General features: G+C 71.6%; 49 protein-coding genes (2 of these 49 cut by a window edge). 18 read left to right on the top strand and 31 right to left on the bottom strand.

Annotated elements, in window-relative coordinates; translation table 11 throughout:
* Window positions 1-714, top strand: partial view of a class I adenylate-forming enzyme family protein gene (locus ACZ69Q_RS28045; protein WP_471046763.1) — the 3' end only. 795 nt of this gene lie to the left of the window's left edge; the window shows 714 of its 1509 coding nt (coding positions 796-1509); the start codon falls outside the window, past its left edge; the stop codon is at window positions 712-714.
* 2 nt (window positions 715-716) lie between these two features.
* Here the strand turns inward: ACZ69Q_RS28045 and ACZ69Q_RS28040 are convergent, their stop codons facing one another.
* Both ACZ69Q_RS28040 and ACZ69Q_RS28035 read right to left on the bottom strand, forming a co-directional pair.
* Window positions 717-1229 carry an EF-hand domain-containing protein gene (locus tag ACZ69Q_RS28040; RefSeq protein WP_471046762.1) on the bottom strand — a complete coding sequence of 171 codons (513 nt, stop codon included), beginning with the start codon at window positions 1227-1229 and terminating at the stop codon, window positions 717-719.
* A gap of 160 nt (window positions 1230-1389) precedes the next feature.
* Window positions 1390-1770: an STAS domain-containing protein gene (locus ACZ69Q_RS28035; RefSeq protein ID WP_471046942.1), complete on the bottom strand. Its 381-nt coding sequence runs from the start codon at window positions 1768-1770 to the stop codon at window positions 1390-1392.
* 355 nt (window positions 1771-2125) lie between these two features.
* Here ACZ69Q_RS28035 and ACZ69Q_RS28030 point away from each other — a divergent pair, with 355 nt between their 5' ends.
* Both ACZ69Q_RS28030 and ACZ69Q_RS28025 read left to right on the top strand, forming a co-directional pair.
* Window positions 2126-2710, top strand: coding sequence for a sigma-70 family RNA polymerase sigma factor (locus ACZ69Q_RS28030; protein WP_471046760.1), 585 nt, complete (start codon window positions 2126-2128; stop codon window positions 2708-2710).
* 134 nt (window positions 2711-2844) lie between these two features.
* The gene (locus tag ACZ69Q_RS28025; RefSeq protein ID WP_471046940.1) at window positions 2845-4104 is read left to right on the top strand and encodes a zf-HC2 domain-containing protein; all 1260 of its coding nucleotides are present in this window, start codon (window positions 2845-2847) and stop codon (window positions 4102-4104) included.
* A 166-nt stretch (window positions 4105-4270) separates the two neighbouring features.
* On the opposite strand, the gene purU is transcribed toward ACZ69Q_RS28025, so the two are convergent.
* Window positions 4271-5152 (bottom strand): formyltetrahydrofolate deformylase, encoded by an 882-nt coding sequence (purU, locus tag ACZ69Q_RS28020; protein WP_471046758.1) that lies wholly within the window; start codon window positions 5150-5152, stop codon window positions 4271-4273.
* Between the two features lie 82 nt (window positions 5153-5234).
* On the bottom strand, window positions 5235-5735 hold the full coding sequence (locus ACZ69Q_RS28015) for an SCO4402 family protein (RefSeq protein ID WP_471046756.1): 501 nt from the start codon (window positions 5733-5735) through the stop codon (window positions 5235-5237).
* A 117-nt stretch (window positions 5736-5852) separates the two neighbouring features.
* Here ACZ69Q_RS28015 and ACZ69Q_RS28010 point away from each other — a divergent pair, with 117 nt between their 5' ends.
* Entirely contained in the window at window positions 5853-7160 is a 1308-nt protein-coding gene (locus ACZ69Q_RS28010) for an ABC transporter substrate-binding protein (RefSeq protein WP_471046754.1), read from the top strand.
* Window positions 7161-7181: 21 nt separating this feature from the next.
* On the opposite strand, the gene ACZ69Q_RS28005 is transcribed toward ACZ69Q_RS28010, so the two are convergent.
* A complete protein-coding gene (locus ACZ69Q_RS28005) occupies window positions 7182-9104 on the bottom strand; it encodes a hypothetical protein (protein WP_471046752.1) in 1923 nt (640 codons plus the stop codon).
* A 200-nt stretch (window positions 9105-9304) separates the two neighbouring features.
* On the bottom strand, window positions 9305-10690 hold the full coding sequence (locus tag ACZ69Q_RS28000; RefSeq protein WP_471046751.1) for a transcriptional regulator: 1386 nt from the start codon (window positions 10688-10690) through the stop codon (window positions 9305-9307).
* A 317-nt stretch (window positions 10691-11007) separates the two neighbouring features.
* On the opposite strand from ACZ69Q_RS28000, the gene ACZ69Q_RS27995 reads away from it, so the two are divergent.
* The 3 genes from ACZ69Q_RS27995 (at window position 11008) to ACZ69Q_RS27985 (ending at window position 14125) form a co-directional block, all read left to right on the top strand.
* Window positions 11008-11670, top strand: a complete 663-nt coding sequence (locus tag ACZ69Q_RS27995) for a bifunctional DNA primase/polymerase (protein WP_471046749.1) — start codon at window positions 11008-11010, stop codon at window positions 11668-11670.
* 92 nt (window positions 11671-11762) lie between these two features.
* Window positions 11763-12536, top strand: coding sequence for an ABC transporter ATP-binding protein (locus ACZ69Q_RS27990; protein WP_471046747.1), 774 nt, complete (start codon window positions 11763-11765; stop codon window positions 12534-12536).
* On the top strand, window positions 12533-14125 hold the full coding sequence (locus ACZ69Q_RS27985; protein WP_471046746.1) for a transporter: 1593 nt from the start codon (window positions 12533-12535) through the stop codon (window positions 14123-14125). The genes ACZ69Q_RS27990 and ACZ69Q_RS27985 overlap by 4 nt, the downstream gene beginning before the upstream one ends.
* Before the next feature lie 139 nt (window positions 14126-14264).
* On the opposite strand, the gene ACZ69Q_RS27980 is transcribed toward ACZ69Q_RS27985, so the two are convergent.
* Together ACZ69Q_RS27980 and ACZ69Q_RS27975 are read right to left on the bottom strand one after the other, a co-directional pair.
* Window positions 14265-15134 carry an alpha/beta fold hydrolase gene (locus ACZ69Q_RS27980; protein WP_471046745.1) on the bottom strand — a complete coding sequence of 290 codons (870 nt, stop codon included), beginning with the start codon at window positions 15132-15134 and terminating at the stop codon, window positions 14265-14267.
* Window positions 15135-15823: 689 nt separating this feature from the next.
* Window positions 15824-16516, bottom strand: coding sequence for a metal-dependent transcriptional regulator (locus ACZ69Q_RS27975; RefSeq protein WP_004000347.1), 693 nt, complete (start codon window positions 16514-16516; stop codon window positions 15824-15826).
* A gap of 329 nt (window positions 16517-16845) precedes the next feature.
* Here ACZ69Q_RS27975 and ACZ69Q_RS27970 point away from each other — a divergent pair, with 329 nt between their 5' ends.
* Window positions 16846-17601: an SIS domain-containing protein gene (locus ACZ69Q_RS27970; protein ID WP_471046744.1), complete on the top strand. Its 756-nt coding sequence runs from the start codon at window positions 16846-16848 to the stop codon at window positions 17599-17601.
* Between the two features lie 31 nt (window positions 17602-17632).
* Here ACZ69Q_RS27970 and ACZ69Q_RS27965 read toward each other — a convergent pair whose 3' ends face one another.
* The 3 genes from ACZ69Q_RS27965 to ACZ69Q_RS27955 all read right to left on the bottom strand — a co-directional run bounded on the left by ACZ69Q_RS27965 (window position 17633) and on the right by ACZ69Q_RS27955 (window position 20054).
* A complete protein-coding gene (locus tag ACZ69Q_RS27965) occupies window positions 17633-19075 on the bottom strand; it encodes a PAS domain-containing protein (protein ID WP_471046742.1) in 1443 nt (480 codons plus the stop codon).
* Between the two features lie 135 nt (window positions 19076-19210).
* Window positions 19211-19651, bottom strand: coding sequence for a GNAT family N-acetyltransferase (locus tag ACZ69Q_RS27960; RefSeq protein ID WP_471046741.1), 441 nt, complete (start codon window positions 19649-19651; stop codon window positions 19211-19213).
* Window positions 19644-20054, bottom strand: a complete 411-nt coding sequence (locus ACZ69Q_RS27955) for a RidA family protein (RefSeq protein ID WP_471046739.1) — start codon at window positions 20052-20054, stop codon at window positions 19644-19646. Before ACZ69Q_RS27955 ends, ACZ69Q_RS27960 begins: the two co-directional genes overlap by 8 nt.
* A gap of 72 nt (window positions 20055-20126) precedes the next feature.
* Here ACZ69Q_RS27955 and ACZ69Q_RS27950 point away from each other — a divergent pair, with 72 nt between their 5' ends.
* Window positions 20127-21041 carry a LysR family transcriptional regulator gene (locus ACZ69Q_RS27950; protein WP_471046737.1) on the top strand — a complete coding sequence of 305 codons (915 nt, stop codon included), beginning with the start codon at window positions 20127-20129 and terminating at the stop codon, window positions 21039-21041.
* A 275-nt stretch (window positions 21042-21316) separates the two neighbouring features.
* Here ACZ69Q_RS27950 and pdxH read toward each other — a convergent pair whose 3' ends face one another.
* On the bottom strand, window positions 21317-22006 hold the full coding sequence (gene pdxH / locus ACZ69Q_RS27945; protein ID WP_471046735.1) for a pyridoxamine 5'-phosphate oxidase: 690 nt from the start codon (window positions 22004-22006) through the stop codon (window positions 21317-21319).
* Between the two features lie 322 nt (window positions 22007-22328).
* On the opposite strand from pdxH, the gene ACZ69Q_RS27940 reads away from it, so the two are divergent.
* Window positions 22329-23429, top strand: coding sequence for a citrate synthase 2 (locus ACZ69Q_RS27940; RefSeq protein ID WP_471046733.1), 1101 nt, complete (start codon window positions 22329-22331; stop codon window positions 23427-23429).
* A gap of 288 nt (window positions 23430-23717) precedes the next feature.
* Window positions 23718-25259, top strand: coding sequence for a serine/threonine-protein kinase (locus tag ACZ69Q_RS27935; protein ID WP_471046732.1), 1542 nt, complete (start codon window positions 23718-23720; stop codon window positions 25257-25259).
* 126 nt (window positions 25260-25385) lie between these two features.
* Here ACZ69Q_RS27935 and ACZ69Q_RS27930 read toward each other — a convergent pair whose 3' ends face one another.
* The 8 genes from ACZ69Q_RS27930 to ACZ69Q_RS27895 all read right to left on the bottom strand — a co-directional run bounded on the left by ACZ69Q_RS27930 (window position 25386) and on the right by ACZ69Q_RS27895 (window position 35489).
* Entirely contained in the window at window positions 25386-26009 is a 624-nt protein-coding gene (locus tag ACZ69Q_RS27930) for a TetR/AcrR family transcriptional regulator (protein ID WP_471046730.1), read from the bottom strand.
* Window positions 25997-26731, bottom strand: a complete 735-nt coding sequence (locus ACZ69Q_RS27925) for an enoyl-CoA hydratase family protein (protein WP_471046728.1) — start codon at window positions 26729-26731, stop codon at window positions 25997-25999. The genes ACZ69Q_RS27930 and ACZ69Q_RS27925 overlap by 13 nt, the downstream gene beginning before the upstream one ends.
* Window positions 26728-28305 (bottom strand): 4-coumarate--CoA ligase family protein, encoded by a 1578-nt coding sequence (locus ACZ69Q_RS27920; protein ID WP_471046727.1) that lies wholly within the window; start codon window positions 28303-28305, stop codon window positions 26728-26730. The genes ACZ69Q_RS27925 and ACZ69Q_RS27920 overlap by 4 nt, the downstream gene beginning before the upstream one ends.
* A gap of 37 nt (window positions 28306-28342) precedes the next feature.
* On the bottom strand, window positions 28343-29479 hold the full coding sequence (locus tag ACZ69Q_RS27915) for an acyl-CoA dehydrogenase family protein (protein ID WP_471046726.1): 1137 nt from the start codon (window positions 29477-29479) through the stop codon (window positions 28343-28345).
* A 68-nt stretch (window positions 29480-29547) separates the two neighbouring features.
* Window positions 29548-31392, bottom strand: coding sequence for an acetyl/propionyl/methylcrotonyl-CoA carboxylase subunit alpha (locus ACZ69Q_RS27910; RefSeq protein ID WP_471046725.1), 1845 nt, complete (start codon window positions 31390-31392; stop codon window positions 29548-29550).
* Window positions 31393-31402: 10 nt separating this feature from the next.
* Window positions 31403-33001, bottom strand: coding sequence for an acyl-CoA carboxylase subunit beta (locus ACZ69Q_RS27905; protein WP_471046724.1), 1599 nt, complete (start codon window positions 32999-33001; stop codon window positions 31403-31405).
* The gene (locus ACZ69Q_RS27900) at window positions 32998-34698 is read right to left on the bottom strand and encodes an acyclic terpene utilization AtuA family protein (RefSeq protein ID WP_471046722.1); all 1701 of its coding nucleotides are present in this window, start codon (window positions 34696-34698) and stop codon (window positions 32998-33000) included. Before ACZ69Q_RS27900 ends, ACZ69Q_RS27905 begins: the two co-directional genes overlap by 4 nt.
* The gene (locus ACZ69Q_RS27895) at window positions 34695-35489 is read right to left on the bottom strand and encodes a TIGR03084 family metal-binding protein (RefSeq protein ID WP_471046721.1); all 795 of its coding nucleotides are present in this window, start codon (window positions 35487-35489) and stop codon (window positions 34695-34697) included. The genes ACZ69Q_RS27900 and ACZ69Q_RS27895 overlap by 4 nt, the downstream gene beginning before the upstream one ends.
* A 298-nt stretch (window positions 35490-35787) precedes the next feature.
* On the opposite strand from ACZ69Q_RS27895, the gene ACZ69Q_RS27890 reads away from it, so the two are divergent.
* Window positions 35788-36756 carry a hypothetical protein gene (locus ACZ69Q_RS27890; protein ID WP_471046720.1) on the top strand — a complete coding sequence of 323 codons (969 nt, stop codon included), beginning with the start codon at window positions 35788-35790 and terminating at the stop codon, window positions 36754-36756.
* 168 nt (window positions 36757-36924) lie between these two features.
* Here ACZ69Q_RS27890 and ACZ69Q_RS27885 read toward each other — a convergent pair whose 3' ends face one another.
* The 3 genes from ACZ69Q_RS27885 to ACZ69Q_RS27875 form a co-directional block, all read right to left on the bottom strand.
* Window positions 36925-37920, bottom strand: a complete 996-nt coding sequence (locus tag ACZ69Q_RS27885; RefSeq protein WP_471046718.1) for an EamA family transporter — start codon at window positions 37918-37920, stop codon at window positions 36925-36927.
* A 165-nt stretch (window positions 37921-38085) separates the two neighbouring features.
* On the bottom strand, window positions 38086-39210 hold the full coding sequence (locus ACZ69Q_RS27880; RefSeq protein WP_471046716.1) for a lipid II:glycine glycyltransferase FemX: 1125 nt from the start codon (window positions 39208-39210) through the stop codon (window positions 38086-38088).
* Window positions 39211-39621: 411 nt separating this feature from the next.
* The gene (locus ACZ69Q_RS27875) at window positions 39622-42492 is read right to left on the bottom strand and encodes an FAD-binding and (Fe-S)-binding domain-containing protein (protein WP_471046714.1); all 2871 of its coding nucleotides are present in this window, start codon (window positions 42490-42492) and stop codon (window positions 39622-39624) included.
* Window positions 42493-42654: 162 nt separating this feature from the next.
* On the opposite strand from ACZ69Q_RS27875, the gene serC reads away from it, so the two are divergent.
* The gene (serC, locus tag ACZ69Q_RS27870) at window positions 42655-43773 is read left to right on the top strand and encodes a phosphoserine transaminase (RefSeq protein WP_471046712.1); all 1119 of its coding nucleotides are present in this window, start codon (window positions 42655-42657) and stop codon (window positions 43771-43773) included.
* Between the two features lie 104 nt (window positions 43774-43877).
* Here serC and ACZ69Q_RS27865 read toward each other — a convergent pair whose 3' ends face one another.
* The 3 genes from ACZ69Q_RS27865 to ACZ69Q_RS27855 form a co-directional block, all read right to left on the bottom strand.
* Complete coding sequence (locus ACZ69Q_RS27865) at window positions 43878-45389, bottom strand: cellulase family glycosylhydrolase (protein WP_471046710.1); 1512 nt, start codon at window positions 45387-45389, stop codon at window positions 43878-43880.
* A 126-nt stretch (window positions 45390-45515) separates the two neighbouring features.
* Entirely contained in the window at window positions 45516-46337 is an 822-nt protein-coding gene (locus ACZ69Q_RS27860; RefSeq protein WP_471046708.1) for an ABC transporter permease, read from the bottom strand.
* Complete coding sequence (locus ACZ69Q_RS27855) at window positions 46334-47380, bottom strand: ATP-binding cassette domain-containing protein (protein ID WP_471046706.1); 1047 nt, start codon at window positions 47378-47380, stop codon at window positions 46334-46336. Before ACZ69Q_RS27855 ends, ACZ69Q_RS27860 begins: the two co-directional genes overlap by 4 nt.
* An 87-nt stretch (window positions 47381-47467) precedes the next feature.
* Between ACZ69Q_RS27855 and ACZ69Q_RS27850 the strand changes: the two genes are divergently transcribed.
* Complete coding sequence (locus tag ACZ69Q_RS27850) at window positions 47468-48247, top strand: TetR/AcrR family transcriptional regulator (protein ID WP_471046704.1); 780 nt, start codon at window positions 47468-47470, stop codon at window positions 48245-48247.
* Window positions 48248-48277: 30 nt separating this feature from the next.
* Here ACZ69Q_RS27850 and ACZ69Q_RS27845 read toward each other — a convergent pair whose 3' ends face one another.
* Both ACZ69Q_RS27845 and ACZ69Q_RS27840 read right to left on the bottom strand, forming a co-directional pair.
* Entirely contained in the window at window positions 48278-48820 is a 543-nt protein-coding gene (locus ACZ69Q_RS27845) for a hypothetical protein (protein ID WP_471046703.1), read from the bottom strand.
* A 115-nt stretch (window positions 48821-48935) separates the two neighbouring features.
* Window positions 48936-49907, bottom strand: a complete 972-nt coding sequence (locus ACZ69Q_RS27840; RefSeq protein WP_471046701.1) for a WD40 repeat domain-containing protein — start codon at window positions 49905-49907, stop codon at window positions 48936-48938.
* Window positions 49908-50006: 99 nt separating this feature from the next.
* On the opposite strand from ACZ69Q_RS27840, the gene ACZ69Q_RS27835 reads away from it, so the two are divergent.
* Both ACZ69Q_RS27835 and ACZ69Q_RS27830 read left to right on the top strand, forming a co-directional pair.
* Window positions 50007-50693, top strand: a complete 687-nt coding sequence (locus ACZ69Q_RS27835) for an SGNH/GDSL hydrolase family protein (protein WP_471046699.1) — start codon at window positions 50007-50009, stop codon at window positions 50691-50693.
* Between the two features lie 108 nt (window positions 50694-50801).
* Window positions 50802-51395, top strand: coding sequence for a Uma2 family endonuclease (locus ACZ69Q_RS27830; RefSeq protein ID WP_471046697.1), 594 nt, complete (start codon window positions 50802-50804; stop codon window positions 51393-51395).
* 7 nt (window positions 51396-51402) lie between these two features.
* Here the strand turns inward: ACZ69Q_RS27830 and ACZ69Q_RS27825 are convergent, their stop codons facing one another.
* The gene (locus ACZ69Q_RS27825; protein WP_471046696.1) at window positions 51403-53010 is read right to left on the bottom strand and encodes an amidase; all 1608 of its coding nucleotides are present in this window, start codon (window positions 53008-53010) and stop codon (window positions 51403-51405) included.
* 163 nt (window positions 53011-53173) lie between these two features.
* On the opposite strand from ACZ69Q_RS27825, the gene ACZ69Q_RS27820 reads away from it, so the two are divergent.
* Window positions 53174-54169, top strand: a complete 996-nt coding sequence (locus tag ACZ69Q_RS27820; protein WP_471046695.1) for an aldo/keto reductase — start codon at window positions 53174-53176, stop codon at window positions 54167-54169.
* Between the two features lie 131 nt (window positions 54170-54300).
* Here the strand turns inward: ACZ69Q_RS27820 and thpR are convergent, their stop codons facing one another.
* Complete coding sequence (gene thpR, locus ACZ69Q_RS27815) at window positions 54301-54873, bottom strand: RNA 2',3'-cyclic phosphodiesterase (protein ID WP_471046693.1); 573 nt, start codon at window positions 54871-54873, stop codon at window positions 54301-54303.
* Window positions 54874-54898: 25 nt separating this feature from the next.
* Here thpR and ACZ69Q_RS27810 point away from each other — a divergent pair, with 25 nt between their 5' ends.
* On the top strand, window positions 54899-55417 hold the full coding sequence (locus ACZ69Q_RS27810; RefSeq protein ID WP_471046691.1) for a GNAT family N-acetyltransferase: 519 nt from the start codon (window positions 54899-54901) through the stop codon (window positions 55415-55417).
* A gap of 60 nt (window positions 55418-55477) precedes the next feature.
* Here the strand turns inward: ACZ69Q_RS27810 and ACZ69Q_RS27805 are convergent, their stop codons facing one another.
* Window positions 55478-56550 carry the 3' portion of an MFS transporter gene (locus ACZ69Q_RS27805; RefSeq protein ID WP_471046689.1) on the bottom strand. The gene runs 199 nt beyond the window's last position, so the window shows 1073 of its 1272 coding nt (coding positions 200-1272); its start codon lies beyond the right edge, outside the window; the stop codon is at window positions 55478-55480.

The following is a 56550-nucleotide window of genomic DNA, read 5'->3' as shown; positions in this document are numbered from 1 at the left end:
CGCAGGCAGCCCGACGGCGCGAAGGCCGTCCCCTCGCTGCGGCTGCTGGCGGGCGGCGGGGCTCCGAAGCCGCCGGAGGTCTATCACGCCGTGGTCCGCGAGATGGGCGTGCAGTTGACGCACGGGTACGGCATGACCGAGGTGCCGATGATCACGATGGGGGCGCCGGACGACACGGCGGAGAACCTGGCGACGACGGAGGGGCGGCCGCCGCGGGGCATGGAGATTCGCATCGTGGACGGGGAGGTGCGGCTGCGCGGGGAGGCGGTGTGCCAGGGGTATCTGGATCCGGCGCAGACGGCGGCGGCCTTCGACGAGGACGGTTTTCTGCGCACGGGTGACCTCGGCCACCTGACCGGCAGCGGGCATCTGGTGCTGACGGGCCGCCTGAAGGACGTGATCATCCGCAAGGGCGAGAACATCTCGGCGAAGGAGATCGAGGATCTGCTGCACCGGCATCCGGCCGTCGGGGACGTCGCGGTGATCGGGCTGCCGGATCCGGAGCGCGGGGAGCGGGTCTGCGCGGTCGTGGAACAGCCGGCCGGCGCCCCGGAGCTGACCCTGCAGGCCCTGGTGTCGTATCTGCGCGGGGAAGGGCTGTCGACGTACAAGCTGCCGGAGCAACTGGAGGTGGTGGACGCCCTTCCGCGCAACGAGACCCTGCGCAAGGTCCTCAAGTACAAGCTCAGGGAGCGGTACTCGACAACGGCATAGCGCTACTCGGGAACGGTGAAGTAACGGGCGAAGGCCGTGACGACCTCTCCCTCCGCGACCCTGCCGTCGCCGTTCGTGTCGAGCGTGCCGGCGGCGGCCCGGGCCACGTCCTGCGGTACCCCGAGGCAGACCAGCACGCGCGCGGTGTCGGTGACGGTGGCGGCTCCGTCGCCGTCGGTGTCGGCCACGGCCAGGACGGCGTGCAGGAAGGGGCGGGCGATCTCGGCGAACCGGTCCGGGTTGTCGCGCAGGCGCTTGACCGCGCCGCTCACGAACTCCTCGCGGGTGATCCGCTGATCGCCGTCGCGGTCCGCTATCCCGGCCATGCCCTGCCAGAACGCCTCGGCGCCGATGTACAGGGCCTGGCCCTTGTCGGAGCGGGCGGTGGTGCCGAACTCCGCGAGCAGCGCCTTGGCCGCCGCGGAGAAGTCCGCCCGGTCGATGTAGCCGTTGCCGTCCTGGTCGAAGCCGGCGAACCGGTCCGCGATCCTGCGCTCGTACTCGCTGCTGACCATGTCTTATCGGGCCGCCTCACGTCGTCGGGTGCATCTGTCACGGAGCGTACGACGCCGACGGCCGTCCGGGCGGGGGAAAGGGGCCGTTGTGCCAAGACCGGGGGAATTTTGGGACAACGATGTGGCACAGCCGTACGGAAGGGCGTACGCCGGGGGGTGCTCAGGCGGACAGCGGGCCGGCCTCGTCCTTGACCGCCGACGCCAGGTCGGCGTGCACGTCGAAGAGCCGGCGCACCCCGAGCGCGCCGAGCACCCGGTTCACGTGCGAACCCTCCGCCGCGCCCTGCGCCGGGAGTATCAGCCGCAGGCTGCCCTGGCAGGAGCGGATCAGCCGACGGGCGGCTATGAGCACGCCGACCCCGCTGGAGTCGCAGAACAGGACCTCGGAGAGGTCGAGGACGAGGCTGTGGCGTCCCTCGGCGACCACGTCATGGATGTGCTGACGCAATCCCGGCGAGGTCACCAGATCCAGCTCGCCCGACACCTGGAGCACGGCCCAGTCGCCCCGCTCGCCGCCGGTCACTTTGAAGGTCACCACCATGCCCCTCGCTCGCTGAAACGGAAGCGACACCTACGCTTCCTTGCAGCGCGGCTGCCCAGCGGCTGTTCCCTGAAACACCCTCCAAAAAACGGTCACCGATCAGAAGAGGCTTGTTTCCATCGCATTCGATCCTGTTCGATCGTGTCTGATCACGTGATGACCGGGTAGCGGAGCGATGCCGGCCTCCCCGCCCGAGTGCGAGAGGCCCCTACCACGAGTGCGAGGTGCGTCACCAGCCATGGCTCTACAAGGGGCGCACTTTGCGACAAAGGGGCGTGCGCGTCCGACCGTGCCGACTACATTCGGGGAGACGGCAGACGCACGCTGGACCCGGACGGACCGGTGAGGGGGCCTTATGGCGAAGAAGGACGCACCGCCCCGCTGGGACCGCAAGATGCAGCAGCGGCTGGCGCGCGGCGAGGCGGCCGCCCTCGGCGAGCTCTACGACCGGTTCGCCTCGCTCGTGCACGGTCTCGCCCACACCGTGCTGGGCGACGAGCGCGCCGCCGACCACATCACCCGCGACGTCTTCTCCCATGTCTGGGAGCACCCCGACAGCTACGACCCCAAACAGGGCCCACTGCGCTCCTGGGTCGCCACGCTGACCCACCGCCTCGCCGTGCAGCGGCTGCGCGCCACCGAGACCGCCGCCCTCGCCGAGGCCGGCCAGGGCTCCACCGAGGAACTGGAGCGCAAGGTGCGGCACGCCTCGGTCGCCGCCCGCGCCGACTACATCGTCCAGTCCATGCCCGTACCGCTGCGCGCCGCCCTTGAGCTGGCCTACTTCCAGCGCCGCGACTACCGCCAGACCGCCACCGACCTCGGCGTCACCGAGGACGAGGCCCGCCGCAGGCTGCGCCTGGGCCTGCAGCTCCTGTCCACCGCCCATGACGCCGGAACCGCCCCGGGGGCTCCCCCGGGATACGGGGGTGCGGCGTGAACGAGGCCGGACGCTTCGAGGCGTACGACAACGACGACGACAAGAAGCGGTACGAGGACTCGTCGCAGGGCGAGGCACATCACAAGGACCAGGAGGTCAACGGCCCCGCGGACGGAACCCGCGCGGCCGACGGCATGAACAGCAGCGGCAACGGCGACGACCAGCACCCCGCGACGAAGCCGGACCCGGACCGGCCGCCCCGCATACCCCTGCCCCGCGCCTCCGTCGAGGACACCGGACGCCCGCTGCCCGACGCGGTGCCGCTGCCCGCCCCGCCCGTCCTGGACCACCGCGTGCTGAAGTCACTGCTCGGCGCGTGGGCGCTGGCCGCCTGCTCGCCGGAGGAGACGGCGGCCGTGGAGGAGCACCTCGGCGACTGCGGCTCCTGCGCGGACGAGGCGCTGCGGCTGCGCGAGGCCGTCGGCCTGCTGCACCCCGCCGAGAGCCTCGACCTCGACCCGTCCCTGCGCACCCGCGTCCTCCAGGGCTGCCTGGAGCGGCGCCCGCCGCGCATCCCGGTGCCCGCGTGGGCGGCGCCGTACGACGCCGAGACGGCCCGCCTCGACGCCCTGCTCCAGGACTTCGGGGACGCCGAGTGGCACGCACCCGTGCGGCTGCGGTGGTTCCGCGGGGACGAGCCGACGAGCCGTCGTACGACCGTCGCCGGGGTCATCGCGCATCTGCTGACGGTCGACGGGCTGGTGGCGGTAGCCCTCGGCCTCGCGGACCCGATGGGCGACGTGGCCGCGGACCGGGCGACGCCGTCCGCGCGCACCGAGGCGTACTGGCGGGCCTCGCACTACCCGCCGACGCGCGCGGTACGCGCACCCTGGCGGGAGCAGACCCACGACCTGGTCCGCACCGTGTCCTTCACGGGCGGCGGCACCGGCAAACTGTCCGTGCCCTACGGCGACTTCGAGCTGCCGCTGCACGACGCGATGCTGGACCGCGCATTCGAGTGCTGGGTACACGCCGAGGACATCGCCGACGCGGTGGACTACCCGTACGAGCCGCCGTCGGGCAGCGATCTGCACCACATGGTCGACCTGGCGGCCCGCATGCTTCCCACCGTGCTGTCGGCCCGCCGCCAGGCCGGCCTCGCGGCCCCGCCTCCCGGTCCGCACCGCCACCTGGTGCCCGCCGGCCGGCCCGGCCGGAGCCTGCGGCTGGAGATCGAGGGTTCGGGCGGCGGCGAGTGGCTGATCCCTCTGGACTCCCCGGCGGCGGTGGGCTCCGCGGAGCACGAGGTGGCCCATGTGGCGCTGGACGGCGCGGAGTTCTGCCGGCTGGCGGCGGGTCATGTGCCGCCGGAAGAGGCTGCGGCGGGGCAGGTCGGTGACCGTACGGCGATCAGGGACGTCCTGTTCGCAGCGGCGAGCTTGAGCCGGATGTAAGGGGTCCGGCTGTTTCGTCGGCGGCTGCGGGTGGTTCGTGGTTGCTCGCGCAGTTCCCCGCGCCCCTAAAGGCGCGTCCAGTGCACGTACCTCAAGGGGCGCGGGGAACTGCGCGACCAGCCCCCACCTACCCGCAGCCGCCGACGCAACAGCCGGCCCCGAGCTACTAGGCGAACACGACCGTCCGCCGCCCGTTCAGCAGAATCCGGCGCTCGGCATGCCACTTCACGGCCCGCGCCAGCGCCTGGCACTCCACGTCCCGCCCCACCGCGACGAGCTGGTCCGGCGTTACGCCATGCCCGACCCGCTCGACCTCCTGCTCGATGATCGGCCCCTCGTCGAGGTCGGCGGTGACGTAGTGAGCCGTCGCGCCGATGAGCTTGACGCCCCTGGCGTGAGCCTGGTGATACGGCTTCGCACCCTTGAAGCTCGGCAGGAACGAGTGGTGGATGTTGATGATCCGCCCGCTGAGCTGCTTGCACAGGTCGTCCGAGAGGACCTGCATGTAGCGGGCCAGCACGACCAGCTCCACACCCTCCCCGCGCACGATCTCCAGGACCTGCGCCTCGGCCTCGGCCTTGTTGTCCTTGGTCACCGGGATGTGGTGGAAGGGGATGTCGTACGACCCCACGAGCTCGGCGAAGTCGGTGTGGTTGGACACCACGGCGGCGATCTCCACCGGCAGCGCCCCGATACTGGCGCGGAACAACAGGTCGTTCAGGCAGTGCCCGAACTTGCTGACCATCAGCAGGACCCGCATCTTCTCCTCGGCCAGATGGATCTGCCAGTCCATCTGGAAGGAGTCACCGATCGCCGCGAAGCTCGCCCGCAGCTTGTCCACCGTCACCGGCGCCTCCGCCGAGAAGTGGACGCGCATGAAGAACAGTCCCGTGTCGTGGTCGCCGAACTGCTGGCTGTCCTCGATGTTGCAGCCGGTCATGAAGAGGTAGCTCGACACGGCGTGCACGATGCCCTGCTTGTCCGGGCTGGACAGCGTCAGGACGTACTGGTCGGCGGGGACCGCGGCTCGGGTGGACTGCTCGTTCATGCAGCACAGGGTCCCATATCCCACGCCCCCGGCGGGCAGCCGTCCCGCTACCCGGACCGTCCGCCCGGCAGGGGCGGGACCGTCACGCGGAACGCGTCATGATCCGCAGCACCTCGAGCGTGCGCGGCGGCGCGTCCGGGTCCTCGCCGTCGGCCATGGCCATCCGGACGTGCGCGTCCCGCGCCGCCCGCACCGCCTCCGGCCACTGCTGGTTCTCCATATAGGCGGAGACCGGCGCGTCCGGGCCGACCTGGTGCATGATCCGCAGCACCCGCAGCACGGCGGTGTCGACGAGCGCCGCCTCCTGCGAGTCCCGGAATATCGTGCCCACGTACTTCTCGGCGGACCAGTTGTCCAGCCAGGTGTCCTCGACCAGGCGGTACACGGCGTCGGTCACGTCGCCGTACCCGTCGATCCCGGCGAGCCAGACGTCCCGCTGGAACACCGGGTCGGAGAGCATGTGCAGCGCGGAGCGCACATTGCTGCGCCAGCGCCACCACGGCATGTCGTTGAGTGGCATGCCGCCCATGGTGGATGAGCGACGGCCGCGACGGGAAGAGCTATCCGAACCTTGCACGGTCACCGATCGTACGTTCCTGTTCATTCGCGCATCACTCGCCCCCGCAATTCACCTTCTGGTCACCTATGGATAACCGAGGGTCACGCGCAGGTTTGTTGTGTGGCGGAATCGTGCGTGAACATGACCGGCAGGCCACGCATGCGCAGCACCTTCCTCCCCATGATCACCAACCGGCCCGTCAGAGCAGCCGCTCGCTCGGCGGCAGCACTGGTGGCGTGTGCGTCACTCGCCGTCGGATGCGGTGTCATCCCCGGTACCACGGGGGGTTCCGGGGATGACACGATCACCGTGATGACCTGGGCCCCCGAGGGCACCAAGGCGACCAACAAGCCCGGCATGCCGGCCTTCGCGCAGGCGTACGCCCGCTGGATCAACGCCCACGGCGGGCTCGGCGGCCGCAAGCTGAAGGTCATCACCTGCAACGACCACAACGACAGCGTGGCCGCGGCCAGGTGCGCCGACCGCGCCGTCGAGGAGAACGTCGTCGCGGTCGTCGGCTCCTACAGCCAGTACGGCGACACCTTCCTGCCCTCCCTGGAGGGCGCCGGCATCCCGTACATAGGCGGCTACGGCGTCACCAACGCCGAGTTCACCAGCCCGCTCTCCTACCCCGTCAACGGCGGCCAGCCCACCCTCCTGGCCGGCCTCGGCAGGGAGCTGGCCCGCGGCTGCGGCCCCGTCGCCCTGGTCCGGCCCGACACCATCGCGGGCGACGAGCTGCCGCCGCTGCTCAACTCCGGCCTCAGGTCGGCCGGGCACCCGGCCCCCGCCGACCAGCTCGCCGACGAGGACGCCACCGCGTACGAGGGCCAGTCGGTGCGGGCGCTGGACTACTCCACCACCGACTCGTCCGAGAAGGGCTGCGTGGTGCCCGCCCTCGGCGACCGCACCAGCACCTTCATGGACTCCTTCCGGCGGGCCCGCGAGGACTACCCGCAGGTGCGCACCGCCACCGTCCTCGGCAGCGTCGACCAGACCGTGATCAACGCGACCGGCGGGGCGTCGACGTACGACGGGTCCTACATCACCGGCTGGTACCCCGTCGCGAGCGACCCGCGCTGGGACCCGATGAAGAAGGTCATCAGCGAGCAGGCATTCGGCGACAACCGGATCGACCCCGCGGACGCCGGCGTGCAGACGACGTGGATCGCGTACACCGTGTTCAAGAAGGTCGTCGAGTCGCTCGGCGACGACGCCGTGAACGCCGACTCCGTACGGGGCGCCCTGAACGAGGGCCTGAAGGTCCCCACGGGCGGCCTGACGCCGACCCTCCAGTGGAAGTTCCAGGACGTCCTGGCCTCCGTCGGCTTCCCCCGGCTGGTCAACCGCGCGGTGACCCTCCAGGTCGTCCGGGACGGCCGGCTGGTGGCGGCGCGCAAGGGCTTCATCGACGTGACGAAGACGCTCCAGAACGCCGACCTGAACTGACCGCCGGTAGGGAGCCCCGTACTAGAGCTGGGTCGGCTGGCGCTCGGTCAGGCCGTACTTCCCGGCGATCGAGTTCCACAGCCCGGCGGCCGTCTTCTTCTGCTCGCTGGCGGTGCCGCTCGCGCGGTTGCCCGCCTGTGTCTGGCCGGTGGAGCGGGCCTGGCCCTTCCTGCACAGCTTCTTGTTGCCGGACACCTGGTCCGCCCACGCCGCGTAGTGGTTGTCGGCGGACGCCGACGCCTGCCACGCCTTGGTCAGCGCGGCTGTCAGCGCGGCGTGGTTCGGGAGCTGGTCGACCGAGAGCTTGGACAGGTCGGTCACGAGCTGGCTGCGCTGCCTGGCCGCGTCCCGCAGGTCCTGCGCGGCATTGCCGAGGTTGTCGCAGGACTTCACGTCGTCCACGGCGTTGATCACGGCGGTACGGCTGTCGCCGCTGTCGGCGAGCAGCTTGTCCAGGGCGACCGCCTGCTGCTCGGCCGGGTCGGCGGACGGCGAGGAGGAGCCCTCGGTCGCCGGGGCCGTGGCGGAGACGGGTTGGTTGTCGTCGCCCTTGCCGTCGTCCCCGCCCCCGCCGGCGAGCAGCGCGCCCGCGCCGATGCCGAGGGCGGCGATACCGACGCCGACGACCGCGATGATCGGCAGCCGCGATCGGGTACGGCCGCCCCGGCCACCGTCGTCGTCATCCGCACCGTGCTGGCCGGGCGGGAAGAACGCCGGCTCGTGCGGGCTGTACTGCGGCTGGGGCTGCTGGATGCGCGGCATCTGCTGGGTGGCCCCGGCCGGGGCCTGCCCGGGACCCTCGCTGCGGAAGAGGTTGTCGAAGTCGGACAGCGGCTGCCGCTCCCCGCCGCCCGGCCCGCCGGTCACCGGCGGGATGTACTGCGTGGCGTCGGAGTCGCTCCCGGAGACGGGCGGCATCGGTCCGGCGCCGCCGGACTGCCGGGCCCGCCCGAGCACCTGGGTGCTCTCGCCGGCCACCTCGGGCGGCAGCGCCCCCGGCCCCACGGGCGGTATGAACTGCGTCGCCCCCTCGTCCGCGGGGACGGGCGGGATGAAGCGGGTGGCCTGGTGGTCGGCACCCATGGGGGCACCGGCGACCGGCGGCATGTACTGGGTGGCGCCTTCGTCGGCGGGCGGCAGCGGGGCTCCGAAGCCGCCGGTGGACCCGGCCGGCGGCAGCGCACCGACCTGCCCGTGCTGCCCCTCGGGCGGCAGCGGCGCGGACGGCGCCCCGCTCTGCCCGTAAGTCGGCTGCGGCACGGGCATCGGCGCGCCCGGGGCCGGAGCGCCCTGGCCGTACGACGGCGCACCGGCCGCCGGCCCCTGCGCCCCGCCGCCGTACAGCGCGCCCTCCTGCGGCATCGGCTGGGACGGTATGCCCCCGCCGGCCTCCGGCGCCGCGCCCCACGGGGCCGGCGACGACGACTGGTACGGCTGGTCCTGCTGGGGCACCTGGTACGCCTGCTGCCCCTGCTGGGGCGCCTGATACGCCTGCTGCCCCGACTGAGGCGCTTGGTAAGCCTGGTGAGCCTGCTGGTCCTGCTGGGGCGCCTGATACGCCTGGTGGCCCTGCTGAGGAGCCTGGTAAGCCTGGTGGCCCTGCTGAGGCGCCTGGTACGCCTGATCCTGCTGCTGGGGTGACCGGCTCGGCTGCTGCTCCTGCCCGCCCCACGACTGCCCGGGCTGCGTGCCCCAGGCCTCGCCCGGTGCGGCGGCCTGCGCGGGCGCGTTCTGCTCGGGTCCCCAAGGGGTGCCCCAGGCCTGGCCGCCCGGCGGTGCCGAGGGCGGGGGCGCGGCCGGCGGCGTGGCCGGTACCGCTGTCGGCCGGCCGCCCTGGTCGCCCGTCATACCCGGCAGCAGCGGCTCACCACCGTCGGAGGGCAGCACGATGCCTTCGCGCGCGGGCCGCGCCGAGGGCTCCTCGCTCCGTCCACTCTGCGTCACCGGGGCTCCTACTAATGGGGGACCTTGTGAATCGTCGGCTCACGCTACCGGCTCCGCCGATCCGGGTGCTACGCAGCCCAGGACGTGACCGGGATCCCTGTGACCGCGCTAACACCTCGGTCCCCCAACCGCTATATACGCCCCCTCACTCCACCGACACCTTCATTTCCCTGCCGTTCACACGCAGGTACCCCGGGATTTCACGCAGCCGTCTGAAGATCCAGGCGCGCGCCGAACTCCCTGACCACCGGCTCGTCCCGGAACGGCTCAAGACGCTGCTGGAAGTCCTCCAGATACTCGGCGCCCCGGTTGGACCGCAGGGTCTCCAGGAGCTCGACGGCCTTCAGCCCGGTGTGGCAGGCCTGTTCGACCTCGCGCTGCTGCACCTGAGCTGTGGCGAGCAACACATATCCGATGGCCCGGCGCCGCGCCTTCGTCTCCGGAAGCCCGGCCAGCGACTCCTCCGCGCGCCGCGCCGCCGCCTCGGCCTGACCGAGATCGCGATGGCAGTGCGCCAACTCGTCCGCGAGGTAGGCCTCGTCGAAGTGCTTGATCCACGCCGGGTCGTCACCGGACTCCGCGTCCGCCGACTCCAGCGCGCCCACCGCACGCCCGGACGCCAACTGGGCGGCCCGCGCATCGCCCATCAGCGCATGTCCGCGTGCCTCGGCCGCATGGAACATGGCCTCCGCACGGGGGGTCACGCGCCCCCGCGCCCCTTCCTGCGCCGCCCGCGCCAACTGTGCGATCTCCCGCGGGTTTCCGAGCTGCGCGGCGAGGTGGCTCATGGAGGCGGCCAGCACATAGCCGCCGTATCCGCGGTCGCCCGCCGCCTGTGCCAGGCGCAGCGCCTGGATGTAGTAGCGCTGGGCGAGCCCCGGCTGACCGGTGTCGACGGCCATGTACCCGGCGAGCTCCGTCAACCGCGCGACGGCGGCGAAGAGTTCCCGCCCGATCGCCTCCCGGTAGGAGCCGGCCAGCAGCCCGGAGACGACGCTGTTGAGGTAGTGCACGACGACCGGGCGCACATGCCCGCTGCCGTACTGGTGATCAAGGTCTACGAGCGCCTGCGTCATCGCCCGCACGGCCGCCACGTCGGACGGCCCCACCCGCGGCCCCGCCGAGCGGGCCACCTGCGAGTCCGGCGACGAGATCAGCCAGTCACGGCTGGGCTCGACCAGCGCGGACGCGGCGACGGACGAGCCGGACAGGAAGTCCCGCCGCCCGACGTCGCTTCGCCACAGCTCGCAGACCTGCTCGATGGCTCCCAGTACCGTCGGCGAGAACTGGAGGCCGACGCCGGACGCGAGGTTCTTGCCGTTGGCCATCCCGATCTCGTCGATCGTGACCGTACGGCCCAGTTTGCGGCCGAGCGCCTCCGCGATGATCGCGGGCGCCCGTCCCCGCGGCTGCTGTCCGCGCAGCCAGCGGGCCACGGACGTCTTGTCGTAGCGCAGATCGAGTCCGTGCTCGGCACCGCACATGTTGACCCGGCGGGCCAGCCCGGCGTTCGAGCAACCCGCTTCCTGAATCAGCGCCTGAAGCCGTTCGTTCGGCTGGCGCGCGACGAGAGGCCTTGCGGCCATGGCGTACCCCCTGTGGCTGCGGTGCCTGCCCACGCACCGAGTTGATGTGTCTTCCACCACCGAATCCGAGCCGGGGCACTGGCTGTGCACCGCAAAATTCCGGCCGTGAAGATCAATGCCCCGTCGGTATACCGAAAATGCGAGGCTTGTGAGGATTGCCGGGGTAAAGGCGGAAGCCGACCCCACTGTGGGCTACCCAGCCCCGGCCACGGATCCTCCCGCGCGCCCCCACACATGCACCCATGCGCCCCAGATGAGGAATCAATGCTCCTCCCCCGCGCGCGCTACGCCCGTAACCGGAGGTGGGTGGGGGAGTTGTGTTGGGCGTGGAAGAGACGATCCCGGCCACCGAAGCCGCACAGATTCCCAAGCAGCGCGGCGAAACGCTGCTGGAGACCGCCGTTCGCTATGCCGAGGAGCGTCACTGGGACGTGTTTCCCGGGACGTGGCTGGAAGCCGTCGACGGCGTGCAGTACTGCTCCTGTGGCGACGCCGCCTGCCCCGCGCCGGGTGCCCACCCCGCGCGCCCGGACTGGGCGACGCAGGCGACCGGGAGCGCCACGGTGGCGCGACGGATGTGGCAGAAGCAGCCCACCGCGTCGATCCTGCTGCCGACGGGGCGTACCTTCGACGCGATCTCCGTCCCGGAGACGGCCGGGTTCCTCGCGCTGGCCCGGATGGAGCGGATGGAGCTGCCGCTGGGGCCGGTGACGTTGACGCCGGATCGCCGGATGAACTTCTTCGTGCTGCCGGGTGCGTCGGTGAAGGTTCCCGAGCTGGTGCGCAAGCTGGGGTGGTCGGTCGGGTCGCTGGACCTGGTGGCGCTCGGCGAGGGGGCGTACGTCGCCGGACCGCCCACTCGGTTCGGGTCCCGGGGGGCCGTGCAGTGGGCCTGCCGGCCGACGCCGGCGAACCGGTGGCTGCCGGACGCCGAGGAGTTGATCTCGCCGCTCGCCTATGCGTGTGGGCGGGATCGGTAGCGCCTATTGATCTGCCGCGCGTTCGCGGTCGGCGACTGCGGGTTCGTTGTGGCTTGTCGCGCAGTTCCCCGCGCCCCTTTAGGTTGGCGTTCATGACGTCGGCCGTAAGTGTGCGTGGGCTCTGGAAGCGGTTCGGGCAGCAAGTTGCCGTTGCGGGGATCGATCTTGAGTTGCCCGCCGGGAAATTCATCGGGCTCGTCGGGCCGAACGGTGCCGGGAAGACCACCACTCTCTCCATGGTGACCGGGCTGCTGCGGCCCGATCAGGGATCCGTCGAGGTGGTCGGGCACGACGTCTGGCGGGACCCCGTCGAGGTGAAGGCCCGGATCGGGGTGCTGCCGGAGGGGCTGCGGCTGTTCGAGCGGCTCTCCGGGCGCGAACTGCTCGCGTACACGGGGCGGTTGCGCGGGCTGCCCGGAGCCGAGGTCGACAAGCGGGCCACCCAGTTGCTCGACGTACTCGATCTGGCGGGCGCCCAGCACAAACTGGTCGTCGACTATTCGACCGGCATGCGCAAGAAGATCGGGCTCGCGGCGGCACTCCTGCACAATCCCGAAGTGCTGTTCCTGGACGAGCCGTTCGAGGGCGTCGATCCCGTCTCCGCGCAGACGATCCGCGGCGTCCTGGAGCGCTACACCGCCTCCGGCGCGACCGTCGTCTTCTCCTCCCATGTCATGGAGCTCGTCGAGTCGCTGTGCGACTGGGTCGCCGTCATGGCCGCCGGGCGCATCCGGGCCCACGGCCCGCTCACCGAAGTGCGCGGCGAGGCCGCCTCGTTGCAGCACGCGTTCCTCGAACTCGTCGGCGCGAACGGCCGCGACGCCGCCGCCTCCGACCTCGACTGGCTGGGCGGCGCGGCGCGATGAGCACCGACGTGACCGGGGTCTTCGTACGGCTGAAGCTGTCCCTGCTCAGGAACGGACTACGGCAGTCCGGTGGCCGGCGGGCCGCATACGTCGCCTCGGCCGTGGTGGTCCTCCTCTTCGCCGCGCTGCAGCTCCTGGGCCTGATCATGCTGCGCGGCAACGCGCACGCCGACACCGTGGTCGTCATCCTGGTCGCGGTCCTCGCGCTCGGCTGGGCCGTGATGCCGCTGTTCTTCCCCGGCGGGGACGAGACCCTCGACCCGACGCGGCTGGTGATGCTGCCGCTGCGCCCCCGCCCGCTGGTCCGGGCCCTGCTCGTGGCCTCCCTGGTCGGCATCGGCCCGCTGTTCACCCTGTGCCTGTTCACCGGTTCGGTGATCGCCCTCGCGCACGGCGGGGCGGCCTACGTCGCCGCCGTCATCGCCGTCGCCTTGGCCCTGCTGGTGTGCGTGGCGTTCGCGCGGGCCGTCGCCGTCGCCAACATCCGGCTGCTGACCAGCCGCAAGGGCCGCGATCTGGCGGTGCTGAGCGGGCTGGTCATCGCGATCGGCGCGCAGGTCGTGAACTTCGGGGCGCAGCGGCTCGGTTCCTCGGGCCTGGCGCAACTCGATCCGGCGGCGGACGTGCTGCGCTGGGTGCCGCCGGCGTCCGCGATCGCCGCGGTGCGGTCGGTGAGCGAGGGGTCGTACGGGGTCGGAGTTCTCCAACTCGCGCTGACCGCCAGTGCGTTGCTGGGCCTGATCGCCGTGTGGTCGCGTCATCTGACCCGGCTGATGACCTCTCCCGACGGCTCCACGCTCCAGGCGGTCACCGAGTCCGCCGTGCGGGAGCGGACCCCGACCGGCCTGGCCCGGCTGCTTCCGGCCGGCCGCACCGGCACCGTCATGGAGCGCAGTCTGCGCTATGTGTGGCGCGACCCGAAGACCAAGGCGGCCTGGGTGACCTCGCTGGCCATCGGCCTGATCGTGCCGCTGTTCAACGCGTTGCAGGGCACCGGCTCGATCTACTTCGCCTGTTTCGCCGCCGGGATGCTCGGCATCCAGATGTACAACCAGTTCGGGCAGGACACCTCGGCGTTCTGGATGGTCGCGATGACGATCTCGTCGCCCCGGGACGCCTACGTGGAGCTGCGCGGCCGGGCCCTGGCACTGCTGCTGATCACCCTGCCCTACGCCACCCTGGTCACCGTCCTTACGACGGCGTTCCTCGGTGCCTGGCCCAAGCTGCCGGAGGTGCTGGGGCTGTCCCTGGCCCTGCTCGGCGCGATGCTGGCGACCGGCGCGTGGACGTCGGCCCGTTTCCCGTACTCCATCCCGCAGGAGGGCTACAAGAACGTCGCCCCTGGGCAGTCGGGGCTGGCCTGGATCTCGATCTTCGGCGGCATGATCGCGGCCGCCCTGCTGTGCGCCCCCGTCCTCGCGGTGACGATCTGGCTGAACGTCAGCGAGGGCGGGGACGACTGGACCTGGCTGCTGCTGCCGGGCGGAGCGGCCTACGGGGCGGCGATCACGCTGCTGGGACTGCGCCTGGCGGCACCGCGGACGGCGGCCCGCCTCCCGGAGATCCTGACGGCAGTCAGCAAGGGATAGCGGACCCTGCAACGCACCCTGGGGCCGGGGAACTGCTCGACAAGCCACGAGCAACCCGCGGCCGCCGTCGCTCTGCACGCACCGAGCTCATGGGCGCCCGGCATCACTCAGGCCGCACCGAGCTCACAGGCGCCCGGCGTCACCCCGTCCGCACCGCATCCAAAAAGGGCTCAATGGCCCCCCGCCACCCCTCGGGCTGGTCATAGTGCACAAGATGCCCGGCATCGGACACCTCCGCGTACTCACCCCGCGGCAGCACCCGCACCATCTCCTGCGCCTCGGCCCGCCCGAGCTCGCCGTCCAGCCCGCGCACGACGAGCGTGGGGCACTGCACCTGCGTGAGCTCCTCCCAGTGCGCGTCGTACACCCAGGTCTCCCGGGACCGCAGCATCTGGTCCGGCACGAAGACCGGCCGCCAGCCGTCCTCGCACTCGTGCATGACCTCGGCGTAGAACTCGCCCCGGGCGGGATTCGGGCGCTCGACCCACGGGTCGTCCTCCCCGAACCACTTGCGTACGTCGGCGAGCGTGGCGAAGGGGACGGGCCAGGACTTGAACCAGTCCGACCACTCCCGCTGCGAGGCCGCGCCGAGCGCGGAGGCCCGCATGTCGCAGATGATCACGCCGCGCACCAGATCCGGCCGCTTGGCGGCGAGCTGCCAGGCGGTCAGCGCGCCCATGGCGTGGCCGATGAGGACGGCCGGGGCGAGGCCGAGCTGTTCGAGGGCGGCCTCGGCGTCGTCGACGTAGGCGTCGCGGGTGAAGGCGGCCTGCGCGGGCTTGTCGCTGCGGCCGTGGCCACGCTGGTCCAGGGCGACAGCGCGGTGCCGCTCGGAGAGCCAGCGGGCGGTGGAGGCCCAGTGCGAGGCGCGGCCCATCAGGCCGTGCAGTAACAGGACACCGAGCCGGCCGTCATGCTCGGTCGCGGGGTCGGTCTTGGGAGGGTCGCCGAACTCCCAGGCCGCGAGACGTACGCCGCCGGTCCCGGTCACGTCGATGCGCCGCGCCATCGGTCTGGCCCCCCTAGCTCCGCTCGGACCGCGCGAGTCGGACGGTCCTGTCATCCGCGTCCTGCTTGCCCTGCCTGCCGTATCTGCCGTTTCCGCCGTCGCCTTCGCGAGCACCGTGTGCCACCTGCGGCGCACTCGTCGTGGATGCCCTCGCACGCGATGTGCATGTCCTGTGGTTCTGACGTGATCTTATGCGCACATTCATGAAGCGCACGTTCCGCCCGACCCGTCACCCGCAGACTATCGAACCCATATTCGAAAATGCGGGCCCCATGGGCAACACCCCTCATTCGAGTGACGCCCTCCAAGGATTGATCGCCACCGTCGAGGGGAGACCTTCACCGGGAGGCGGACCGCTCGGGGAAACCGGTCCGAAGGGGATGACCCTGGGAGCTCGGGGCTCCGGGTCAGCACAGGGGAGGACAGGCCCCGGCGCCGCACGGCGCCGGGGCCCTCTCCACATTCACGGCACATCCTCGCGCCCCCTCCCCGGCCGGACGCATCACTGTCCGTCACGGCCAAGAGCCTCAGGTCATATGCCTACGCGACAGCCTCGCACGCGAATCCGCCGGGCGCTGCGATTCCGCACACTGGATCTTCGAAGGGAAAAGATCGACGGATCACCACAACTCCCGCTCCCTTACCGGGAATTTCACGGGAGAGAATTCGAGATGGACAGCCGCCGTCGGTCAGCGCTTGGCGACGAACACATGCGAGGCGACGTCCGCCTCCAGCTCGGCCGCCTCACCACCGCTGCCCACCAGCACACCGCCCGCGGACTCGGTCACACTCACCACCGAGCCGGGCTGCACGCCGGCCCGGCGCAGCGTGTACATGAGCTGCGCGTCGGTCTGGATCGGCTCACCGATCCGGCGCACGACGACCGTCTTGCCCTCGACGCCCGGGTCGAGGTCGGCCAGCGAGACCATGCCCTCGTCCAGGAACGGATCGGCGCCGTCCTTCTCGCCGAGCTCCTCCAGTCCGGGGATCGGGTTGCCGTACGGCGACTCGGTCGGGTGGCGCAGCAGCTCCAGCACCCGCCGCTCCACCGCCTCGCTCATCACGTGCTCCCAGCGACACGCCTCGGCGTGCACCTGCTCCCACTCCAGGCCGATCACATCGACGAGCAGACACTCGGCGAGACGGTGCTTGCGCATGACGCGGGTGGCCAGCCGCCGCCCCTCGTCCGTGAGCTCCAGGTGCCGGTCGGACGCCACGGACACCAGCCCGTCACGCTCCATCCGCGCCACCGTCTGGCTGACGGTCGGTCCGCTCTGGTCCAGCCGCTCGGCGATCCGGGCGCGCATGGGGACCACACCTTCCTCCTCCAGCTCGAGGATGGTGCGGAGATACATCTCCGTGGTGTCGATCAGTCCGGACATACGTGCCCCTCGATTAGCTCTGCGATTAGCTCAGCCGGAAGCGAGACAGCTCCACGGCGCGTGCGCTGGCCCTGCACTCAATTCTGCCGGATACCACTGACAACCGTGCCGAGCCGTTGAAACCAGGGGGTTATATGGCCGCACGTCCGGCGGCCCGAAGCCGCGTACGGCGGGCTCCTTCCACCGGGCGCGACGCGCCGCGGGCGCTCCGCTCACCCCGCCGAACCCGCACAGGCGTCACAGGCACACACACCGTATTGACACCGCACTGGTCCAGACCGCACGGTGATCCGCGACACATTCGCATCCGCGACCCGGGAGGGCCCCGCATGAGCGACAGCACGCCGGCCGACCAGTTCTTCGACGCCGCGATCGGCCTGCTCCAGCGGGTCCGTGACGAGGAGGCCGAGAACATCGAGGCGGCCGGCACCCTGCTCGCCGACACGGTCGCCGCCGACGGCCGGCTCTTCGCCTTCGGCGCCGGCCACTCCTCGCTCGCCGCCCAGGACATCGTCTACCGCGCGGGCGGCCTCGCACTGATGAACCTGCTGGCCGTGCCCGGTGTCGTGGGCGTCGACGTCATGCCCGCCACCCTCGGCTCCGCCCTCGAACGCGTCGACGGCCTCGCCGGCGCGGTCCTGGACAGCTCCCCGCTCCGCGACGGCGACGCCCTCGTGATCATCTCCCTCTCCGGCCGCAACGCCCTCCCCGTGGAGATGGCCATGAGCGCCCGCGCCCTCGGCGTCAAGGTCATCGGCGTGACCTCGGTGGCGTACGCCTCCGAGACGACGTCCCGCCATGTCTCCGGCACCTACCTCAAGGACCACTGCGACATCGTCCTCGACTCGAGGATCGCGATCGGCGACGCCGAACTCACCCTCGACACCATCCCCGCCCCCTTCGCCCCCGCGTCCACGGTCGTCACCACGGCCCTCCTCCAGGCCGTCATGGCCACCGCGGCCGCCTCCCTGGCCACACGCGGCATCGAACCCCCGCTCCTGCGCTCGGGCAACGTCGACGGCGGCCACGACTGGAACAAGCAGGTGTTCGAGAAGTACGGGGACCGGATCTTCTACCGGCAGTGAGGCGGGGCCGGCAGGGGGGCCGGTGCCCTGCCTACTCCCGTTCCACGGCTCCCGCCAGATCCAGCGCGGAAGCGATCCGCACCGCCACGTCCTCCGCGTACACCGCGTCGCTTCGGCCGAACGCGGTCCGGCCGGAGGCGCGCAGGAACGTCACGACGCCCAGTGTGCGGCCCCGGCTGCGCAGGACCGCGCACAGCACGTGCACCGCGTCCGCCGGCCACTGCCGCGCCACGGCCCACTCGCGGGCCCGCTGCGCCGGCACGTCCCCCGCATCCGCCCGCACCGACCCGGCCCGCGCCACGCACCGCAACGCCGGATGCCCCTCCGCGTACCGCACGGGCAACCCGGCCTCCCCGCCGAGCCGGCTCGGCCCCGGCGTACCGGACGGCGTCACGGCGACCCGGACGAGCCGTACCGGATCCGCGCCCTCCCCGCCCGCCGCCTGGTCGGCCACCGCCCCGCCCGCGACCCGGTCGATCAGCGCGTGATCGGCGAACCCGGCCAGCGCGAAGTCCAGATGCACCGTCGCAGCCTCCGCGGGGTCCTCGCACTCCGCGGCGGCCCGTGCGGCACGGTGGAGCTGATTGGTCCGGAAGCGCAGCAGCGCCGCCTCCTGCTCCGCCTGCTTGGCCTCCGTCACGTCCTGGAAGAGCCAGCCCACCCCCAACGGCACGGGCTCCTCCGCCAGCGGCGAGGCCAGCCGTACGAAACCGCACCGCCAGCAGCGACGCCGCTCACCGTCCGGCGTCCGCAGGCTCACCCAGATCTCGGCGGGCGCCGGCGGCGCACCCTCGGCGAGCACATGGGTGAGCGCGCTCTCCAGCTCCTCGACGCCCTGCGCGAGCAGCTCACCCAGCGGCCGCCCCAGCACGGACGTACGCCCGATGCCCAGCGCACGAGCGGCGTGAGCGTTCACAACGGCCGGCCGCAGATCCGCGTCGACCAGCACCACACCCCACGACGCGTCCTCGAACAACGCCTCGCTGAGCGCGATCGACCGCTCCAGATCGATCTGCGCGTGCACCTCGCTGAAGGCGCAGTACACCCCCGCGGGCTTCCCGTCGGGCCCCCGTACGGCCGCCGACTGCGTACGGACGAGCACCCGCCCGCCGTCCTTGGTCAGCAGCGCGAACTCGTGCACCTGCCGCCCGGGGGCCTCCATGGCGGACATCAGCCGCCCCTCGACCTCCTCGGCGTCGGCCTCGCGCACCGCCCACCCGGCGAACCCGGGCCGCCCCACGGCCTCCGCCGCGGTCCAGCCCAGGATCCGCTCCGCCTCACGGTTCCAGTGCGTGACGACCCCGTCGCCGTCGAAGGCGCACAGGGCCGCGTCCATCCCGTCCAGCAACGCGGCCAACAGATCGGAGCCGCCTGCCGAACCCTCCGAACCACCCGACGAACCGTCCGGACCGTCCCGCTCGGGTTCGTCCGGCCCCAGCTCGTCGGTGGTCCCACTACGCCGGGAAGCACTCACCTGGACCCCCTGCCAAGCTGCGTCCGCACGTACACCACGTCGGTTCGCTCACTCGCAATCATCTAACTGGAACGTGACCCAGCACACACCGAGTTCCCCAAGATTGAAGGAATCGTTGTACGAGCCGATGTGCGCCTACGCCAGCCGCAGGTCCACCCACAGATCGGGCCCGTCGTCCACCACGTACCGATCGGTCTCGACGAAGCCGCGCGCCTTGGCGAACCGCAGCCCGTCCTCATTGTCGGCCGACACACATGTCTCGATCACCTTGGCGCCCAGCACGCGCGCGTAGGCGAGCCCGTGCCGGAACAGCCTCGTGCCGTACCCGTGCCGCCGGTACTCCGGCAGCACGCGCGCGATGACCGTCGCCACCGCGTCCTCGCCCGCCGGCGGCCGTACGGTCGAGCAGCCGACGAGCACATCTCCTACGTACGCGTTCCGCAGCCGGTACCGCCTGCTGCGCTTGCGCACCTCACCCAGATCCATGGCCGCGGGAGGGACGATCACGTTGTGGACGTGGCGCCACTCCTGAAGCATCGCCTCGCCGTCCACCGGAACAATCCGAAGATCAGACACATGTGCCACTTCCCCTGCGCGCGTACACCTCAATCTCGATCTTCATACGAGGATCCGCGAGCCCGCACACCATCATCGTCGCCGCCGGCCGCACCTGACCGAAGTACCGCCGCAGCACCGGCCAGCACGGCTCGAAGTCCTCCCGCTCCGGCAGCAGGTACCGCACCCGCACCACGTCGGCGAACGAACTGCCCGCCTCCTCCAGCGCGGCCCCCACATTCCGCAGACACTGCTCCGCCTGCTCCACCACGTCCTCGGAGATCGTCATCGTCGCGTAGTCGAACCCGGTCGTCCCCGACACATGCACCCAGTCCCCGTCGACCACGGCCCGCGCGTACCCGATCTCCTCCTCGAAGGTCGACCCGCTCGACACCGCCCGCCGCACCACCTGCTGCTTTGTCATGCCCGGAAAGCTAGGCGCATCGCAGGGGTACGTCTAATACGGCGCAGACGGCCACGTGATACCTCTGGAGATATGGCCGCCGAAGAACCGGAGCGTCCCGAACTCCCCCTCCCCCAACTGCACGCCTTCGCCGTCCTGGCCGAGGAACTCCACTTCGGCCACGCCGCGAGACGCCTCGGCATCGCCCAGCCGCCCCTGAGCCAGCAGATCCGCCGCCTGGAGGCCAAGGTCGGCCACCCCCTCTTCACCCGCACCCCCGGCCGCATCGCCCTCACCCCCGCCGGCCACGCCCTGCTCCCGGCCGCCCGCCACGCCCTCAGCGCCCTCGCGGACGGCCTCGCCACCGCCCGCGCCGTCGCCACCGGCCACACCGGCACCCTCCGCATCGGCTTCGCGGCATCCCTCGCCCTGACCGTGCTGCCGGGCCTGTTGCGCACCCACCGCGAGCACTACCCCGACGTCCACCTGGACATCAGGGAAATGACCACGGCCCCGCAGTTGGCCGCGCTGCACGCCGAGACGATCGACATCGGCCTGCTCCGCGAACCCCCGGCCGACGACCCGGCCCTCGCCTTCCGCACGATCCTGACGGAACCCTTCGTGGCCGTACTCCCCGCCGGCCACCCCCTGGCAGCGCGCCGCACCGTGCCCCTGGACCGCCTGGCCGACTCCCCCTTCGTCCTCCTGCCCCGCGAGGCCGGCCCCGGCCTCCACGACCGCATCACCGCCCTCTGCGCCACGGCGGGCTTCACGCCCCGGGTGACCCAGGAAGCCGTCGAATGGCAGACGGTCTGCGCCCTCGTGGAAGCAGGCCTCGGCATCTCCCTGGCCCCCACCAGCATCCGCCGCATCCGCCTCAAGGGCGTGGCGTTCCGGGCCGTCGATCCGGGCACGGAGCGCACCCGGGTGGCGGTGGCGTGGCGCAGGGACGAGGCGAATCCGCTGGTGGGGAATCTGCTGGCGTCAATATCTCGAAAAACCGGTTGATCGGTGGCCGAGCGGTTCCTAGTGTGTGGCTCACGCACGAAAGGAGGTGATCCGGTACATGTATGAATCCCGGACGAGCGAGGTGGCTGCGGGCTAGCGGCTCGCCACCACACGCAGTGCGGTGCCGGACCAGCACGTGACAGACGCGTGCAGCCGGCCCATTCCAAAGCAGTCACCCGACCCGCGGGCCGCCGGTAGTCCGACCGGCTCCTCCAGTGGAGGACCAGGCTCGCGGGTCGCCTGCTGTCCTGGGGCCTTGCCTCGGCCCCGCCCGCTCACGGACTGAGCCGCTCCACCCGCCACCCTCCGTCCTGCTCCGCCACATAGCGCAGGCGGTCGTGCAGGCGGTTCTCTCTGCCCTGCCAGAACTCCACCGTCTGGGGGGCCACCCGGAAGCCGCCCCAGTTCGGGGGTACCGGGACCTGCTCGCCCTCGGGATAGCGGGCGGCCAGTTCGGCGTACGAGGCGTCGAGTTCCGCGCGGGAGGGGATCACCGAGGACTGGACGCTGGCCCAGGCGCCGAGCTGGGAGCCGTGCGGGCGGGTGCGGAAGTAGGCGGCCGTCTCGTCGCGTCCGGTGCGCCGGGCCACGCCCGTGACGATGACCTGGCGGGCCATCGGGTGCCAGGGGAAGAGCAGGCAGACGTACGGGTTCCCGGCGAGGTCGCGGCCCTTGCGGGAGCCGTAGTTGGTGAAGAAGACGAAGCCCTGCTCGTCGAACTGCTTCAGCAGCACCGTCCGGGAGCTGGGCCGGCCCTCGGCGTCCGTGGTGGAGACGATCATCGCGTTCGGCTCGAAGAGGTGCGCCTCCGACGCGGCCTGCTTGAACCAGCGGGCGAACTGGGCCACCGGGGTGGCTGCCAGGTCGGCCTCGGCGAGACCCTCGGCCCGGTAGTGCTTGCGCATCGCGGCGGGGTCGGGGGCGGGCTCTGCGGGATCGAAGGCGACAGCGTCTCGGTCGGTCACGCGGTCATCTTGCCGTATCCGAACGGGCGTCGTCCGGCGCGGTGCCCTTCAACGCCGCATGGCACTCAGTGCCGCAGGGGTCCCCAAAAGGTGGCACTGAGGGTATCGTTCTCGTGCCGTTCCGGTTGGATGACCGCCAGCCGCACGGGGCATCACAGGGGTACGCCGAGGACCGCGAGTCCGCCGAGGTTCGGAGTCCCGCAAGCCCGGATTCCGAGCCCGTGACCGTGGATCCACCCGGCGTAAGCCCATCTCCGCCGACTGACATGTGGTCGTTCCACCCACAACCCCATCCGTCGCACACATCACGAGGAGCCGCCTGATGTCCGATTTCGTACCCGGGCTCGAGGGAGTCGTCGCGTTCGAGACGGAGATCGCCGAACCGGACAAGGAGGGCGGCGCCCTGCGATACCGGGGCGTCGACATCGAGGACCTGGTCGGCCACGTCTCGTTCGGCAACGTCTGGGGGCTGCTCGTCGACGGGGCCTTCCGTCCCGGACTGCCGCCCGCCGAGCCCTTCCCGATCCCCGTGCACTCCGGTGACATCCGCGTCGACGTCCAGTCCGCGCTCGCGATGCTCGCACCCGTGTGGGGGCTCAAGCCCCTCCTGGACATCGACGAGGAGCAGGCCCGCGCGGACCTGGCCCGCGCCGCCGTCATGGCCCTGTCCTACGTCGCCCAGTCCGCGCGCGGGCAGGGCCTGCCGATGGTCCCGCAGCGTGACATCGACAAGGCCCAGTCCGTCGTCGAGCGCTTCATGATCCGCTGGCGCGGCGAGCCCGACCCCAAGCACGTGGCCGCCGTGGACGCCTACTGGACGTCCGCCGCCGAGCACGGCATGAACGCCTCCACCTTCACGGCCCGCGTCATCGCCTCCACCGGTGCCGACGTGGCCGCCGCGCTCTCCGGCGCCGTAGGTGCCATGTCCGGCCCGCTGCACGGCGGCGCGCCCTCGCGCGTCCTGCACATGATCGAGGAGATCGAGCGCACCGGCGACGCCGAGGCGTATGTGAAGCAGACCCTCGACAACGGCGAACGCCTCATGGGCTTCGGCCACCGCGTCTACCGCGCCGAGGACCCGCGCGCCCGCGTCCTGCGCCGTACGGCCCGGGAGCTCGGCGCGCCCCGCTTCGAGGTCGCCGAGGCGCTGGAGAAGGCGGCCCTGGCGGAGCTCCACGCCCGTCGTCCGGACCGTGTGCTGGCGACGAACGTCGAGTTCTGGGCGGCCATCGTCCTGGACTTCGCGGAGGTCCCGGCGCACATGTTCACGTCGATGTTCACGTGTGCCCGTACGGCGGGCTGGTCGGCGCACATCCTGGAGCAGAAGCGCACCGGCCGCCTCGTGCGCCCTTCGGCCCGCTATGTGGGCCCGGGCTCACGCAACCCGCGCGAGATCGAGGGCTACGCGGACATCGCACACTGAGCCCCACGCGGGCGTTCCCCACGCGGGCGTTCCCCACGTGCGCGTCACCCTCGCACGCGTCCCCCTCGCACGTGTCCCCTCCGGCGGGCCGGTCATCACGCGGGCCGTAGAGCTCCGCGTGGTGCCGCTCGGCGGCGGGCGCGCACCCTGCCCGCCATGGCCGGTCGATGGCGGCATACGGAACGTGACTGATCCACTCCGCCAGTATGCTGGGGCGGCTGCGGCATCCCACCATCACCCGTCCCTGCGTGGTGAGTTACGGCCTGCGGCGTCGAGACCTCTTACGGCATGGGGGATGGGGAACAGGTGCTGATAGCGGGCCGCTACCGGCTGGGCGCGTCGATCGGACGCGGTGGGATGGGGGAGGTCTGGCGGGCCTACGACGAGACCCTCGGCCGCCATGTGGCCGTCAAGCTCCTGCTGCCCCAGGACTCCGACCCCACCGCCACGTCCCGGTTCCGGCTGGAGGCGCAGACCGCCGCGCGGATCGACCATCCGAACGTGGTGGGCGTGCGGGACTTCGGCGAGTACGACAACCGGCTCTTCCTGGTGATGGAGCTCGTCGAGGGCGACAACCTGGCCCGGCTGCTGACCCAGTCGGGGGCGCAGCCCGCGGAGCGCGTGGCGCGGATGGCCGCGCAGGCCGCCGCGGGGCTCGCCGCCGCGCACCGGCAGGGCATCGTCCACCGTGACATCAAGCCCGGCAATCTGCTGCTGGACGCCGACGGCACCCTCAAGATCGGTGACTTCGGCATCGCCCGTTTCGTCGACGACCCGGGCGCCGCGCTCACCGCGACCGGGCAGATCGTCGGCACGAGCCTCTACCTCGCCCCGGAGCGGGCGCTGGGAAAGCCGGCGGGCCCGGCCTCCGACGTCTACGCGCTGGGCTGCGTGCTCTACCAGTTGCTCACCGGGCGCCCGCCGTTCCAGGCCGACACCGCCGTCGCGATCCTTCACCAGCATCTGGACGCCGCCCCCGTGCCACCGCGCGAGCTGGGCGTCCCCGGTCTGCCGCCCGCGTTCGAGAACTATCTCCTCGGTCTGCTCGCCAAGGAGCCCGAGCACCGTCCCGCCGCCCAGCAGGCCGCCGACTGGTTCGACGACGGCGCCTGGCTGGGCCGCTCCGAGCCGCTCCCGGACCCTGCTGCCCCGTCCCGCCCGTCGCCGGCCGCGCCGGCCGGTGCCTCCGGCCCGAACCGGGGCGAGACCAGCAACCCGACCACCTACGCGCTGCCCTCGAACCAGGGCACCGCGTCGCCGCGCGGCGGACCGGGCCGCGCCCGCAACCGGTCGCACTCCTCACCCACCGGCCGGTCGCATTCCGCATCCACGGGTCCGTCCCACTTCGCGTCCACCGGCGGGTCACACGCCGCATCCACGGGCCGGTCGCACTCGTCATCCACGGGCCGGTCGCACAGCGTCTCCCGCTCCCGGTCCCACTCCCCCTCCGGCGCCCGGTCCAGGACCCGATCCCGTCCCCGGGTGGCCTCCGGCACCGGCACCCGGAACCTGCTGATCACGGTCGCCGCGGCGGCGCTCTTCGCGGCCGCGATGCTGCTGGGCATGCTGTGGTTCTCCCCCGACAAGACGGCCGCGGAGAGCACGAAGTCCGACACCGCGCCGAGCCCGACCGCCTCGGCCTCCACGTCGCCCCTGGAGTCGAGCCCGTCGCCGATCATCTCTGCGAACCCGGCGGCGGAGGCGACCGCCGACCGCAAGGCGCAGGAAGATGAGGAGCGCGAGGGGCGGGAACAGAAGCAGCGGGAGGAGCGGGAGCGCGACGCGCGGCAGGACGGTGACGACGACGGCGGCGAGGGCGACGACGACTGACGGCAGATGCCCGACCACGACTGACGGCAGATGCCCGACGACTGACGGCAGATGCCCGACCACGACTGACGGCAGATGCCCGACGTCGGACGGCGGTCGCCCCGGCAACAGGTGACCGCGGCGCCGTCAGCCCAGCGCCTCGTCCAGCAGCAGGCCCCACTGCGTCACCACACGCTCGCGTCGGCCCGCGTCGTCGGTGAGGAGGTTGGCCAGGCCCAGGCCGCGTGCCATGTCCAGTACGCCCTGGACGGTCTCGCGGACGCCGGGGCGGGACTCGTCGACGCCGAGCAGGTCGACGGCTATGCGGTGCGTCTCGCGGCCCACCCGGGCCTCCAGCTCGGTGACCCGTGGCCGTAGCTGGTCCTCGTTCGACGCGGCCACCCACAGGTGCAGGGCCGCGCGGAACAGGGGGCCGGTGTAGAGGTCGACCAGGGCGGCCACGACGCCCCGGCGGTCGCCTGCCGCGCCCTCGGGGAACAGGGCCCGCAGGGCTGTGGAGCGTTCCTCGGCGACATATTCGACGGCCGCGGTGAAGAGGTCCTCGCGGGTCGGGAAGTGATGCTGGGCCGCGCCCCTGGAGACGCCGGCGCGTTCGGCGACGACGGAGACCGTGGAGCCCGCCCAGCCGTGTTCGGCGAGGCAGGCCACGGCGGCCTCCAGGAGGCGTTGCCGGGTGGCACGGCTGCGGTCCTGTTTGGGCACGCGGTCCGCCCGGTCCACGCGGTCGCCGACTGTGCTCACACCACCCATTGCGGATCCCGTCGTTCGAGGAAGGCCGTCATCCCCTCGCGGGCATCGGCGGAGGAGAACAGCCGGGCCGAGAGCGCGGTCAGGTCGGCCGCGTCCCGGTCGAAGGTTTCCAGCACCTTAGCCGTGAGCAGCGCCTTCGTCTCGGCCAGGGCCTGGGGTGCGGCCCTGCGCAGGCCGTCCAGGACGGGTTCCAGTACGGCGTCGACGTCCTCGCCCTGCGCCGTGAGCAGGCCGATTCGGGCGGCCTCGGGCGCGTTGAGGCGTTCGCCGGTGAGGTAGTAGCGGGCGACGGCGCGGGGGTCCACGCGCGGGAGCACCGGCAGGGAGATCACGGCGGGGGCGACCCCGATGCGGACCTCGGTGAAGGCGAAGGTGGCCTCGCGGGAGGCGGCGGCGATGTCGCAGGCGGTGAGCAGGCCGAGGCCGCCCGCGCGTACGTGGCCGGTGACCCGGGCGACGACCGGTTTGCGCAGCTCCACGATCTGCCGGAGCAGGCCGACCAGCGCGTCCGGGTCCGGCGGGTCGCGCAGGTCGGCGCCCGCGCAGAAGGTGTTGCCGGTGTGGGTGAGGACGACGGCGCGTACGTCGGCGTCCTTGGCGCAGTCCGTCAGCGCGTCGGCCAGCTCGCCCACCAGCGACGCGGAGAGCGCGTTGCGGGTGGCCGGGGAGTCGAGGCTGAGGGTTTGGACGGCACGCGTGCGCGTGCGGCCGATCAGCGTCATGTGCTCTCCTTGGGCGCGCGCAGTTCGCGGCGCAGGATCTTGCCGGAGGCGGCCCGGGGGACGCCGTCGATGAAGGTGACCTGGCGGACCCGCTTGTAGGGGGCGACGCGTTCGGCGACGTACATCATGACCTCGCCCTCGGAGAGGTCGGTCGCGGACGGCTGGCGGACCACATGGGCGTGCGGCACCTCGTTTCCGTCGTCGTTATAGGCGCCGACCACAGCCGCGTCCGCGATGCCGGGGTGGGTGAGCAGGAGTGCCTCCAGTTCGGCGGGGGCGACCTGGAAGCCCTTGTACTTGATGAGCTCCTTGACGCGGTCCACGACGAACAGCCAGCCGTCGGCGTCCGCGTGGCCGACGTCGCCGGTGTGCAGCCAGCCGTCGGTGTCGATCATGGCGGCGGTGGCGTCGGGGCGGCCGAGGTAGCCCTTCATGACCTGGGGGCCGCGGATGAGGATCTCGCCGGACTCGCCGACGCCGAGGTCCTTGTCGGGGTCGTCGAGGGAGACGATGCGCATCTCGGTGCCGGCGATGAGCCTGCCGACGGTGCCGGCGGGCGCGTCGTGCATGTCGGCGAGCGGGACGACGTGGGTGCCCGGGGACAGTTCCGTCATGCCGTACGCCTGGCCGACCGGCGGCAGTCCGAGGCGCTCGGAGCAGGCGGCGGCGAGGGCCGCGTCCAGGGGTGCGGCGGCGCTGATGATGTACCTCAGCGACGACAGGTCGTACTGCGCGACCAGCGGGTGCTTGGCGAGGGCCAGCACGATCGGCGGCGCCACGTACAGGCCGGTGATGCGGTGGTTCTGGATGGCCGCGAGGAAGGTCTCCAGGTCGAAGCGGGGCAGGACGACGACCGTGGCGCCGACCCTGAGGGGGGCGTTCATCAGGGCGGTGAGGCCGTAGATGTGGAAGAAGGGCAGTACGGCGAGGATGCGGTCGCCGGGGCCGGCCGAGGTCGCCGGTTCGAGCTGGGCGAGGTTGGTGGCGATCTGGCGGTGGGTGAGCATCACGCCCTTGGGGATGCCGGTGGTGCCGGAGGAGTACGGCAGGGCCGCGACGTCCGCCGACGGGTCGAGGTCGACCTGTGGTTCGGGGGCCGCGCAGGCCAGCATGTCGATGAGCGAGCGGTGTCCCGGTGCGCTGTCGCACACGAAGATCTCCCGCACGCCGCCCGCGAGTTCGGCGGCCCGGCGTGCGCTCTGAAGCAGGGGCGAGACGGTGACGATCCAGCGGGCCGCCGAGTCCTTGAGCTGCTTGGCGAACTCCTCGGGCGTGGCGAGCGGGTGCACGGTGGTGACGGAGGCGCCCGCGCGCGTGGCGGCGTAGAACGCCGTGGGGAAGGCGACCGTGTTGGGGCTGTGCAGGGCGAGTATGTCGCCCTTGCGCACGCCCGCCTCGGCGAGGCCGGCGGCGATGCGCCGGTGGAAGCGGTCGAGCTGCTCGTAGGTGAGGGTGGTGCCGTCCGTGCCGTCGATGAGCGCGGGCGTGTCCCCGAACTCGGCGGCCCGGCCGAGTACGGCCTCGTGGATGGGGAGTTCTACGGCCGGGACGTCTGCGTACTCGCTGCGGAACACGGTTCCTCCTCGCGACACGGTGCCGACAGGCCGCCGGTCAGTACGACTTGGGCAGGCCCAGGGTCTGGTGGGAGACGTAGTTGAGAATCATCTCCCGGCTCACCGGAGCAATACGAGCCACGCGTGCCGCCGTTATCAACGAGGCGAGCCCGAATTCGCGCGTGAGGCCGTTGCCGCCGAGGGTGTGCACGGCCTGGTCGACGGCCTTCACACAGGCCTCCCCGGCCGCGTACTTGGCCATGTTGGCGGCCTCGCCCGCGCCGACGTCGTCCCCGGCGTCGTACAGGTAGGCCGCCTTCTGCATCATCAGGCGGGCCAGTTCGAGGTCGATGTGCGCCTGGGCGAGGGGGTGCGCGATGGCCTGGTGGGCACCGATGGGGGCCTTCCACACGGTGCGCTCGCGTGCGTACTCGATGGCGCGGGCGAGGGCGTGGCGGCCCATGCCGATCGCGAAGGCGGCCGTCATGATGCGTTCGGGGTTGAGGCCGGCGAAGAGCTGGAGGAGTCCTGCGTCCTCGTCGCCGACGAGGGCGTCGGCGGGGAGCCGTACGTCGTCGAGGGTCAGCTCGAACTGCTTCTCGGCGGCGTTCAGTTCCATGTCGATCTGGCGGCGCGTGAAGCCCTCGGCGTCGCGCGGGACGATGAACAGGCAGGGTTTGAGGTTGCCGGTGCGGGCGTCTTCGGTGCGGCCGACTATGAGGGTCGCGTCGGCGATGTCGACGCCGGAGATGAAGACTTTGCGGCCGGTGAGGAGCCAGTCCCCGGTGTCCGGGTCGCGGCGGGCCGTGGTGGTGATGCGGTGGCTGTTGGAGCCGGCGTCGGGCTCCGTGATGCCGAAGGCCATGGTGCGGGTGCCGTCGGCGAGGCCGGGGAGCCACTGTCGTTTCTGTTCCTCGGTGCCGAAGCGGGCGATGACGGTGCCGCAGATGGCGGGTGAGACGACCATCATCAGCAAGGGGCAGCCTGCGGCGCCGAGTTCTTCGAGGACGATGGAGAGTTCGGCTATGCCGCCGCCTCCGCCTCCGTACTCCTCGGGGAGGTTGACGCCGAGGTAGCCGAGCTTGGCCGCCTCGGACCAGAGGGTTTCTCGGTCGTAGGTGCGGCCGTGGCGTTTGCCGAGGGCGGCGACCGCAGCGCGGAGGGCCTGGTGCTCGTCGGTTTCGATCGTGGCCATGTGACTCCTTCGTCGTGGCTGGTCGCGCTCACGCGGCGGTAGCCGCAAATTGATACAGCCCCGCGCCCCTATGAGGTGGGCTGTACTACCGCCAATAGGGCGCCGACCGTCACCTGTTGTCCTGTGGTGGCGTGCAAAGCCGTCAGCGTTCCCGAGGCCGGCGCTGTGATCTTGTGTTCCATCTTCATCGCCTCCAGCCAGAGCAGGGGCTGACCGGCCTCCACGGCCGTGCCCTCGGTCAGGCCGTCGGCGACGCGGACGACCGTTCCCGGCATGGGGGCCAGGAGGGAACCCGGCGCGTGCTGGGCCGTCGGGTCGGCGAAGCGGGGCAGTGCGGTGAGGCGGGTGGTGTTGACGTGGATCTCGTCGCCGTACCTCGCGACCTCGAAGTTCCTTCGTACGCCGTCCACTTCGAGTACGACCAGGGCGCCATCGGCGTGTACGACGCGCACCCCGTCCGCCTCCAGGCCCGCGCGGGTGTGGCGGTAGTGGACCTCGATCTCCTCGCCGGCCGTCGCGTAGCGCTTGGTCTGCGGCTGGGAGGGGACGTTGCGGAAGCCGCCGAAGCGGGAGCGGGCGTGGGCGTCGGCGAGGGCCGCGGCGAGGGGGGCGTGCGGGTCGGGGGCGGACTCGGTGAGTTCGGTGAGGTGGCGGTCGTAGAAGCCGGTGTCCATGCGGGCGGTCGTGAACTCCTTGTGCCGCAGGGAGCGCACGAGGAGGTCGCGGTTGGTGGGCGGGCCGTGGACGGCGGCGCGGGCCAGGGCGCCGGCGAGGGCGCGGATCGCCTCCGCGCGCGTGGGCGCGTGGGCGACTGCCTTGGCGAGCATCGGGTCGTAGTGGACGCCGATCTCGTCGCCGTCGGTGAAACCGGTGTCCAGGCGAATGCCGTCGGGGACGGCGAGGCGGTGCAGGGTGCCGGTCTGCGGGGCCCAGTCGCGGGCCGGGTCCTCGGCGTACAGGCGGGCCTCGACGGCGTGGCCACGCGCGCGTGGCGGCTCCTCGTCGAGGGCGTGGCCTTCGGCGACGCGGAGCTGGAGGGCAACCAGGTCGACTCCGTACACGGCCTCGGTGACGGGGTGTTCGACCTGGAGGCGGGTGTTCATCTCCAGGAAGTGCGCGCTGTCGCCGGCGACGAGGAACTCGACGGTGCCGGCGCCGACGTAGCCGACGGCCCGCGCTGCGCGTACGGCCATCTCGTACAGGGAGTCGGTGAGTTCGGGCGTCAGGCCCGGTGCCGGGGCTTCCTCGATCACCTTCTGGTGGCGCCGCTGGAGGGAGCAGTCGCGGGTGCCGAGGGCCCAGATGGTGCCGTGGGTGTCGGCGAGGATCTGCACCTCGACGTGCCGGCCGTCCTCCAGGTAGGGCTCGACGAAGACCTCGCCGTCGCCGAAGGCGCTGTGGGCCTCGGCGCGCGCGGCCTGAAGTTCGGCGTCCAGGTCCGCGAGCCGCCGTACGATCCGCATGCCGCGCCCGCCACCGCCCGCGGCCGCCTTCACCAGGACCGGAAGGTCGGCCTCGGTGACCTCGCGCAGCGGCTCGACGCCCATCAGCTCCTTGGCGCGCGTCTTGGACGCCATCGCCTCGATCGCCTCCGGGGCCGGCCCGATCCAGATGAGGCCCGCGTCGAGGACGGCGCGCGCGAAGTCGGCGTTCTCGGAGAGGAAGCCGTAGCCGGGGTGCACGGCATCCGCGCCGGCGGCGAGCGCCGCCTTCACGATCAGGTCGCCGCGCAGATACGTGTCGGAGGGCGCCGCCCCCGGCAGCCGTACCGCCGCGTCGGCCACACGCGTGTGGAGGGCGTTCGCGTCGGCGTCCGAGTGCACGGCGACCGTCCGGATTCCCAACTCACGGCAGGTGCGGAAGACCCGGCAGGCGATCTCGCCCCGGTTGGCCACGAGCACAGAAGTGATCACTGGTGGTTCCTCACATCCGGAAGACGCCGAAGCCACCGCGCGCGCCCTCGTACGACGCGGTGTGGATGGCGGACAGACACATGCCGAGGACCGTGCGGGTGTCGCGCGGGTCTATGACGCCGTCGTCGTACAGCCGACCGGACAGGAACATGGGCAGCGACTCGGACTCGATCTGCTGCTCCACCATCGCCCGCAGCGCCGCGTCGCCCTCTTCGTCGTACGGCTGCCCCTTCGCGGCGGCCGACTGGCGGGCGACGATCGACAGGACGCCGGCGAGCTGCTGCGGGCCCATGACGGCCGACTTGGCGCTGGGCCACGCGAACAGGAAGCGGGGGTCGTAGGCGCGGCCGCACATGCCGTAGTGGCCGGCTCCGTACGACGCGCCCATGAGGACCGAGAGATGGGGCACGCGGCTGTTGCTGACCGCGTTGATCATCATCGCGCCGTGCTTGATGATGCCGCCCTGCTCGTACTGGCTGCCCACCATGTAGCCGGTGGTGTTGTGCAGGAACAGCAGCGGGATGTCGCGCTGGTTGGCGAGCTGGATGAACTGCGCGGCCTTCTGGGACTCCTCGCTGAACAGGACGCCCTGGGCGTTGGCCAGCACGCCGATCGGATAGCCGTGCAGGGCCGCCCAGCCGGTGGTCAGGCTCGTGCCGTACATCGGCTTGAACTCGTCGAAGTCGGAGGCGTCGACGAGCCGGGCGACGACCTCGCGCGGGTCGAAGGGGGTGCGCAGGTCGCCGGGCACGATGCCCAGGAGCTCCTCCGCGTCGTACTTGGGCGGCTCGGCCGGGCCGGGATCGCCGTACGCCTTGCGGTGGTTGAGGCGGGCGACCACACGCCGTGCCTGGCGCAGGGCGTCCGGTTCGTCGACGGCGAAGTAGTCCGCGAGGCCCGACACGCGCGCGTGCATCTCGGCGCCGCCCAGCGACTCGTCGTCGCTCTCCTCGCCGGTCGCCATCTTCACCAGGGGCGGGCCGCCGAGGAACACCTTGGCGCGCTCCTTGACCATGATCACGTGGTCGGACATGCCGGGGACGTACGCGCCGCCCGCAGTCGAGTTGCCGAAGACGACCGCGACCGTGGGGATCCCGGCCGCCGACAGCCGCGTCAGGTCCCGGAAGATGGCGCCGCCGGGGATGAAGATCTCTTTCTGGGACGGCAGGTCGGCGCCGCCTGACTCGACGAGGTTGATGCAGGGCAGCCGGTTGGCGAGCGCGATGTCGTTCGCGCGCAGGGCCTTCTTCAGCGACCAGGGGTTGCTCGCCCCGCCGCGCACGGTCGGGTCGTTGGCGGTGATCAGGCACTCCACGCCCTCGACGGTCCCGATGCCGGTGACGAGGGACGCGCCGACGGTGTAGTCGCTGCCCCAGGCGGCCAGCGGGGACAGCTCCAGGAACGGTGTGTCGGGGTCGAGGAGCAGCTCGATGCGTTCGCGGGCGAGCAGCTTGCCGCGCCCCCGGTGCCGTTCGACGTACTTGGGGCCGCCGCCGGCGAGGGCCTTGGCGTGCTCGGCGTCCAGGTCGGCGAGCTTGGCGAGCATGGTCTCGCGGTTGGCCCGGTAGTCGGGGCCGTTGGTGTCCAGGGTGGAGGGCAGGACGGTCACAGCAGACTCTCCGGGATGTCCAGGTGACGGGAGCGCAGCCATTCGCCGAGGGCCTTGGCCTGCGGGTCGAAGCGGTGCTGGGCGGCGACGCCCTCGCCGAGGATTCCTTCGACGACGAAGTTGACGGCGCGGAGGTTGGGCAGGGAGTGCCGGGTGACCTTCAACCGGCGGCTCTCGGGGATCAGCTCCCGGAACCGGTCGGCCGTGAGCTCGTGCGCGAGCCAGCACCAGGCCTCGTCCGAGCGCACCCAGACGCCGACGTTGGCGTTGCCGCCCTTGTCCCCGCTGCGGGCACCCGCGACGAGGCCGAGCGGCGCTCGCTTGGTCGGCCCGTGCGACAACGGCTGCGGCAGCGGCGGCTCCGGCACCGCGCCGAGTACGACGGTGTCGTGGGCCGGCGGCACATTGATCCGGCGTCCGTCGTGGAGGACGGCCACATGGTCGACGGCGCCATGGGGGACGTACACATCCTCGAAGACCCCATAGGGCGAGCCTTTTCCAGGTGGGGCCAGCACATGGAAGCCGGGGTAGCTGGCGAGCGCCAGCTCGATCGCGGCTCCGCTCAAGGCCCGGCCGACGGCCTCCTGGGACGGGTCACGCACGACGAGCCGCAGCAGTGCGCTCGCCGTCTCCTCGCTCGCGGCGTCCGGCCGGTCGGTGCGTACGAGGTCCCAGCGGACCTCGGCGGGCGGCGACTTGGCGAGCGCGTCGGTCATCTGCGCGCGCACGAGGTCGGCCTTGGCCTCGATGTCGAGGCCGGTGAGCACGAAGGCGACCTCGCCCCGGAACCCGCCGAGGCGGTTGACGCCGACCTTGAGCGTCGGGGGCGGAGCCTCGCCCCGTACGCCCTCGATGCGGACGCGGTCCGGTCCGTCCTGGGTGAGCCGCACGGTGTCGAGGCGGGCGGTGACGTCCGGCCCGGCGTAGCGGGCGCCGGACGTCTCGTACAGCAGTTGTGCCGTGACCGTGCCGACGTCGACGAAGCCGCCGGTGCCGGGGTGCTTGGTGATGACGCAGGTGCCGTCCTCGTGCAGCTCGGCGAGCGGGAAGCCGGGGCGGCGCAGGTCGCCGTCCTTGGGGTGCTCGTGGAAGAAGGCGTAGTTGCCGCCGGTCGCCTGTGCCCCGCACTCCAGCACATGTCCCGCGACCACAGCCCCCGCGAGCCGGTCGTGGTCGCCGGGCCCCCACCCGAAGTGCGCGGTGGCGGGGCCGGTGACGAGGGCAGCGTCGGTCACCCGCCCGGTGACGACGATGTCCGCGCCCTCCCGCAGGCAGGCGGCGATACCGAAGCCGCCGAGGTAGGCGTGCGCGGCGAGGCTGCCGGGGTGGGCGGCGGTGAGGTCGTCGCCCTCTACATGGGCGACCCGCACGGGGACGCCGAGCCGGTCGGCCAGCCGCCGTACCGCGTCCGCCAGTCCGGCCGGATTGAGGCCGCCGGCGTTGGCGACGATCCGCACGCCGCGCTCCTGTGCGCGCCCGAGACACTCCTCGAGCTGACGCAGGAAGGTGCGGGCGTATCCGGCGCCGGGGTCCTTCAGCCGGTCGCGGCCGAGGATCAGCATGGTGAGTTCGGCGAGGTAGTCGCCGGTGAGGACGTCCAGTTCGCCGCCGGTGAGCATCTCTCGCATGGCGTCGAAACGGTCGCCGTAGAAGCCGGAGGCGTTGCCGATCCGCAGCGGGCGGGGTGCGTGCGTCACCCGGCCGCCCCCTTCGGCGCGCGGCCCTCGCCGGGCGGGCCCGCGAAGACCTGGGCGATGTCGAACCAGCGGTCGGCGTCCGGGCCTTCGGCGCACAGGGCGAGGTCGGAGCGGTGGGCGCGCTGGGTGACAAGGAGACAGAAGTCGAGCGCCGGGCCGGTGACCCGCTGCGGGGCGTCCTCGGGACCGTAGGTCCACAACTCACCGGAGGGCGATACGAGTTCGATGCGGAAGTCGTCGAGCGGTGCCGGGAGCCCGTGCACACCGAAGGCGAAGTCACGGGTCCTTACCCCGATCCACACCACATGCCTGAGCCGGTCGGTGGGTGTGCGCACCACACCGAGTGCGTCGGCGATGTCGAGACCGTGGGCCCAGGTCTCCATGAGCCGGGCCGTACCCATGGAGGCGGCGGACATGGGTGGGCCGTACCAGGGGATCTTGGCGCCGGGCGGAGCCTCGCGCAACGCCCTGTCCAGGGCGGCCCTCCCCTCCTGCCACCGGGCCAGCAACTCGGCGGGCGGCAGCGCAGCGCCCTCCTGCGCACCGTTGTCGACGAAGGATCCCGGCGATTTCAGGGCCTTCTCGACCAGTTCGTGGAACGCCGGCACGTCGGTCACCGCGAGCAGCGCCGAGTGGTCCGTCCAGGCGAGGTGCGCGACCTGGTGGGCGACGCTCCAGTTGGGCGCCGGTGTGGGGAGCGCCCACTGCTCGGGGCTCGAACCGACCAGGAGCCGTTCGAGTTCCTCGCTCTCCTCGCGCAGATCGTCGAACACGGGCGTCGGATCGGACACGGTGCGCTCCCTCGGGGCACGGCGGTGTGCGGGGTGGTGCGGTGTGGCGCTGCGTGGTGAGGAGCATGGCAGCGCGAGCGAAAACAAGCAAGCGTGCTTGCATTAATTGAAGCCGAGGGTGCTTGCGCCCCTTGGGAAGTGTTCACGGTGGGAAGGGTGTCGGTGTGGCGTGCCCTCAATACACTCGGCCGTCGCGCCTGTTGCTTCAGCAACGGGTCGATCACACACATCGGTCGCGCACATGTGGATCAGGCACATGTCGATCAGGCACATAGGTCACGTCGGGGGAGACACACGGATGAGCAACTGGAACCCGGGCGGGCAGCCGCCCTACGACCCGAACGGCGGGCAGCCGTATCCGCCGTCGCCCGGCCCGTACCCGCCGCAGCCCGCGCCGCCCGGAGCGGGCTATCCGCCCCAGGTCCCGCACCCCTACACACCGCAGCCCTATCCGCCCCACCCCCAGCCGCCGTACCCGCAACCGGCGCCCGGCCTCTTCATGCGGCTGTGGCAGAGGTTCGGCCCCGTCCACACCGCGCGCAGGGTGTTCAAGCCGTCCCGGCCGGGCATCGTCGAGGACCCCGTGGTCGCCCAGATGCAGAAGGTCCGCACCATCGTGGGCCTGGCCGCCGTGGTGTGGATGTCGATCACCTACAAGATCGCGGACTCCATCGGGGACGTCGTCGACAAGCGTGCCGACCAGTCGTGGATCAGTGTCCTGATGCTGTCCGTGACATTCCCGGTGGCCGTGGGCATCCTGCTCTCCCTGGTGCCGGCCACGGCCCGCCGGGAGTTGCTGCGCCGGGCCGCCAAGCCCTTCGGCGCGATCGTGGCGCTCATCGGCGCGGTGTTCGTGTTCCCGGTGGTCGTGCTCACCGGCTTCGTCGACGGGCGTTTCGCGACCAACGCGGCGATGACGGCCGTGACGGTCATCGTCTGCGTGGTCATCTTCGTATGGGTGCTGCCCTTCATCATCTGGGGCGTCGGCCTGGCCCTCGTCCACGTCTTCCGCACCGCCGACATCCACGAGACGATGCCGCCGCTGCTGGCCATGACACTGGTGTGGGAGCTGGCCCTGGTCGACCTGTTCACGGGCGCCTACGCGGGCGTGCCGACCCCGGTCCGGATCCTGCTGATGCTCGGCGCCCCGGTCTCGGTGACCGCGGTGGGACTGTGGGAACTGAGCCGACTGCGCGCCCGGCACGGCCTGGCCATCCGGGATCTGCTGATGCGCGAGGGGGCGCCGGGGCCCGCGCCGTCGGCGTGATCCGGAAGTCGCCGACTGCCACGGGTTCGGCGGCCGAGACGGGCTCGGCCTACATGGGCTTGGCGTCCATGGGTTCGGCGTCCATGGACTCGACCTCCATGGGCTCAGCCTCCATGGGCTCAGCCTCCATGGGTCGGCCTACATGGACTCGACCTCCATGGGCTCGGCCTACATGGGCTTGGCTTCCACCGCCGCGGTCTCCACGGGCTTGACCTTCCCCCGTCCCACCTGGGTCCGCACCGCTCCCATGCTCGCCGCGATGACCAGGGCGATGGCCAGGGCCTGTACGGCGGAGAGTGCCTGGTCGAGGATGAGGAAGCCGGCGGTGGCGGCGACGGCCGGTTCCAGGCTCATCAGGATGGCGAAGGTCGCCGCGGGCAGGCGGCGCAGGGCGAGGAGTTCGAGGGTGTACGGCAGGACCGAGGACAGAATCGCCACGGCCGCGCCCAGCCCGATGGTCACCGGGTCGGTGAGCTTCGTACCCGATTCGGCGATGCCGAGGGGCAGGAACAGTACGGCCCCCACCGCCATCGCGAGGGCGAGCCCGTCGGCCTGGGGGAAGCGTCGGCCCGTGCGGGCGCTGAAGATTATGTAGGCCGCCCACATGGCGCCGGCAGCCAGGGCGAAAGCGACACCTACGGGATCGAGGCTGCCGAAGCCTCCGCCGCCGAGGAGGAAGACGCCGGCGAGGGCGAGTCCGGCCCAGACGAAGTTGACGGCGCGGCGCGAGCTCAGGACGGAGAGGGCGAGCGGGCCGAGGACCTCCAGGGTGACCGCGGGACCCAGGGGGATGCGGGCGACCGACTGGTAGAAGAGGCCGTTCATCGCGGCCATGGTGATGCCGAAGACGACCACCGTGCCCCAGTCGGTCCGGGAGTGACCGCGCAGCCGGGGGCGGCAGACCACCAGCAGGACGATCGCCGCCACCAGCAGCCGCAGCGCCACCACACCGAGCGCACCGGCCCTCGGCATCAGGCTGACCGCGAGTGCGCCGCCGAACTGCACCGAGATCCCGCCGGCCAGTACCAAGCCCACGGGACCGAGCGAACCCCAGCGACGCGGGGCACCGGCCGATGAATCCGGGACGGCCCGAACACCGGTCGATGACTCCGGGACGGCCCGGGCGCGGGTCGGTGAGGGTGTGGCGGCGTCAGGGGTGCTCACGGGCGTTCCAGGGGCTCGACTCGGGTTCGTTCATCGCAGTGCACTTCCGAGTCCAGGTTAGTAGACCTCGTCAGGTGTGTGAACCCGTTATGCCACTGTCCCAGAGTGTGGACCCGAGGGCCTGAACCGGCGTCGGCGCCGGCCGGCCAGTCGGCCGGCCGGTGACTACCGCCGCGCCATATACAGATCCAGCGCCTTGTGCAGCATCCGGTTGAGCGGGAAGTCCCACTCCCCCAGGTACTCGACCGCCTCACCGCCGGCGCCCACCTTGAACCGCAGCAGGCCCAGCAGGTGGTTGGACTCCTCCAGCGTGTCGGTGATGCCGCGGAAGTCGTAGACGGCGGCGCCCAGTTCATGGGCGTCGGTCATCATCCGCCACTGCATGGCGTTGTTGGGCTGGACCTCGCGCTTGCGGCTGGTGGAGGCGCCGTAGGAGTACCAGACGTGCTCGCCGACGGTCAGCATCGTGGCGGCGGCGAGGGTGTCGCCGTCGTGGTGGGCGAGGTAGAGCCGCATCCGGTCGGGGTGCTCGGCGGTGAGGGCGGTGAACATGCGCTGGAAGTAGGGCAGCGGGCGCGGGATGAAACGGTCGCGCTCGGCGGTCTCGACGTAGAGGTCGTAGAACACGGGCAGGTCCTCGTAGCCGCCCTGCACGACCTTCACGCCCGCCTTCTCGGCCTTCTTGATGTTGCGCCGCCACTGCTGGTTGAGGCCGCGGTGGATGTCGTCCGGCGTGCGACCGGCGAACGGCACCTGGCAGACGTAGCGCGGCTGCCCGGCCGCGAAGCCCTCCTCGCCGCCCGGCTCGGCCTGCCGCCAGCCGGACCGCCGCAGCCGGTCGGCGACGTCCTGGGCGCCCGGTTCGTACGACGTCGGCTCCGCGTCCCGCAGCCGCCTGGCGGCCGGGTCGGCGATGGCCGCCTTCACCGCGTCGGGGCTCCAGCGCCGCGCGACGACGGGCGGACCCATCTTCACGGAGAAGGCGCCCTTGCCCTTGAGATACGCGAGCATCGGCTCCAGCCACCGCTCCACGAGGTCGGGCGCGTGCCAGTCGATCAGCGGTCCCTCGGGCAGATACGCCAGGTACCGCTTCAGCTTCGGCAGCGGCCGGTAGAGCACGAGCCCCGCCCCCACCAGGCGCCCGTCCCCGTCGAACCAGCCCACGCTCTCCGCCGTCCAGTCCGGTTTCACATCGCCCCAGGACGGGAGCTGCATATGGCTGGCGGACGGGCGGGTCGTGACGAAGGCCAGATGCTCGTCGCGGGTGATGGGCCGGAGGAGGAGAGGCATGGACGGGCTCCTGTCGGTGACCGGGCGGGGGCGGCCGGGTGCCGATGGCCGCACCCTCGGAGGTCGAACAAGCTGGTGATCATCCAGCCTAAGCGGGCCCTCGCCCGGTCTCACCTCGTGCGCCCCGCTCCCTCACGATCGGCCTACGCGCCCGGAGGGCCGGGACGGCCGGCATCGAAAACTGCGCGACCAGCCCTCGCAAGCCCGGCCAATGAACCGACAGCCCTGCAACCCTCAGGGCCACCGACCAATGAACCGACGGCCCTGCCCCCCAGGGGCGCGGGGAACTGCGCGACCAGCCCCCACGCACCCGCACCCAGCCACGCACCCGCACCCGCCCGCACCCAGGCACCCCCCTCCCCCGTCACCCCAACCGCACCGGCTACCCCGACCCGTCGCCCAGCCCCTCCGTCAGCCCTTCCCCAGCCCCTCCGCCAACACCTCCGCCAAATGCCGCCCCCGCACCCCCGCCAACTGCTCCATCTGGGTCCGGCAGGAGAACCCGTCCGCCAGCACCACGGTTTCCTCACCCGCGCCCCGGACCGCCGGCAGCACCTGCTCCTCCGCGCAGGCCACCGACACCTCGAAGTGCCCCTTCTCGAAGCCGAAGTTGCCCGCGAGGCCGCAGCAGCCGCCGCTCAGCTCCCCCGACAGCCCCGCGGCCTCGCGCAGTCGCCGGTCGGGCGCGTCGCCCAGGACCGCGTGCTGGTGGCAGTGGGTCTGCCCGACCGCCGGCCGTTCGACGCGGGGCGGCGTCCAGTCGGGCGCGAGCCGCTCCAGCGCCTCCGCGAAGGTCAGGACCCGGTCGGCCAAGCGGCGGGCCCGCGGATCGTCGTGCAGCAGTTCCGGCAGGTCCGAGCGCAGCGCCGCGGCACAGCTCGGCTCCAGGACGACGACCGGGGCGGCCGTCTCCAGCACCGGCTCCATCAGGTCGAGCGTGCGCCGCAGCACCGCGCGGGCACGGTCGAGCTGCCCCGTGGAGACGTACGTCAGGCCGCAGCACACGCGCTCCCGGCCGCGCAGGAGGGACGCCGGATCCATCGCCACCGTCAGTCCCGCGCCGCCCCCCGCCGGCGTCCTCCACCGCACCGTCGGCGGCAGCGCGACCCGCAGCCCGGCCGCCTCCAGCACGCGTACGGCCGCCTGTCCCACGGACGGCGACAGGTGCTCGGTGAAGGTGTCCGGCCACAGGACGACGAGGTCACCGCCCGCGCGGGCCGGGTCCTTGTCCCGCCGCTCCCACCACCGGCTGAACGTCCGTGCCGCCAGCCGCGGGATGTCCCGCTCCGGCGCGATCCCGCCGAGCCGTTTCGCCGCCCACGCCAGGGGCCGTACGCCGGCGAGGAGGTTGACCAGCGAGGCGGTACGCGTGCGTGCCACAAGGCGCAGCCACTGCGGGAGCCGGCCCATGCTGTGGTGCGCGGCCGGGCGCCTGCGGCCCTCGTAGTGGTGGTGCAGGAACTCCGCCTTGTACGTGGCCATGTCGACCTCGACCGGGCAGTCGGACCGGCAGCCCTTGCAGGCCAGGCACAGGTCCAGCGCGTCGCGCACCTCCGTGGAGCGCCATCCGTCGGTCACCAGTTCCCCGGCGAGCATCTCGTGCAGCAGCCGGGCACGCCCGCGCGTGGAGTGCTCCTCCTCGCCGGTCGCCCGGAACGACGGGCACATGACCGCCGAGCCCGCCACCGATGTCGTACGGCACTTCGCGACCCCGACGCAGCGCCGGACGGCCGCCGAGAAGTCGCCGCCGTCGGCCGGGTAGCCGAAGGCGACGTCCACCGGCTTCCGGGGCAGGACGGCGAAGCGGAGGTTGGAGTCGAGAGGGGCCGGGCGCACCAGCATCCCCGGGTTGAGCAGGTCGTCGGGGTCCCACACGCCCTTGGCCCGCTCGAAGAGGCGGACCATGTCCTGCCCGTACATCTTCGGCAGCAGCTCGGCACGCGCCTGCCCGTCCCCGTGCTCCCCGGACAGCGAGCCCCCGTGCGCCACGACGACCTCGGCGAGTTCCTCCGAGAAGCGCCGGAAGCGGGCGATGCCCGGCTCGGTCAGCAGATCGAAGTCGATACGGACATGGATGCAGCCGTCCCCGAAGTGCCCGTACGGCGTCCCGCGCAGCCCGTGCGCGGTCAGCAGCGCCCGGAAGTCCCTCAGGTACGCCCCGAGCCGCCGCGGCGGCACCGCGCAGTCCTCCCAGCCGGGCCAGGCCTCGCTTCCGTCCGGCATCCGGGTCGCCGTACCGCTGGCGTCCTCCCGGATGCGCCACAGCGCCCGCTGCCGCCCCGGGTCGGTGACGACCATCGACCCGACCACATCGGCGGCCCGCACGATCGCCTCCGCACGCGCGCGTGCCTCGCCCTCCGACTCCCCGCCCGTCTCCACGAACAGCCAGGCGCCGCCCCTGGGCAGTACGTGCGCCGAAGGCACCAGGTCGGCCGCCATGCCCTCCACGGTGAGCGGCCTGTACGGCAGCAGCCCGGCAGCCGCCTCGGCCGCCGCGCTCTCGTCGCCGTACCCCAGCACGGCGAGCGCACGCGCGCGTGGCGCCTCGACGAGCCGTACGACCGCCTCGGTGAGGATGCCGAGGGTGCCCTCGCTGCCGCAGAAGGAACGGGCGACGTCGGCGCCCTTCTCGGGCAGCAGCGCGTCGAGCGCGTAGCCGGAGATACGGCGGGGCAGCTCGGGGAAGCCGGTGCGCAGTTGGGCAAGCTCCCCGTCCACCACCTCCCGCAGCCCCTGCGGCGCGCCGGCCCACTCCCGCCCCAGTCGCAGCCGCTCCCCGCGCCCGCTGATGACGTCCAGTTCCCGCACGCTGTCGGCGGTGGTCCCCCACGCCACCGAGTGCGAGCCGCAGGAGTTGTTGCCGATCATGCCGCCGAGGGTGCAGCGGCTGTGGGTGGAGGGATCGGGTCCGAAGCGCAGGCCGTGCGGGGCGGCGGCCTCCTGGAGCCGGTCGAGGACGAGGCCGGGCTGGACGACGGCGGTGCGGGTGTCCGGGTCCAGGGACACGAGCCGGTTCATGTGCCGGGTGAAGTCCACGACGATGCCGGTGCCGGTGGCCTGCCCGGCGATCGACGTACCGCCGCCCCGCGCCACCACCGGCACCATGTGGTCCCGACACACCTCCAGCACGGCGGCGACGTCGTCGGCGTCATGTGGTGCGACCACACCCAGGGGGACCCGTCGATAGTTGGACGCGTCCATCGTCGTCAACGCCCGAGAGGTGACATCGAACCCGACCTCACCCCGGACGGCCTTGCGCAGCTCTGCCTCAAGTTCCGACATGCGTCCACTCAATCAGCCCGTCCGGCGATTGAGGGCGAGGCCCGTTCAGGGCCGAAGCAGGGGTCCGGGGGCGCCGGCCGGCGGGAAGACGGCCACGACAGACTCGTCTCACCCGACGGACGAGGTTTCACCCAGGTTTCCCGAAACGGCTAACCTCACCCCGTGGCTGAGATCCAGATTCCCGCTGACATCAAGCCCGCCGACGGACGTTTCGGCGCGGGCCCCTCCAAGGTGCGGACGGAAGCGCTGGACGCGCTGGCCGCCACCGGAACCTCCCTGCTCGGCACCTCCCACCGCCAGGCCCCGGTCAAGAACCTGGTCGGCCAGGTGCGCGAGGGCATCAGCGAGCTGTTCCAGCTCCCCGACGGCTACGAGGTGATCCTCGGCAACGGCGGCTCCACCGCGTTCTGGGACATCGCGACGCACGGCCTGATCGAGAACAGGTCGCAGCACCTCACCTTCGGTGAGTTCAGCTCCAAGTTCGCCAAGGCCGCCAAGCTCGCCCCGTGGCTCGCCGAGCCGGACGTCATCACCAGCGAGCCGGGCACGCACCCGGAGCCGGTCGCCGAGGCGGGCGTCGACGTCTACGCCTTCACCCACAACGAGACCTCGACCGGTGTGGCCATGCCCATCAAGCGCGTGGCCGGCGCCGACGAGGGCGCGCTGGTCCTGGTCGACGCCACCTCGGGTGCCGGCGGCCTCCCGGTCGACGTCTCCGAGACCGACGTCTACTACTTCGCCCCGCAAAAGTCCTTCGCCTCCGACGGCGGCCTGTGGATCGGCGTCTTCTCCCCCGCCGCGATCGAGCGTGCCGAGCGCATCCACGCGTCCGGCCGCCACGTCCCGGAGTTCTTCTCGCTGCCCACGGCGATCGACAACTCCCGCAAGAACCAGACGTACAACACCCCGGCCCTGTCCACCCTGTTCCTGCTGAACCAGCAGTTGGAGTGGATCAACGGCCAGGGCGGCCTGGACTGGGCGGTGCGCCGCACGGCCACCTCCGCCCGGACGCTGTACGGCTGGGCCGAGGACATCAAGTACGCCAACCCGTTCGTCACCGACCCGGCCAAGCGCTCGGCCGTCATCGGCACGATCGACTTCACGGCCGAGGTCGACGCCGCCGCCGTCGCCAAGGTCCTGCGCGCCAACGGCATCGTCGACACCGAGCCCTACCGCAAGCTGGGCCGCAACCAGCTCCGCGTCGCGATGTTCCCGGCGATCGACCCGGCGGACATCGAGGCACTGACGAAGTGCGTGGACTACGTGATCGAGAAGCTGTAACCGCCTCTCCCAAGAAGCTGCAACGGCTTCTCCCGAGAAGCTGTAACCGCTTCTCCCGCAACGCGCGAAGGGCGCCCGGCGAACCACCGCCGGGCGCCCTTCGTTCATGCGGCCTCGCAGGTCACCGCGGGCGCGCCGCCGCCCCCGGGAGTACCCCCGAACCCGAAGCTCACCGAACCGCCCGCCGGGACGGCCCCGTTGTGCGCCGCGTTGGACGCGGTGATCGTGCCGGTGGCGGTCCGGGTGTAAGTGGCGTTCCACATGGACGTGATCTGCCGGGAGGCGGGCCACGTCCAGGTGACCTTCCAGGAGTTGACGGGTGTGGTGCCCGGGTTGGTCACCTTCACCTCGGCGTTGAAGCCGCCGCCCCAGTCGCTGGTGACGGTGTAGACGGCACTGCATGCCGTACCGCCGCCGGGGTCGGGGTCCGGGTCGCCGCCTCCGCCCGCCGGGAAGCCGGGCGCCTTGACGCTTCTCAGGTAGCCGTCCTTCACGGTGTCCACGGTCGACCAGTCGTCCTTGAGGATGCCGCCCGTGTCACCGGAGTTGGGGTTCCAGGACCAGAAGGTCCAGTGGAAGGAGTCGGCGCCGTACGCCGACGTCGGCCGCAGGTAGTCCACCAGCGCCGCCAGCCACTTCTGGTCCACCGTCGACTGGAGGGTCGTACCGAACTCGCCGACCCACACGGGGGCGATGTTCTGCTTGAAGATGTAGCCCCAGTACTTGTCCCAGATGCCCGGCATGTTGTCGGGGAACGCCGGGTCGCTGAACCAGCTCTGCTGGGCCACGCTCGTGGCGTAGTCGTGGGCGGAGTACACGAGCCGGCCCGGCACGTCCAGTTGCACCGGGTACCGCGCGACGCCCATCAGGTTGCCGCCCCACCAGCCGGAGACGCCGTCGAAGGTCTGGACGCCCTCGACGAAGATCAGCAGGTCGGGGTTGACGGACAGGACCGCGTTGCCCGCCCGCTGGGCCGCCAGGCGCCAGTCGCGTGTGGTGTCGCCGCAGCCCCAGCAGGCCGGATCGTGCGGCTCGTTGTGCAGGTCGATGCCGATGACGGTGTCCTGGCCCCTGTAACGCGTCGCGAGCGCCTTCAGGTTGGCGATCCAGGTCGACTCGGGGACCGCGGCGGTGTACCAGAGCGCCGACTGACCGCCCGCGTCCGGACGGTGCCGGTCGAGTACGACCTTCAGGCCGCCCCGACCTGCGTACGCCACGATCCTGTCCAGCACGCCGAGGGAGTTGAGCCCCTGGAGGTCGGCGTTCTTGCCGCCGGAGAAGTCGATGCTGTTCGGGACCGTGGAGCTCTTGAAGATGTCGTCGCTGTAGGGGATGCGGATCGTGTTGTAGCCCAGCGACCTCATCTGGTCGATCATGCTCTTGTAGTCGCGCGACCAGAGGCCGTGCACGACGTTGTTGCCGGTCTCGAAGCCGAACCAGTTGATCCCGGCGATCCGGACCGGCTGCCCGGCGGCGTCCAGGATCTGCCGGCCGCTGGTGTGCCAGTGGCCGGCGCCGGGCTCCGCCGCGTGGGCCGGCTGCGCGCCGGCTCCGGCCAGCGGTAACAGGAGCGCCGCCGCCACCGCGCACAGGACTCTTCGCAAGCTGCCGAACATGTCGCTGCTTCCTCTCGGGAGGCGCGGGTCCGGAACGGGTGGGAGCGCTCCCACCCCCGCACCTCCCATGGAAGACAGGTCTCATGGACACGTCAAGAGCATCCGCGTCACTTGATACGGCGGCCCTCACCGGCTCAGCTTCTGGAACCTCCGCACCGCCAGCGGCAGGAAGATCGCCGTGAGGATCACCGGCCACACCCCGGCCATCAGCAGCGCGTGCTGCTCGACCCAGGAGTCCCCGCCCCCGACCGGCGTCCCGAACAGTTCGCGGGCGGCCGCGGCGGTGGACGAGATGGGGTTCCAGGCCGCCACCCAGCCGAGCCAGTCGGGCATGAGCTGCGGTGCGACGAAGATGCTGGAGATCATCGTCAGCGGGAAGGCCACCGCGAACAGGCCGCCCGCCGCCTCCGGGTTCGGCACCAGCAGGCCCAGCCACACTCCGATCCAGATCAGCGCGAACCGCAGCCACAGCAGCAGCCCGAACGCGCCGAGGAAGCCGAACCCGCCGTCCGGGCGCCAGCCCATCGCGAAGGCGGTCAGCATCATGATGGCCAACTCCGCGCAGGCGATGATCAGATCGGTCACCCCGCGTCCGGCGACCACCGCGGACGAGGACATGGGCATCGAGCGGAAGCGGTCGATGACACCCTTCGTCGAGTCGTAGACGACGACCGTCGCGGTGTTGATGAAACCGAAGGCCATGGTCATCACGAACATGCCCGGCATCAGGAAGTCCTTGTAGTCCCCGCCGCCGGGCACCTGCATCGCACTGCCGAAGACATAGCCGTAGAGGAGGACGGAAAGGATCGGGAAGCCGAGCTGCCAGGCGATGTTGACGGGCTGGCGCTGATAGTGCGTGAGGCCGCGGCGGACGATGTTCCACACATCGGCGAGGGCCCAGTACACGCGGCCGCGGGTGGCCGGGACGGTCAGGTCGACGGCGGTCATACGACGGCCTCCTTCTCGGTCTTCTCGGTGTACTCGGTCGGGCCGGCCTTCCCGGCCTTCCCGGACTCCTCCGCCCCCTCGGCCTTCTCGGCGCGGTGCCCGGTCAGCCGCAGGAACACGTCGTCGAGGCTCGGCCTGCGCAGCCCGATGTCCTCGACCTGGACGCCCTCGTCCTGGAGTGTGCGCGCGACCTCCGTCAGGGCGGAGACCCGGTCGATGACGGGCGCGTGCACCCGCAACTCGCCGTCCTCCGTCTCGGGTTCGCCGTCCGAGACCCGGGCGATCACCTTCGCCACCCGCGGGATGTCGGAGCGCTCCGCGACCACGACCTCGATACGGTCGCCGCCGACGAGGTTCTTCAGCCCGTCCGGGGTGTCGTCGGCGATGGCCCGCCCCTGGTCGATGACGGTGATGCGGGAGGCCAGCTTGTCGGCCTCCTCCAGATACTGGGTGGTCAGCAGTACGGTCGTGCCGCTCGCCACCAACGCCCGTACGGAATCCCAGACCTCGCCCCGGCTTCGGGGGTCGAGCCCGGTCGTCGGCTCGTCCAGGAAGAGCACGGCGGGCGCGAGGATCATCGACGCGGCAAGGTCGAGGCGGCGCCGCATGCCGCCGCTGTAGCCGCCGACACCCTTGTCGGCGGCGTCGGCCAGGTCGAACTGCTCCAGCAGCTCGGTGGCGCGCAACTTGGCCCGCTTGCCGCCCAGGTGGAAGAGCCGGCCGAACATCTCCAGGTTCTGCCGGCCGGTGAGCACCTCGTCCACGGCCGCGTACTGCCCGGTGAGCCCGATACGCGCCCGTACCTCGCGCGGCCGTTGAGCCACGTCGAGTCCGGCCACGCTCGCCCGGCCGCCGTCCAGCCTGACCAGCGTGGACAGGATGCGCACGGCGGTGGTCTTGCCGGCGCCGTTCGGGCCGAGCAGGCCGTGCACCGTGCCCTCACGGACGGCCAGGTCGAAGCCGTCGAGGGCGCGTTTGTCGCCGTAGCGCTTCTCCAGCCCCTCGGCCCGTACCGCGTATCCGTCGTCGTGCTCGTCGCCCATGGGTCCCCCTTTCGGTAACTGAGTACACCGTACCCGATTGCGCGTACACCGTACCCAGTTTTTTCTGGAGGACTTAAGCTGAAGCGCATGACAAGCGGCAAGGGCGGCACCAGCGGTACGGAGACCAGCGGCAGCGGCGACATCGTCCGCACGTTGGAGCTGCTGTGGGACACGGGCCGGCGCCCGAGCCGCGGGCCCAAGCCGGCGCTCACGCTGGACCAGATCGTGGAGGCGGCCGTCGGGGTCGCGGACGCCGAGGGGCTGGAGTCGGTGTCCATGCGCCGGGTCGCCGCCGAACTGGGCACCGGCACGATGTCGCTGTACCGCTATCTCCCCGGCAAGGCCGAGCTGCTCGACCTGATGCTGGACCGCGTCCAGCGGCCCTCCGAGAACCCGGCGGACCTCGGCGACGGCACCTGGCGCTCGGCCCTGGAGGCCATGGGCCGCGCGACGCTCGCCCTGTACCAGCGCCACCCCTGGCTGCTCCAGGTCAACCAGTCCCGCCCGATCCTCGGCCCGAGCGCCCTCGACGGCATGGAGAAGGTGCTCACCCGCATCAAACCGATGGGCCTGTCCGACCCCGAGCTGGTCTCGGCGATCATCATGATCGACGGGTACGTCGTCGGGGCCGCGCGCACCCAGCTCTACCAGTTGGAGGCGGAGCGCCGGACGGGGCTGACGGACGTGGAGTTCTGGCAGGCCCAGACCCCGATGCTGGAGAAGGTGCTGGCGTCCGGCCGCTACCCCCTCATGGCGTCCCTCGACGAGAACACCTGGGGACCCGACTTCGACCACTTCGAGTTCGGGCTGCAACGGATCCTGGACGGGCTGGAGGTCTTCGTCACGCGCCGCGCGGACGAGACGTAGAGGTAGACGTACCCGACCTGCCGGCGGTCCCTACGACGTCGGCTCCACGAGCATGGCGATCCAGCTCAGGAGACCCACGGGGACGGCGACCAGGACGGCGTACCCCACCCTGTCGGCCGCCTTCTGGCGCGGTGAGGGCTCCCGGCGGTGGTTCTCGCGGCGGGCGGCCCGTCCCCGCGGCTTGATCGCCTGGTACGCGAGGATCGCCAGGACGGTCACGCAGATCGCGACCTGCCACAGCTCACCCACGACGCCCCAGAACCCGACCCGCTGGACCGTCTGAGAGGCGACCCCGTGCCGCGCGTCGAACTCGGTGCCGTCCGGGTAGTCGCGCCCGGTGTCCGTCAGGGTCACCGCGTCTGCGGTGCCGCCGTCCGGGGTGAAGTCCCCGTCGCAGTCGTAGCTGGACTTCCTTCCGGAGAGGTCGGTGTCGTAGCAGCTCTCCACCCTGTACGTGCCGGGGGTGCCGTACAGCCCGGCGGACAGGGCGAGGTCGGAGCTCGCGGTGACCCACCACAAGCCGGTGACGAGGGCCAGGGCGACACCGCACACCCACCCCAGGACGCGCTTCATCCGCCCACCAGGATCTTCGGTTCCTTCTCCAACAGCCCGCAGACACCCGCCGGGTCCGGCGACGCTGTCAGGGCCCGCCTGCCCGCACCTCGGCCGCGTCCAGGGCCCACGCCCGTCACCTGCGCCGCAACAGCCGTCGCAGGCCGAGCAGTACGGCGCAGGCGACGACCAAGGCGATGGCGCCGACCTTGAGGTTGCTGTCGGGGCCGTCGGTGGCGTCGTCCGAGGAGGCCGAACTCCCGCTGCCCGTGGCGGAGTCGGAGGATCCGGCGGCGCCGGGGGCGTCCTCGGCGACGACGGTGCTGCCGGCGCCCTCCATGCCGAGCATGAGCTTGGAGCCGTCCGGCGAGTAGCTGGCGGACTCGCCCTGGCCCAGCGGCACGCTGATGCGCTCCAGCCGCTTGAGCTTGCCGCCGTTCCAGTCGTACGCGATGCCGCCGAGGTATCCGCGTACGGCGAGCGTGCGGCCGTCCGGGGAGAAGGCGGCGTCGGTGGCCCACATGTCGACGGGGACGGTGGGCTTGAAGACGTTGGTGCCGGAGGGGGAGAGTTCGGCCGGCCCCTCGTACAGGTGCCCGCCGTCCTCGTGCTTGTCGATGATGTAGACCCGGCCGGTCTTGGGGTGCACGACCATCGACTCGGCGTCGCGGGTGCCGTCGGTGTACTTCACGACGTACTGGGTGGCCCGGATCGTCTGGTCCTTGAGCGTCTTGGGCTCGGGCAGCCGGTAGATCCAGACGTACGGCCACTGCACACCGTCGTTGTCGCCGATGTCGCCGACGTAGAGCTGGTTGGCCGGGCCCATGGAGATCGCCTCCACGTCGCGCGGGGTGCCGACGCCCGTCATGGTGATCCTCGCGACCGTCTCGCCGGTGCTGCTGTCGACGGCGTAGAGGTAGGCGCCGGTGTCCTGGTCGTTGTGCGTCCAGTAGATGCCCGGGTGCTGACGCGAGGCGGCGAGACCGCTGGACTCCGTGATGCGGGGGTCCTTGATCGTGAAGTCCTCGTCACCGGCGGCGGCCGAGGCGGGCAGGGTGAACGCACCCGTGAGCAGGACCCCGGTGAGAATGGCGAGCGGTCGGCGCATGCCCCAAGCCTGCCATCCGCTCCTACCGTTCGGGCGGCGTGGCAGGCTTCACACCCCGCCCGCCCCTACCTATCGGTAGCGATCGTCCATCATGAGCGGATGCTCAGGTTCATGCCCGTCGGCGACTCCATGACCATCGGCAGCGCAGGCGAACACACGTGGCGCTACCGCATGTGGCAGCACCTGCGCGACACCTACGGCGGCCCCTTCGCCCTCGTCGGGCCGCGCGAGACGCTGTACGACAAGGCAGCGGACGCGCCCGCGTCGTACGAGTACGCCGACTGCGACCCGGCCTTCCCCCGTGCGCATCTGGCCGGCTGGGGCGAGGGCTGGCTGCACATGGCGCCGCTGATCGGCGAGGCGGTGCGCTCGTGCCGGGCCGATGTGCTGCTGGTCTCGCTGGGCCTGATCGACCTGGGCTTCTACACGAACGCGGAGCAGACGGCGCAGAACGCGCGGGACTTCGTGGCCGCGGCCCGGGCGGCGAACCCGCGGGTGCGGATGGTGGTCCTGCCGGTGATCCCGAACGTGCGCGCCGAGTCGGACGCGCCGTTCGCCGCCGAAGTCGCCCGCTTCAACGAACTGCTGGCGAAGGCGGTCGCGGACCTGGACGAGCCCCGCTCGCCGCTGCTCCTGGCGTCCCCGCCGGCGTCGTACGACATCCATCTCGACACCTACGACGGCACCCACCCCAACGCGAGCGGCGAGCACAAGATCGCGCAGGGTTTCGCGGAGGCGATGTACCAGGCATGGGGACTGGGCGAGCCGTACAAGGACGGCGTCTGACGGCCGACGGCGCAGGCATGTGAGCTACCTCTCCGTGCCGCGGTCACTGTGCGTACCGTTGAACCGCGCGGCTGCACTGGTGCGGAGCAGCCGGGGAGGAGCGCCACGATGACCATCCTGGAAGACAGGATCGAGATGGCCGACACCGACGCCAACACCAAGAGCTTGGACGAATGGTTCGAGCGCTTTGAGCGGATGCCCGTCCCCGAAGGATTCAGGGTCGAGATCGTCGGGGGCAACGTACATATGACGCCGCAGCGGGACACCCGCTGGGAGATCATCCGCCGGATTGTACGGGCGATCGAGGACCGGTTCGGGATGGACATCACGGTCTTCTCGGACGTCCGTATCGACTTCCCGGGCCACCAGAACGGCTTCTGCCCGGACGTGGTCAAGCTACGCGACACCGCGGAGAAGGACGAGAGGGGCCGCTGGCAGTACGAGGACGCCGAATTCGTGGCCGAAGTCATCTCCATGGGCACGGCCGCAAACGACTACGGCCCGAAGAAGACCGCCTATGCGATCGCCGAGGTACCTGTCTATGTCATTGCCGATCCCTACCAGGGCCGCTGTTACATCCACACCGACCCCAAGGACGGCGACTACGCCACACGGACGAGGGTCGACTTCGGCACCGACCTCGACCTGACCGGCACAGTCGTCGACCTCGTCCTCAAGACCGACGACTTCCCCCGCGACTGACGCCCTCTCAGAACCCCACGTCGGCCGGTCGGTATGCCGGAGGCCGCCGTACCCGGCTCACCCGCTCGTACGCGTACGCCAGCCGCAGCAGGGTCGGCTCGCTCCAAGCCGTTCCCATGAAGGTGAGGCCCACCGGGAGGCCGAAGGCGTAGCCGGCGGGGACGCTGATCGCGGGGTAGCCGGCGAGGGCGGCGGGGGTGGAGGCTCCGCCGGTGTAGGTGTCGCCGCGGATGAGGTCGATCTTGGCCGGAGGTCCGGACGTCGGCATCACCAGGGCGTCCAGGCGGTGCCGGCGCAGCACCGCGTCGATGCCCTCGGCGCGGGACAGCCGGTGGTTGATCGCCAGCGCCTGCCCGTACTCGCGTTCGCTGAAGTCCAGTTGATGCACTGCCTCCAGTCCGTCCTGACGTACGTAGCGCAACTCGCGGTCCGCGTGTGCCCGGTTGAACTCGATGAGCTCCGCGAGGCCGCGCGGGTGGTCGCCGGGGGCGGCGGCCAGGTAGGCGTTGAGCGCCCGCTTGATCTCGTAGGCCTGGACGACCATCGAGCCGGGCAGGTCCTCCAGTTGCTCGGCCGTCGGGATGTCGGCCGGGTCGACGACGGTCGCGCCGGCTTCGCGCAGCACGGCGATCGCCCGCTCAGCGATCTCGTCGGCGTGGGCGTCGTAGCCGAAGTACACGGTGCGCGGCACGCCGATGCGGGCGCCGCGCAGCCCGTCGGCGTCCAGGAAGCGGGTGTAGTCACGGTGGTAACGGCCCCGGCTCGCCTCGGTCGCCGGGTCGCGCGGGTCGACGCCGACCAGCGTGCCGAGCAGGATCGCGGCGTCCCGGACCGTCCGCGCCATCGGGCCCACGCTGTCCTGGCTCGGCACACCGGGGATCACCCCGCCGCGCCCGACCAGTCCGACGGTGGGCTTGACCCCGACGACACAGTTCGCGGAGGCGGGGTCGATGATCGAGCCGTTGGTCTCGGTGCCGATGCCGGCGACACACAGGTTGGCCGCGACGGCGGCGCCCGTGCCGGAGCTGGACTCGTTCGGCGACCGGTCCAGCTTGTAGGGGTTGCGGGTCTGCCCGCCGCGGGCGCTCCATCCGGCGTGGTGGGTGAGCGACATCCCGCCCGCCCACTCGCTCAGGTTGGTCTTGCCGAGGATGACGGCACCGGCGGCCCGCAACCGCGCGGCGACCGTGGCGTCCCGCGCCGGCCGCAGCCCCTCCAGGGCGAGCGACCCGGCGGTCGTGTGCATCCGGTCCCCCGTCTCCACCAGGTCCTTCAGCAGAACGGGCATCCCGTGCAACGGCCCTCGCGGCCCACGCGCACCGTCCAACTGCCGGGCCTCGCGCAGGGCGTCGGGGTTGACCTCGATCACCGCGTGCAGCAGCGGGTCGATGCGCTCGATCCGCTCCAGGTAGTGACGGGTGAGCCGTACGGCGTCGAGCCGCCCGTCGGCCATCCGCGCCTGCAGCTCCGCGATGCCGAGCTCGTCGAGTTCCGTGGCGGTGGCGGTGTGCGCCCGGGCCGGAGCCGCCCCCAGCCAGGGCGTGGCCGCCGCCGCGGTGCCGAGCGCGAGCAGGTTCCGGCGTGTGGTGTGCCTGCGATCCTTGGACATCCCCATGGACTTCGACGCTACCGACGAAGCCGCCTCAACTCACCCCGGCCGTCCCCCCGTTCGGAACGGGAGAGATCCCCCCGAAGCGCCGGGGGGACAACACCCGGACGGCACGTCCCGGCCTCGATCCCTTGCCTAGAGCGCACTCCACTTGGCTAGCGTGCACTGCATGAAGTACACGCAGCTCGGACGCACGGGACTCAAGGTCGGTCGGCTCGTCCTCGGCACCATGAACTTCGGTCCGCAGACGGACGAGGCGGACAGCCACGCGATCATGGACGCGGCGCTGGACGCCGGCATCAACTTCTTCGACACGGCGAACGTGTACGGCTGGGGCGAGAACAAGGGCCGTACCGAGACGATCATCGGCAACTGGTTCGCGAAGGGCGGCGAGCGGCGCGACAAGGTCGTCCTCGCCACCAAGGTGTACGGCAACATGGCCCCGGACGGCACCGCCGCGTGGCCCAACCACGACAAGCTGTCGGCGGTGAGCATCCGGCGTGCCGTGGACGCCTCGCTCAAGCGGCTGCAGACCGACCACATCGACGTCTACCAGTTCCACCACATCGACCGGGCCACCGGCTTCGAGGAGATCTGGCAGGCGATCGACGTCCTCGTGCAGCAGGGCAAGATCCTGTATGCGGGCTCCAGCAACTTCCCCGGCTACAAGATCGCCCAGGCCAACGAGACCGCCGCCCGGCGCGGCGGCACCATCGGCCTGGTCAGCGAGCAGTGCCTCTACAACCTCTTCGAGCGCCGCGCCGAGATGGAGGTCATCCCGGCCGCGCAGGAGTACGGCCTCGGCGTGATCCCGTGGTCGCCGCTGCACGGCGGACTGCTCGGCGGCATGATCAAGAAGGAGGTCGAGGGCGGACGCCGCGGCTCCGGGCGGGCCGCCGACTCCCTGACCGACCCGGCCGTGCGCGCGAAGATCCAGGCGTACGAGGACCTGCTCGACAAGCACGGTGTAGAGCCCGGCGAGGCCGCGCTGGCCTGGCTGCTGACCCGTCCGGGCGTGACGGGCCCGATCGTCGGCCCGCGCACCGCGGGGCAGCTCGAGTCCGCGCTGCGGGCGGTCGAGCTGGAGCTGAGCGACGAGCTGCTGGCGGGGCTGGACGAGATCTTCCCCGGCCCTGGGCCGTCTCCGGAGGCGTTCGCCTGGTAGGAGAGCGTGTGGGCGCGGCGGGGGCGCTCGGTCACTTGCCGAGGGCCGCCGCCAGCGCCACCAGCACGAACATCAGCACGAGCGCACCGGCCATGATCCGGTTTCGGGTTTTCGGGTCCACGCCGTCGAGCCTAACCGGCGCCCCCGAGCGGCCGGCGGGCGACCGCCTCGTAGCGGGGCTGCTCGCCCGCGACCCCGGATCTCGGCAGGTGGCTGCGCATCAGCACCAGCTCGTCCACCGTCCAGGTGCGGCTCGTGAACGCGTCGAGCGCCGTCGTGTACGGGCGTACGTCCACCGCCGACCGGCTCCTGGCAAGCGTGAGGTGCGGCTTGTAGCGGCGGTGCTCGCCCATCGGGACCCCGGCCTTGCGCGCCGCGGCCTCACTGCGGTCCGCCAGCAGCCGCAGCGTCTGAAGGTCGCCCTCGGCCCCCGCCCACAGGGCTCGCCCGTGCCCGAACTGCCCGCCGCCGCGCAGGGCCAGCGGGAAGGGGGCGGTGCGCCGGGCGGCCCGCTCCAGCCTCTCCGACAGCTCGGGGACGAGGTCGTCGTCGACCTCGCCGTAGAAGGCGAGGGTGAAGTGCCAGCCGGGTAGGCCGGTCCAGCGCAGCGCGTCGGCACCGGGCAGCCCCCGCAACTCGGCGACCTCGGCGGCCAGTTCACGGGCCACGTCCTGCGGTGGCAGCACGGCTGCGAAGAGTCTCATGGGTCCAGCCTGGCACCATGGGGGGATGTCGATCACCATCAGAGAAGGCGGGCCCGACGACATCCCCGTGATACTGGGCATGCTCGATAGCTGCGTCGAGTGGCTGGCCGGGCAGGGTCGCACCGGGCAGTGGGGGACCGAGCCCCTGTCGAAGAACCCGCGGACCGTGGAGTCCGTCACCCGCAACGTGGACGAGGGCAGCCTCTTCGTCGCCGAGGTCGACGGCGTGCCGGCCGCCTCCCTCACCCTCACCGACTCCCCCGGCCCCTCCCTGTCCCACCTCGCGCCGCCCGGCGAACCCGAGCGCTACATCCACTGGCTCGCCTCCGACCGCCGCTTCAAGGGCCACGGCGCGGGCAGCGCCCTGATCGCCCACGCCGCCGAGGTGACCCGGCGGGCAGGCGTCTCGCTGCTGCGGGTGGACTGCTACGCGGGCGGCGACGGCGGACTCGTCCGCTACTACGAGAGCAACGGCTTCGTCCGCACCGAGACCTACGAGGGCACGAACGGCTGGCCGGGGCAGGTGCTGGCCCGGCGGGTGTGACCCGGTTCGGCCCACCGGCCGGGAGGGCCGGGCTTCGCGCTCCGGCCCTCCCCCGGTGGCTCACGCCGCGGCGGCGAGCTGTTCCTGTTCCCGGGGCACGAACCTGACGTGCGGGTGGCCGCGGTTCCAGCCCACCGACAGGCGCAGGCCGCCCATCCGGGCCAGGACCAGGGCGATCGTCACGGCGGCTGCGGCGGTGATCGCGCCGCCCACCGCCATGCCCGCCCGGACGCCGTACGCGTCCGTGATCCAGCCGGCGATCGGGGCGCCCAGCGGCGCTCCGCCCATGAACACCATCATGTACAGGGCCATCACCCGGCCCCGCATGCTCGGGTCGGTGGCCATCTGGATGCTGGAGTTGGCGGTGACGTTCACCGTCATGCCGAACATCCCGATGGGCGCCATGAGCAGGGCGAACAGCCACAGCGAGGGAGCGAACGCGGCGACGATCTCCATCGTGCCGAAGGCCACCGCCCCCGCGACCAGCACCCGCATCCGGGCCGTACCGCGCCGGGCCGCGAGCAGGGCGCCGGCCAGGGAGCCGACCGCCATCAGCGTGTTGAAGAGGCTGTAGGAGCCCGCGCCCGCGTGGAAGACGTCGTCGGCGAAGGCCGACAGATAGACCGGGAAGTTGAAGCCGAAGGTGCTGACGAACCCGGCGAGGACGATGGTCCAGATCAGCTCCGGGCGCCCGGCGACGTACCGCAGGCCCTCCCGCATCTGCCCCTTGCCGCGCGGCGCCCGCCGCACGGGGTACAGCTCGCGCGCCCGCATCAGCAGCAGACCGGCGATGGGCGCGACGAAGGACAGGCCGTTGGCGAGGAACGCCCAGCCCGTGCCGACACCCGTGATCATCAGTCCGGCGACGGCGGGGCCGACGAGCCGGGCCGACTGGAAGTTCGCGGAGTTCAGACTGACCGCGTTCTGGAGCTGGTCCGGGCCGACCATCTCGGAGACGAAGGACTGCCGGGCCGGGTTGTCGACGACGGTCGCGAGGCCGACGGCGAAGGCGGCCAGGTAGACGTGCCAGACCTGGACGTGTCCGGTGAGGGTGAGGACGGCGAGCGCGATCCCGGTGAGGGCCATCGCCGACTGGGTGACGAGCAGCGTGCGGCGCTTGGGCAGACGGTCGA

Source organism: Streptomyces sp. NPDC036764 (assembly GCF_055609385.1).
The sequence above is the reverse complement of the archived record's forward strand: the minus strand, read 5'-3'. Positions and strand labels throughout refer to the sequence as shown.

What these genes read in the sequence shown, in the direction of transcription:
- ACZ69Q_RS28040 (WP_471046762.1), bottom strand. Translation starts at nt 1,229, where the DNA reads ATGGTCAGCAGCGAGTACGAGCGCAGGATCGCGGACCGGTTCGCCGGC.
- ACZ69Q_RS28035 (WP_471046942.1), bottom strand. Translation starts at nt 1,770, where the DNA reads ATGGTGGTGACCTTCAAAGTGACCGGCGGCGAGCGGGGCGACTGGGCC.
- ACZ69Q_RS28030 (WP_471046760.1), top strand. Translation starts at nt 2,126, where the DNA reads ATGGCGAAGAAGGACGCACCGCCCCGCTGGGACCGCAAGATGCAGCAG.
- ACZ69Q_RS28025 (WP_471046940.1), top strand. Translation starts at nt 2,845, where the DNA reads ATGAACAGCAGCGGCAACGGCGACGACCAGCACCCCGCGACGAAGCCG.
- purU (WP_471046758.1), bottom strand. Translation starts at nt 5,152, where the DNA reads ATGAACGAGCAGTCCACCCGAGCCGCGGTCCCCGCCGACCAGTACGTC.
- ACZ69Q_RS28010 (WP_471046754.1), top strand. Translation starts at nt 5,853, where the DNA reads ATGACCGGCAGGCCACGCATGCGCAGCACCTTCCTCCCCATGATCACC.
- ACZ69Q_RS28000 (WP_471046751.1), bottom strand. Translation starts at nt 10,690, where the DNA reads ATGGCCGCAAGGCCTCTCGTCGCGCGCCAGCCGAACGAACGGCTTCAG.
- ACZ69Q_RS27990 (WP_471046747.1), top strand. Translation starts at nt 11,763, where the DNA reads ATGACGTCGGCCGTAAGTGTGCGTGGGCTCTGGAAGCGGTTCGGGCAG.
- ACZ69Q_RS27985 (WP_471046746.1), top strand. Translation starts at nt 12,533, where the DNA reads ATGAGCACCGACGTGACCGGGGTCTTCGTACGGCTGAAGCTGTCCCTG.
- ACZ69Q_RS27980 (WP_471046745.1), bottom strand. Translation starts at nt 15,134, where the DNA reads ATGGCGCGGCGCATCGACGTGACCGGGACCGGCGGCGTACGTCTCGCG.
- ACZ69Q_RS27975 (WP_004000347.1), bottom strand. Translation starts at nt 16,516, where the DNA reads ATGTCCGGACTGATCGACACCACGGAGATGTATCTCCGCACCATCCTC.
- ACZ69Q_RS27970 (WP_471046744.1), top strand. Translation starts at nt 16,846, where the DNA reads ATGAGCGACAGCACGCCGGCCGACCAGTTCTTCGACGCCGCGATCGGC.
- ACZ69Q_RS27955 (WP_471046739.1), bottom strand. Translation starts at nt 20,054, where the DNA reads ATGACAAAGCAGCAGGTGGTGCGGCGGGCGGTGTCGAGCGGGTCGACC.
- ACZ69Q_RS27950 (WP_471046737.1), top strand. Translation starts at nt 20,127, where the DNA reads ATGGCCGCCGAAGAACCGGAGCGTCCCGAACTCCCCCTCCCCCAACTG.
- ACZ69Q_RS27940 (WP_471046733.1), top strand. Translation starts at nt 22,329, where the DNA reads ATGTCCGATTTCGTACCCGGGCTCGAGGGAGTCGTCGCGTTCGAGACG.
- ACZ69Q_RS27935 (WP_471046732.1), top strand. Translation starts at nt 23,718, where the DNA reads ATGGGGGATGGGGAACAGGTGCTGATAGCGGGCCGCTACCGGCTGGGC.
- ACZ69Q_RS27930 (WP_471046730.1), bottom strand. Translation starts at nt 26,009, where the DNA reads ATGGGTGGTGTGAGCACAGTCGGCGACCGCGTGGACCGGGCGGACCGC.
- ACZ69Q_RS27925 (WP_471046728.1), bottom strand. Translation starts at nt 26,731, where the DNA reads ATGACGCTGATCGGCCGCACGCGCACGCGTGCCGTCCAAACCCTCAGC.
- ACZ69Q_RS27915 (WP_471046726.1), bottom strand. Translation starts at nt 29,479, where the DNA reads ATGGCCACGATCGAAACCGACGAGCACCAGGCCCTCCGCGCTGCGGTC.
- ACZ69Q_RS27890 (WP_471046720.1), top strand. Translation starts at nt 35,788, where the DNA reads ATGAGCAACTGGAACCCGGGCGGGCAGCCGCCCTACGACCCGAACGGC.
- ACZ69Q_RS27880 (WP_471046716.1), bottom strand. Translation starts at nt 39,210, where the DNA reads ATGCCTCTCCTCCTCCGGCCCATCACCCGCGACGAGCATCTGGCCTTC.
- ACZ69Q_RS27875 (WP_471046714.1), bottom strand. Translation starts at nt 42,492, where the DNA reads ATGTCGGAACTTGAGGCAGAGCTGCGCAAGGCCGTCCGGGGTGAGGTC.
- ACZ69Q_RS27865 (WP_471046710.1), bottom strand. Translation starts at nt 45,389, where the DNA reads ATGTTCGGCAGCTTGCGAAGAGTCCTGTGCGCGGTGGCGGCGGCGCTC.
- ACZ69Q_RS27860 (WP_471046708.1), bottom strand. Translation starts at nt 46,337, where the DNA reads ATGACCGCCGTCGACCTGACCGTCCCGGCCACCCGCGGCCGCGTGTAC.
- ACZ69Q_RS27855 (WP_471046706.1), bottom strand. Translation starts at nt 47,380, where the DNA reads ATGGGCGACGAGCACGACGACGGATACGCGGTACGGGCCGAGGGGCTG.
- ACZ69Q_RS27850 (WP_471046704.1), top strand. Translation starts at nt 47,468, where the DNA reads ATGACAAGCGGCAAGGGCGGCACCAGCGGTACGGAGACCAGCGGCAGC.
- ACZ69Q_RS27845 (WP_471046703.1), bottom strand. Translation starts at nt 48,820, where the DNA reads ATGAAGCGCGTCCTGGGGTGGGTGTGCGGTGTCGCCCTGGCCCTCGTC.
- ACZ69Q_RS27840 (WP_471046701.1), bottom strand. Translation starts at nt 49,907, where the DNA reads ATGCGCCGACCGCTCGCCATTCTCACCGGGGTCCTGCTCACGGGTGCG.
- ACZ69Q_RS27835 (WP_471046699.1), top strand. Translation starts at nt 50,007, where the DNA reads ATGCTCAGGTTCATGCCCGTCGGCGACTCCATGACCATCGGCAGCGCA.
- ACZ69Q_RS27830 (WP_471046697.1), top strand. Translation starts at nt 50,802, where the DNA reads ATGACCATCCTGGAAGACAGGATCGAGATGGCCGACACCGACGCCAAC.
- ACZ69Q_RS27825 (WP_471046696.1), bottom strand. Translation starts at nt 53,010, where the DNA reads ATGGGGATGTCCAAGGATCGCAGGCACACCACACGCCGGAACCTGCTC.
- ACZ69Q_RS27820 (WP_471046695.1), top strand. Translation starts at nt 53,174, where the DNA reads ATGAAGTACACGCAGCTCGGACGCACGGGACTCAAGGTCGGTCGGCTC.
- thpR (WP_471046693.1), bottom strand. Translation starts at nt 54,873, where the DNA reads ATGAGACTCTTCGCAGCCGTGCTGCCACCGCAGGACGTGGCCCGTGAA.
- ACZ69Q_RS27810 (WP_471046691.1), top strand. Translation starts at nt 54,899, where the DNA reads ATGTCGATCACCATCAGAGAAGGCGGGCCCGACGACATCCCCGTGATA.